Annotated in this window: 45 protein-coding genes, 1 pseudogene and 1 riboswitch (1 of these 47 running past the window's edge); of the genes and pseudogenes, 28 read left to right on the top strand and 18 right to left on the bottom strand. The window is 37.3% G+C overall.

Translation table 11 applies throughout. From position 1 onward, the window contains the following. The 6 genes from rpoB to tuf all read left to right on the top strand — a co-directional run. A protein-coding gene (rpoB, locus tag Q0940_RS15490; protein WP_299270545.1) for a DNA-directed RNA polymerase subunit beta crosses the window boundary here: on the top strand, positions 1-768 show its 3' portion. The gene continues 3261 nt to the left of window position 1, outside the view; the window shows 768 of its 4029 coding nt (coding positions 3262-4029); its start codon lies beyond the left edge, outside the window; the stop codon is at positions 766-768. A 95-nt stretch (positions 769-863) separates the two neighbouring features. After that, positions 864-5024, top strand: a complete 4161-nt coding sequence (gene rpoC / locus Q0940_RS15485; RefSeq protein WP_299270543.1) for a DNA-directed RNA polymerase subunit beta' — start codon at positions 864-866, stop codon at positions 5022-5024. Between the two features lie 244 nt (positions 5025-5268). After that, the gene (rpsL, locus tag Q0940_RS15480) at positions 5269-5643 is read left to right on the top strand and encodes a 30S ribosomal protein S12 (RefSeq protein ID WP_105050925.1); all 375 of its coding nucleotides are present in this window, start codon (positions 5269-5271) and stop codon (positions 5641-5643) included. A gap of 77 nt (positions 5644-5720) precedes the next feature. Continuing rightward, entirely contained in the window at positions 5721-6191 is a 471-nt protein-coding gene (rpsG, locus tag Q0940_RS15475) for a 30S ribosomal protein S7 (protein ID WP_105050924.1), read from the top strand. A 36-nt stretch (positions 6192-6227) separates the two neighbouring features. Next, a complete protein-coding gene (gene fusA, locus Q0940_RS15470) occupies positions 6228-8330 on the top strand; it encodes an elongation factor G (RefSeq protein ID WP_299270539.1) in 2103 nt (700 codons plus the stop codon). A gap of 59 nt (positions 8331-8389) precedes the next feature. After that, positions 8390-9574 carry an elongation factor Tu gene (gene tuf / locus Q0940_RS15465; RefSeq protein ID WP_299270537.1) on the top strand — a complete coding sequence of 395 codons (1185 nt, stop codon included), beginning with the start codon at positions 8390-8392 and terminating at the stop codon, positions 9572-9574. Positions 9575-9668: 94 nt separating this feature from the next. Here the strand turns inward: tuf and Q0940_RS15460 are convergent, their stop codons facing one another. The 5 genes from Q0940_RS15460 to fusA (Q0940_RS15440) all read right to left on the bottom strand — a co-directional run bounded on the left by Q0940_RS15460 (position 9669) and on the right by fusA (Q0940_RS15440) (position 14761). Continuing rightward, positions 9669-10472 (bottom strand): crotonase/enoyl-CoA hydratase family protein, encoded by an 804-nt coding sequence (locus Q0940_RS15460; protein WP_299270534.1) that lies wholly within the window; start codon positions 10470-10472, stop codon positions 9669-9671. A gap of 113 nt (positions 10473-10585) precedes the next feature. Further along, entirely contained in the window at positions 10586-10828 is a 243-nt protein-coding gene (locus Q0940_RS15455; RefSeq protein WP_299270530.1) for a PGPGW domain-containing protein, read from the bottom strand. A gap of 1 nt (position 10829) precedes the next feature. Further along, positions 10830-11591: a hypothetical protein gene (locus Q0940_RS15450; protein ID WP_299270528.1), complete on the bottom strand. Its 762-nt coding sequence runs from the start codon at positions 11589-11591 to the stop codon at positions 10830-10832. Between the two features lie 200 nt (positions 11592-11791). Beyond that, on the bottom strand, positions 11792-12532 hold the full coding sequence (rluF, locus tag Q0940_RS15445; protein ID WP_299270526.1) for a 23S rRNA pseudouridine(2604) synthase RluF: 741 nt from the start codon (positions 12530-12532) through the stop codon (positions 11792-11794). Positions 12533-12664: 132 nt separating this feature from the next. Then, positions 12665-14761, bottom strand: coding sequence for an elongation factor G (fusA, locus tag Q0940_RS15440; protein ID WP_299270522.1), 2097 nt, complete (start codon positions 14759-14761; stop codon positions 12665-12667). A gap of 192 nt (positions 14762-14953) precedes the next feature. Here fusA (Q0940_RS15440) and cobC point away from each other — a divergent pair, with 192 nt between their 5' ends. The 9 genes from cobC to Q0940_RS15395 all read left to right on the top strand — a co-directional run bounded on the left by cobC (position 14954) and on the right by Q0940_RS15395 (position 23332). Beyond that, positions 14954-15556, top strand: a complete 603-nt coding sequence (gene cobC / locus Q0940_RS15435; RefSeq protein ID WP_299270519.1) for an alpha-ribazole phosphatase family protein — start codon at positions 14954-14956, stop codon at positions 15554-15556. After that, a riboswitch (cobalamin riboswitch) is annotated at positions 15537-15753 on the top strand. (Overlaps the previous gene by 20 nt.) 158 nt (positions 15754-15911) lie before the next feature. Continuing rightward, positions 15912-16781: an ABC transporter ATP-binding protein gene (locus Q0940_RS15430; RefSeq protein WP_299270516.1), complete on the top strand. Its 870-nt coding sequence runs from the start codon at positions 15912-15914 to the stop codon at positions 16779-16781. Between the two features lie 2 nt (positions 16782-16783). Continuing rightward, positions 16784-17785, top strand: a complete 1002-nt coding sequence (locus tag Q0940_RS15425) for an iron ABC transporter permease (protein WP_299270513.1) — start codon at positions 16784-16786, stop codon at positions 17783-17785. Positions 17786-17804: 19 nt separating this feature from the next. Next, positions 17805-18863, top strand: a complete 1059-nt coding sequence (gene cobT, locus Q0940_RS15420) for a nicotinate-nucleotide--dimethylbenzimidazole phosphoribosyltransferase (RefSeq protein ID WP_299270510.1) — start codon at positions 17805-17807, stop codon at positions 18861-18863. A 2-nt stretch (positions 18864-18865) separates the two neighbouring features. Beyond that, positions 18866-19666, top strand: coding sequence for an adenosylcobinamide-GDP ribazoletransferase (locus Q0940_RS15415; protein WP_299270507.1), 801 nt, complete (start codon positions 18866-18868; stop codon positions 19664-19666). Continuing rightward, the gene (cobU, locus tag Q0940_RS15410; protein ID WP_299270504.1) at positions 19667-20227 is read left to right on the top strand and encodes a bifunctional adenosylcobinamide kinase/adenosylcobinamide-phosphate guanylyltransferase; all 561 of its coding nucleotides are present in this window, start codon (positions 19667-19669) and stop codon (positions 20225-20227) included. It begins immediately after the preceding gene. Continuing rightward, complete coding sequence (locus Q0940_RS15405) at positions 20224-21705, top strand: cobyric acid synthase (RefSeq protein WP_299270502.1); 1482 nt, start codon at positions 20224-20226, stop codon at positions 21703-21705. The genes cobU and Q0940_RS15405 overlap by 4 nt, the downstream gene beginning before the upstream one ends. Further along, positions 21702-22331, top strand: coding sequence for a cob(I)yrinic acid a,c-diamide adenosyltransferase (cobO, locus tag Q0940_RS15400; RefSeq protein WP_299270498.1), 630 nt, complete (start codon positions 21702-21704; stop codon positions 22329-22331). The genes Q0940_RS15405 and cobO overlap by 4 nt, the downstream gene beginning before the upstream one ends. A 53-nt stretch (positions 22332-22384) precedes the next feature. Continuing rightward, the gene (locus Q0940_RS15395; protein WP_299270495.1) at positions 22385-23332 is read left to right on the top strand and encodes a cobalamin-binding protein; all 948 of its coding nucleotides are present in this window, start codon (positions 22385-22387) and stop codon (positions 23330-23332) included. A 103-nt stretch (positions 23333-23435) separates the two neighbouring features. Here the strand turns inward: Q0940_RS15395 and Q0940_RS15390 are convergent, their stop codons facing one another. After that, complete coding sequence (locus Q0940_RS15390) at positions 23436-24716, bottom strand: DUF5610 domain-containing protein (RefSeq protein ID WP_299270492.1); 1281 nt, start codon at positions 24714-24716, stop codon at positions 23436-23438. Between the two features lie 293 nt (positions 24717-25009). Between Q0940_RS15390 and Q0940_RS15385 the strand changes: the two genes are divergently transcribed. The 3 genes from Q0940_RS15385 to Q0940_RS15375 all read left to right on the top strand — a co-directional run bounded on the left by Q0940_RS15385 (position 25010) and on the right by Q0940_RS15375 (position 30541). Next, positions 25010-26086, top strand: a complete 1077-nt coding sequence (locus Q0940_RS15385) for an alpha/beta fold hydrolase (protein ID WP_299270490.1) — start codon at positions 25010-25012, stop codon at positions 26084-26086. 72 nt (positions 26087-26158) lie between these two features. Beyond that, positions 26159-26623, top strand: a complete 465-nt coding sequence (gene trmL / locus Q0940_RS15380) for a tRNA (uridine(34)/cytosine(34)/5-carboxymethylaminomethyluridine(34)-2'-O)-methyltransferase TrmL (protein ID WP_299270487.1) — start codon at positions 26159-26161, stop codon at positions 26621-26623. A gap of 87 nt (positions 26624-26710) precedes the next feature. Further along, the gene (locus Q0940_RS15375) at positions 26711-30541 is read left to right on the top strand and encodes an EAL domain-containing protein (RefSeq protein WP_299270485.1); all 3831 of its coding nucleotides are present in this window, start codon (positions 26711-26713) and stop codon (positions 30539-30541) included. Positions 30542-30629: 88 nt separating this feature from the next. On the opposite strand, the gene rsmD is transcribed toward Q0940_RS15375, so the two are convergent. Further along, positions 30630-31253, bottom strand: coding sequence for a 16S rRNA (guanine(966)-N(2))-methyltransferase RsmD (gene rsmD, locus Q0940_RS15370; protein ID WP_299270483.1), 624 nt, complete (start codon positions 31251-31253; stop codon positions 30630-30632). 469 nt (positions 31254-31722) lie between these two features. On the opposite strand from rsmD, the pseudogene ftsY reads away from it, so the two are divergent. From ftsY to Q0940_RS15345, 5 genes and pseudogenes are all read left to right on the top strand, one after another. Then, a pseudogene (gene ftsY / locus Q0940_RS15365) lies at positions 31723-32643 on the top strand (signal recognition particle-docking protein FtsY); the annotation flags it as partial. A 128-nt stretch (positions 32644-32771) separates the two neighbouring features. Further along, positions 32772-33479, top strand: a complete 708-nt coding sequence (gene ftsE, locus Q0940_RS15360) for a cell division ATP-binding protein FtsE (RefSeq protein ID WP_299270479.1) — start codon at positions 32772-32774, stop codon at positions 33477-33479. Further along, the gene (ftsX, locus tag Q0940_RS15355; RefSeq protein ID WP_299270476.1) at positions 33476-34462 is read left to right on the top strand and encodes a permease-like cell division protein FtsX; all 987 of its coding nucleotides are present in this window, start codon (positions 33476-33478) and stop codon (positions 34460-34462) included. Before ftsE ends, ftsX begins: the two co-directional genes overlap by 4 nt. Before the next feature lie 415 nt (positions 34463-34877). Further along, positions 34878-35744, top strand: coding sequence for an RNA polymerase sigma factor RpoH (gene rpoH, locus Q0940_RS15350; protein ID WP_299270473.1), 867 nt, complete (start codon positions 34878-34880; stop codon positions 35742-35744). A gap of 191 nt (positions 35745-35935) precedes the next feature. Next, on the top strand, positions 35936-36757 hold the full coding sequence (locus tag Q0940_RS15345) for a DUF2797 domain-containing protein (RefSeq protein WP_299270470.1): 822 nt from the start codon (positions 35936-35938) through the stop codon (positions 36755-36757). 20 nt (positions 36758-36777) lie between these two features. On the opposite strand, the gene Q0940_RS15340 is transcribed toward Q0940_RS15345, so the two are convergent. From Q0940_RS15340 to gpmM, 3 genes are all read right to left on the bottom strand, one after another. Then, on the bottom strand, positions 36778-37587 hold the full coding sequence (locus Q0940_RS15340; RefSeq protein WP_299270467.1) for a divergent polysaccharide deacetylase family protein: 810 nt from the start codon (positions 37585-37587) through the stop codon (positions 36778-36780). A 69-nt stretch (positions 37588-37656) separates the two neighbouring features. After that, positions 37657-38829 (bottom strand): peptidoglycan DD-metalloendopeptidase family protein, encoded by a 1173-nt coding sequence (locus Q0940_RS15335; protein ID WP_299270465.1) that lies wholly within the window; start codon positions 38827-38829, stop codon positions 37657-37659. Between the two features lie 56 nt (positions 38830-38885). Then, the gene (gene gpmM, locus Q0940_RS15330) at positions 38886-40415 is read right to left on the bottom strand and encodes a 2,3-bisphosphoglycerate-independent phosphoglycerate mutase (protein WP_299270462.1); all 1530 of its coding nucleotides are present in this window, start codon (positions 40413-40415) and stop codon (positions 38886-38888) included. A 189-nt stretch (positions 40416-40604) separates the two neighbouring features. Here gpmM and Q0940_RS15325 point away from each other — a divergent pair, with 189 nt between their 5' ends. From Q0940_RS15325 to gpsA, 4 genes are read left to right on the top strand one after another with little or no spacing between them, the layout of a single operon-like run. Continuing rightward, positions 40605-41033: a rhodanese-like domain-containing protein gene (locus tag Q0940_RS15325; protein WP_299270457.1), complete on the top strand. Its 429-nt coding sequence runs from the start codon at positions 40605-40607 to the stop codon at positions 41031-41033. Positions 41034-41075: 42 nt separating this feature from the next. Then, positions 41076-41333 carry a glutaredoxin 3 gene (gene grxC, locus Q0940_RS15320; protein WP_299270456.1) on the top strand — a complete coding sequence of 86 codons (258 nt, stop codon included), beginning with the start codon at positions 41076-41078 and terminating at the stop codon, positions 41331-41333. A gap of 23 nt (positions 41334-41356) precedes the next feature. Beyond that, a complete protein-coding gene (gene secB, locus Q0940_RS15315) occupies positions 41357-41842 on the top strand; it encodes a protein-export chaperone SecB (RefSeq protein ID WP_299270454.1) in 486 nt (161 codons plus the stop codon). Between the two features lie 41 nt (positions 41843-41883). Next, positions 41884-42894, top strand: coding sequence for an NAD(P)H-dependent glycerol-3-phosphate dehydrogenase (gene gpsA / locus Q0940_RS15310; RefSeq protein ID WP_299270450.1), 1011 nt, complete (start codon positions 41884-41886; stop codon positions 42892-42894). A gap of 129 nt (positions 42895-43023) precedes the next feature. Here the strand turns inward: gpsA and Q0940_RS15305 are convergent, their stop codons facing one another. From Q0940_RS15305 to Q0940_RS15270, 8 genes are all read right to left on the bottom strand, one after another. Next, positions 43024-43335, bottom strand: coding sequence for a pyrimidine/purine nucleoside phosphorylase (locus tag Q0940_RS15305; protein ID WP_299270446.1), 312 nt, complete (start codon positions 43333-43335; stop codon positions 43024-43026). A 112-nt stretch (positions 43336-43447) separates the two neighbouring features. Next, the gene (locus Q0940_RS15300) at positions 43448-45334 is read right to left on the bottom strand and encodes a diguanylate cyclase (protein ID WP_299270442.1); all 1887 of its coding nucleotides are present in this window, start codon (positions 45332-45334) and stop codon (positions 43448-43450) included. Positions 45335-45351: 17 nt separating this feature from the next. Beyond that, on the bottom strand, positions 45352-46983 hold the full coding sequence (locus Q0940_RS15295) for an HD family phosphohydrolase (RefSeq protein ID WP_299270438.1): 1632 nt from the start codon (positions 46981-46983) through the stop codon (positions 45352-45354). Between the two features lie 109 nt (positions 46984-47092). Continuing rightward, positions 47093-47920 (bottom strand): MBL fold metallo-hydrolase, encoded by an 828-nt coding sequence (locus tag Q0940_RS15290; protein ID WP_299270436.1) that lies wholly within the window; start codon positions 47918-47920, stop codon positions 47093-47095. Then, a complete protein-coding gene (locus tag Q0940_RS15285; RefSeq protein ID WP_299270433.1) occupies positions 47921-51895 on the bottom strand; it encodes a cadherin domain-containing protein in 3975 nt (1324 codons plus the stop codon). Between the two features lie 8 nt (positions 51896-51903). Next, positions 51904-53097, bottom strand: coding sequence for a FecR family protein (locus Q0940_RS15280; protein ID WP_299270430.1), 1194 nt, complete (start codon positions 53095-53097; stop codon positions 51904-51906). An 8-nt stretch (positions 53098-53105) separates the two neighbouring features. Next, positions 53106-54419, bottom strand: coding sequence for a porin family protein (locus tag Q0940_RS15275; RefSeq protein ID WP_299270428.1), 1314 nt, complete (start codon positions 54417-54419; stop codon positions 53106-53108). 80 nt (positions 54420-54499) lie between these two features. Then, positions 54500-55339, bottom strand: a complete 840-nt coding sequence (locus tag Q0940_RS15270) for an MBL fold metallo-hydrolase (RefSeq protein WP_299270425.1) — start codon at positions 55337-55339, stop codon at positions 54500-54502. A gap of 326 nt (positions 55340-55665) precedes the next feature. On the opposite strand from Q0940_RS15270, the gene Q0940_RS15265 reads away from it, so the two are divergent. Then, positions 55666-57552 (top strand): methyl-accepting chemotaxis protein, encoded by a 1887-nt coding sequence (locus Q0940_RS15265; protein WP_299270422.1) that lies wholly within the window; start codon positions 55666-55668, stop codon positions 57550-57552. The last annotated feature ends 119 nt before the right edge of the window (positions 57553-57671 follow it).

The following is a 57671-nucleotide window of genomic DNA, read 5'->3' as shown; positions in this document are numbered from 1 at the left end:
CATGACGAATTTGGTACTCCTGTAGATATCGTACTTAACCCGCTGGGCGTTCCATCTCGTATGAACGTCGGTCAGATCCTAGAAACACATTTAGGTATGGCTGCACGTGGTTTAGGTGAGAAATTAGATCGCATGATCAAAGAGCAAAAAGAATTAATCGAAATTCGTGAATTCTTGAGCAAGATCTATGCATCTGGTACTTCTCGTCAAGAAGTTGATATCGCAAGTTTCACTGATGATGAAGTTCGTCGTTTAGCGCAAAACTTACGTGCTGGTGTTCCGATTGCTACACCTGTATTTGATGGTGCAGCTGAATCAGAAATCAAAGACTTATTTGAACTAGCGGACATGCCTCGCAGCGGACAATTCACATTGTTTGATGGTCGTACTGGTAATGCATTTGAGCGTAAAGTAACGGTTGGTTACATGTATATGCTTAAACTGAATCACTTAGTTGATGACAAAATGCATGCTCGTTCTACTGGTTCTTATAGCCTAGTAACTCAGCAACCACTTGGTGGTAAAGCTCAGTTTGGTGGTCAGCGTTTCGGAGAGATGGAAGTATGGGCACTAGAAGCTTATGGTGCTGCTTACACGCTTCAAGAAATGCTTACTGTTAAGTCAGATGACGTTAATGGTCGTACTAAGATGTATAAAAACATCGTAGACGGCGATCATCGTATGGAACCTGCGATACCAGAATCGTTTAACGTATTGTTAAAAGAGATTCGTTCGTTAGGTTTAAACATCGAGCTGGAAGAAGATTAATCTTAGTCGGGTAACCGATTAAGTTCTTAGAAATTGAGTGGTAGGGCGTACTAATAATAGTCGCCCTAATGTTTCACTCCGACAGGAGAACACAAGTGAAAGACTTACTTAAGTTTTTGAAACAACAAAACAAGAGCGAAGAGTTCGATTCAATTAGAATCGGCCTAGCGTCACCAGACGTTGTTCGTTCTTGGTCATTTGGTGAAGTTAAAAAGCCAGAAACAATTAACTATCGTACGTTCAAACCAGAACGTGATGGTTTATTCTGTGCTCGTATCTTCGGCCCAGTTAAAGACTATGAGTGTTTATGTGGTAAATACAAACGTCTTAAACACCGTGGTGTAATTTGTGAAAAATGTGGCGTAGAAGTAACGCTTACCAAAGTTCGTCGTGAACGTATGGGCCACATTGAATTAGCAAGCCCAGTTGCACATATTTGGTTCTTAAAATCATTACCGTCGCGTATTGGTTTAATGCTAGATATGACATTGCGTGATATTGAACGTGTTCTTTATTTTGAATCTTATGCTGTTACAGAATCTGGCATGACGACTCTTGAAAAAGGCCAAATGTTATCTGAAGAAGAATATTTAGATGCATTGGAAGAACATGGCGATGAATTTGAAGCGAAAATGGGTGCTGAAGCCGTTTTTGAACTTCTTAAAGATATCGATATCAATCAAGAATATGCTGAAATGAAAGAAGAATTACCAACGGTAACTTCTGAAACTAAGCGTAAAAAATTAACAAAACGTCTGAAATTGATGGAAGCATTTTGTAACTCAGGTAACCGTCCAGAATGGATGGTTATGACAGTTCTTCCTGTTTTACCACCAGATTTACGTCCACTAGTACCTCTAGATGGCGGTCGTTTTGCTACGTCTGATTTGAATGACTTATATCGTCGTGTAATCAACCGTAACAACCGTTTGAAACGTCTATTAGACTTAGCTGCGCCTGATATTATCGTGCGTAACGAAAAACGTATGTTACAAGAAGCGGTTGATGCATTACTAGATAATGGTCGTCGTGGTCGTGCGATTACTGGTTCTAACAAACGTCCTCTTAAATCTTTGGCTGATATGATCAAAGGTAAGCAAGGTCGTTTCCGTCAGAATCTACTAGGTAAACGTGTTGATTACTCAGGTCGTTCTGTAATCACAGTTGGTCCTACGCTTAAGCTACAACAATGTGGTCTACCTAAGAAAATGGCACTTGAATTATTCAAACCATTTATCTACGGAAAATTAGAACTACGTGGTATGGCAACGACAATCAAAGCTGCGAAGAAAATGGTAGAGCGTGAAGCGCCAGAAGTTTGGGATATCTTAGATGAAGTTATCCGTCAACATCCGGTAATGCTTAACCGTGCACCAACTCTTCATAGACTTGGTATCCAAGCGTTTGAACCTGTTCTTATCGAAGGTAAGGCAATCCAATTGCATCCATTAGTTTGTGCGGCATATAACGCCGACTTCGATGGTGACCAAATGGCTGTTCACGTTCCATTAACACTTGAAGCTCAATTAGAAGCTCGTGCGTTAATGATGTCGACAAATAATATCTTATCACCAGCTAATGGTGAACCAATCATCGTTCCTTCACAGGACGTTGTATTAGGTATTTATTATATGTCTCGTGACAGAGTAAATGCTAAAGGCGAAGGTTCAATCTTCAAAGATAAAAAAGAAGCTGAGAAAGCTTACCGTACCGGTTGTGCAGACTTACACGCACGTGTAAAAGTTCGTATGACTGAAGTTGTAATTGCAGAAGACGGTACTCGTACCAATGTCACTTCAATTAAAGATACTACGGTTGGTCGTGCTATTTTATCTATGATTGCGCCTGAAGGTTTCCCTTTCGATTTGATGAACCAAGCAATTGGTAAAAAACAAATCTCAATGTTGATCAACGAATGTTACCGTCGTCTTGGTATTAAAGACACAGTAATGTTTGCAGACCAAATCATGTATACCGGTTTCCACTACGCGATGTTAGCGGGTAACTCAATTGGTATTGATGATTTAGTTATTCCTGATGCGAAACATGAAATTATTGAAGACTCACAAGCAGAAGTTGCTGAAATACAAGACCAGTTCCAACAAGGTCTAGTAACAGCTGGTGAGAAATACAATAAAGTTATCGATATCTGGTCAACTGCTAATGAAAAAGTTTCAAAAGCGATGATGGACAACTTATCTACTGAACAAGTTGTTAATCGTGATGGTGTAACTGAAACTCAACCTTCGTTTAACAGCGTATTTATGATGGCTGACTCTGGTGCTCGTGGTAGTGCCGCTCAGATACGTCAGTTAGCTGGTATGCGTGGCTTGATGGCAAAACCAGACGGTTCAATCATCGAAACGCCAATCACAGCAAACTTCCGTGAAGGTTTGAACGTACTACAGTACTTCATCTCTACTCACGGTGCGCGTAAAGGTTTGGCGGATACCGCACTTAAAACAGCTAACTCGGGTTACTTAACTCGTCGTCTAGTAGATGTTGGCCAAGATTTGGTTATCACAGCACATGACTGTGGAACTGAAGAAGGCATAACAATGAAACCTCTTATTGAAGGCGGTGATGTTGTTGAGCCATTACGCGAACGTGTATTAGGTCGTGTTGTACTTAAAGATATTGTTATTCCAAAAACTAAAACTGTTTTAGTTGAAGCTGGAATAATGCTAGACGAAAAACTGTGTGACCTTTTAGAAGAGAACTCAGTTGATGAAGTTGAAGTTCGTTCAATCATTACTTGTGAGAATGACTTTGGTGTTTGTGCAGCTTGTTACGGACGTGACTTGGCTCGTGGTCACTTGATTAACCAAGGTGAGGCAGTAGGTGTTATTGCAGCACAATCAATTGGTGAACCAGGTACACAGCTTACGATGCGTACGTTCCATATCGGTGGTGCCGCATCTAGAGCATCTGCAGCTAACAGTGTTCAAGTTAAGAGTGACGGTACCGTTCGTCTTCATAATGCAAAACACGTTACTAATGCAGACGGCAAACTAGTTATCACTTCTCGTTCTGCTGAAGTTACTATCATTGACGACCAAGGTCGTGAAAAAGAGCGTTACAAGCTACCTTACGGTGCTGTAATGACGATTGCTGATGGTGCTGAAGTTAAAGGTAACGATACAGTTGCTAACTGGGACCCGCATTCACATCCAATTATTGTTGAACGTGCTGCTAAGATTCAGTTCTCTGACGTTGAAGAAGCGAATACAGAAGTACAAACAGATGAATTAACTGGTTTGACTCGTACGGTTGTTAAAGATTTATCTTTAGCTAACGCTAAAGAGCCTAAGTTAATTGTTGATTCTGGTGAGTCTGGTATACAGGAAATTCGTTTACCTTCATTTACTACAATTGAAGCAAAAGATGGTGCTTCTGTTGTTCCAGGTGATGTACTAGCGCGTATTCCTCAAGAAGGTTCAAAAACTCGAGACATTACAGGTGGTCTACCTCGCGTAGCCGATTTGTTTGAAGCTCGTAAACCAAAAGAACCAGCTATTCTTGCAGAGATCAGCGGTACCATTAGTTACGGTAAAGAAACTAAAGGTAAAAAACGTTTAGTTATTACTCCTGTTGAAGGCGAAGCACACGAAGAGATGATCCCTAAATGGCGTCAGCTTAACGTGTACGAAGGTGAATCAGTTTATACTGGTGAAGTTATTGCGGATGGCCCAGAGGCTCCGCATGACATCCTACGTCTACGTGGTATTACTGCATTCTCGAACTTTATAGTTAATGAAGTTCAAGAAGTATACCGCTTACAAGGTGTAAAAATTAACGACAAGCACATCGAAGCTATCTGTCGTCAAATGTTACGTAAAGCAATTATCACTGATGCAGGTCAGTCTGAGTTCCTAGTTGGAGAGCAGGTTGAAGTATCTAAAGTTAAAATTGCGAACCGTGCATTAAAAGCAGAAGGTAAAGATTTAGTTAAATTCAACCGTGATCTTTTAGGTATAACTAAAGCATCATTGTCTACTGAATCATTTATATCAGCGGCGTCTTTCCAAGAAACAACAAGAGTACTTACAGAAGCTGCTGTTGGTGGAAAACGTGATAAATTACGTGGTCTTAAAGAAAACGTAATTGTTGGTCGATTAATTCCAGCAGGTACTGGTTTTAGCTATCACTTAGATAAAGCTGCGGCAGCCAAAGCTTTTGATGAGGCAGCTGAAACAGAAACCGTGACTGCAGTTGATGCTGAACAAGCATTAGCAGATGCGTTAAACGCTGAATAATCACTCGTTAAAATAATAAAAACCCGCTTTTAGCGGGTTTTTTTATACCTAAAAATAATTTAATAATTAAATATATATTTAAATTTTGGCAACAAAGCCCTAGATATGGGCGTTTCAGCGAAATGGCCTATAGTACTGACTTGACAGGTGAAATACTGAGCATTAGAATACGCCACCCCTAATTATAGGGGAGGCGCGTTTGTGCGCCGAAATGGGTAGTAAATCAACTAATCAGGAGCTTTAAATGGCAACTATTAACCAGTTGGTACGTAAACCTCGTCAGCAAAAGACAAAACGTAATATGTCTGAAGCTTTGGACGCATGTCCTCAAAGACGTGGTGTATGTACTCGTGTTTATACAACAACACCTAAGAAGCCGAACTCTGCACTACGTAAAGTAGCTCGTGTTCGTCTAACTAATGGTAACGAAGTAACATCTTACATCGGTGGTGAAGGCCACAATCTACAAGAGCACAGTGTGATCTTGATCCGTGGTGGTCGTGTTAAAGATCTACCAGGTGTGCGTTTCCACACAGTACGTGGTGCGCTAGATTGTTCAGGTGTTAACGATCGTAAACAAGCCCGTTCTAAATACGGCGCGAAGAAACCGAAGTCTTAACGGTTCTCCGTTAGTAAGGCCAAGCAAACTTAATTTATTAGTTTTGGGATATCCCTGAAGCAACCGGAGAATTTAAAATGCCAAGAAGAAGAGTTATAGCTAAACGTAAAGTCCTTCCAGATCCTAAGTTCGGATCGGAATTACTTACTAAGTTCATCAACGTAGTAATGTTAGATGGTAAAAAAGCTGTTGCTGAAAAAATCATTTACATAGCGTTAGATGTAGCTGCCGAAAAATCAGGCAAAGAACACCTTGCTCTATTAGAAGAAGCACTAGATAACGTTCGTCCTACTGTGGAAGTAAAATCACGCCGTGTTGGTGGTTCTACTTATCAAGTACCAGTAGAAGTTCGTCCAGTGCGTCGTAATACGCTAGCCATGCGTTGGTTAATTGAAGCTGCCCGCAAGCGAGGTGAGAAGTCTATGGCGTTACGTCTAGCTAATGAGCTAGCAGATGCCGTTGAAAACAAAGGCTCAGCAGTTAAGAAACGTGAAGACGTTCATAAAATGGCTGAAGCTAACAAAGCATTTGCTCACTACCGTTGGTAGAAAACATTATATATCTGGAACAGGTAAGAGGAATTTATGGCTCGTAAGACTCCTATTGAGCGTTATCGTAACATCGGTATTGTAGCTCATGTAGACGCAGGTAAAACTACGACAACGGAGCGTGTACTTTTTTATACCGGTATTTCTCACAAAATCGGTGAAGTACACGACGGCGCCGCGACCATGGACTGGATGGAGCAAGAGCAGGAACGTGGTATTACTATCACGTCTGCCGCTACCACTTGTTTTTGGAAGGGAATGGATTCTCAGTTTGACGAACACAGAGTAAACATTATTGATACTCCTGGGCACGTTGACTTCACTATTGAAGTTGAACGTTCTCTACGAGTTCTTGATGGCGCTGTTGTGGTGTTATGTGCATCTTCGGGTGTACAACCTCAAACTGAAACAGTTTGGCGTCAAGCAGACAAATACAAAGTGCCTCGCATGGTATTTGTTAATAAAATGGATCGCACCGGTGCTGATTTTTATTCCGTAGTTGGTCAAATTAAAGACCGTCTAGGGGCTGTGCCAGTTCCTGTTCAATTACCTATAGGTTCTGAAGATAATTTCCAAGGTGTTGTTGACCTCATTAAAATGAAGGCCATCAACTGGAACGAAGCTGATCAAGGTATGAGTTTTACTTATGAAGACATTCCTTCAGAGTTAGTTGAAGAAGCAGAAGAATATCGACAAGAGTTGATTGAATCTGCTGCTGAAGCTACTGATGAATTGATGGACAAGTATCTTGAAGGTGAAGAGTTAACCGAAGACGAAATTAAATTCGGCCTACGTGAAAGAACATTAAAAAATGAGATTGTACTTTGTGCTTGTGGTTCAGCATTTAAGAACAAGGGTGTGCAAGCAGTATTAGATATGGTTGTCGAATACTTGCCAGCGCCTACTCAAGTTCCAGCTATAACTGGTATTAATGAAGACGGAACTGTTGGTGAACGTCCAGCGGACGACAAAGCACCTTTTGCTGCTTTGGCATTTAAGATAGCCACAGACCCGTTTGTTGGTACCTTGACGTTTTTCAGAGTTTATTCTGGTGTTGTACAAACTGGTGACAGTGTTTACAATCCAATTAAATTCAAAAAAGAACGTTTTGGGCGCATCGTACAGATGCACTCAAATAACCGCGAAGAAATTAAAGAAGTACGCGCGGGAGATATTGCTGCTGCAGTTGGTCTGAAACAAGTGACTACAGGTGACACATTATGTGACCCTGATCACAAGATTACGCTTGAGCGTATGGAGTTTCCAGAACCTGTAATCTCAATAGCAGTAGAACCAAGATCACAACCTGATCAAGAGAAAATGGCTGTGGCGCTAAGTAAATTAGCGGCTGAAGACCCGTCATTCAAAGTCGAAACTGACGAAGAATCGGGTCAAATCATTATCTCAGGAATGGGTGAGCTTCACTTAGACATAATTGTCGACCGTATGCGTCGGGAATTTAGTGTAGAGTGTAATGTAGGTAAGCCACAAGTGGCGTATCGTGAGTGCATAACCTCTACCGTTAAAGTTGAAGGTAAATTTGAACGTCAGTCAGTTGGCCGTGGACAATATGGTCATGTTTGGCTGAAGCTAGAACCAATAGACATTGAAAGTGATGAACCTTATATTTTCGTTGACGAAACTGTAGGGGGTACAGTACCTAAGGAATTCATTCCTGCTATTGATCAAGGTATCAAAGAGCAGATGAAGAGTGGTGTTCTTGCTGGTTATCCTGTGCTAGGTGTAAAAGCCACATTATATGATGGCTCATTTCATGATGTAGATTCTAACGAAATGGCGTTTAAAATCGCTGCTTCGATGGCATTTAGAGATGGTGCTTTGGACGCGACTCCAAAACTGTTAGAACCTATGATGAAAGTCGAGGTTATAACGCCAGAATCTTCAATGGGTGATGTTGTAGGTGATTTAAACCGCCGTCGTGGAATGATCGATGGAATGGATGAAGCACCTGCTGGCCTTAAAGCTATTAAAGCTCAAGTGCCACTAGCAGAAATGTTTGGGTACTCAACTGATTTGCGTAGTGCAACTCAGGGGCGTGCTTCATACTCTATGGAGTTTTTGAAGTACAGTGAAGCACCAAATAATGTAGCAGACAAAATTATGTCTGCGCGTAGATAATTAATTATTTTTGAATCAATGACCTATTATGGTTGTATTTAATTTAAGGAAACTTAAAAATGGCTAGAGAAAAGTTTGAACGTACTAAACCACATGTAAATGTTGGCACAATCGGTCACGTTGACCACGGTAAAACTACTTTAACAGCAGCAATTTCTGCAGTATTAAGTAAAACATACGGTGGCGAATCAAGAGATTTCGCACAAATCGATAACGCTCCTGAAGAGCGCGAACGTGGTATTACAATTAATACTTCTCACATCGAGTATGACACTCCATCTCGTCACTACGCACACGTAGATTGCCCAGGTCACGCGGATTATGTTAAAAACATGATCACTGGTGCTGCGCAAATGGACGGAGCTATCTTAGTAGTAGCAGCGACTGACGGCCCTATGCCTCAAACTCGTGAGCACATCCTACTTTCTCGTCAGGTTGGCGTACCTTACATCATCGTATTCATGAACAAATGTGACATGGTTGATGATGAAGAGCTAATCGAATTAGTAGAAATGGAAGTTCGTGAACTTCTTTCTGAATATGACTTCCCTGGTGATGATTTACCATTAATCCAAGGTTCTGCGCTTAAAGCGTTAGAAGGCGAAGCAGATTGGGAAGCAAAAATCATTGAACTTGCAGAAGCTCTAGATACTTATATTCCAGAGCCTAAGCGTGATATCGATAAGCCATTCATTATGCCTATCGAAGACGTATTCTCAATTTCAGGTCGTGGTACAGTAGTAACAGGTCGTGTTGAGCAAGGTATCGTTAACACTGGTGATACAGTAGAGATCATTGGTATTAAAGAAACTCAAACAACCACTTGTACAGGTGTAGAAATGTTCCGTAAGTTGCTTGACGAAGGTCGTGCAGGTGAGAACATTGGTGCATTATTACGTGGTACAAAACGTGAAGAAGTTGAACGTGGTCAAGTATTAGCGAAGCCTGGTTCAATCCAGCCTCATACTAAATTTGAATCAGAAGTTTACGTGTTATCTAAAGAAGAAGGCGGACGTCACACTCCATTCTTCAAAGGTTACCGTCCACAGTTCTACTTCCGTACAACTGACGTAACAGGTGCTGTAGAGCTTCCTGAAGGCGTAGAAATGGTAATGCCTGGTGATAACATCAAGATGGTAGTAGAGTTAATAGCTCCTATCGCGATGGACGAAGGTTTACGTTTCGCTATTCGTGAAGGCGGACGTACAGTTGGCGCTGGTGTTGTAGCATCAGTAATAGCTTAATTAAGAGTAAGTCTTAATTGAAAAAAGGTCACTTAGGTGACCTTTTTTATTGCCTGTAATTTATATTTAATGCAATCGGAATTAACGTATTTGATCACCAACGCATTCTAGTCTTGTATTGCGCATCTTTTCCAAGTGCTTTTTTTGTCGCAATTTTTTGATTCTTGCCAGCTAAGATCTTTACTTGATACCAACTCTCTTTAGCAAAAAAAGTTCTGTCTGAGCTACTCCAGTTTTGATTAAATAGTTTTTTAACACCAGCCAATACATCAGGAGACTTGTCGATTAATGTTAAGGCTAATTCATTTGCTCTATCTAATGCAGAATCGTTTACTTCAGTGACTAGGTTATATCGTAAAGCTTCTTCAGCACTGAGGACTTCTGCGGTCATAGTCAGTTTCATTGCAACATCAATTGGCATCAGCTTTCTTATTTGAGTATTACCAGCCATATCTGGGATAAGGCCCCATTTGCTTTCCATAATACTTAAATTGGCGTCAGGCTGTGCAATTCTAAAGTCGGCACCTAATGCTATTTGCAAGCCTCCTCCCCAACAACGACCATGTAAGGCTGCAATAACAGGCATATTTAATTCACGCCACATACTTGTTACTTTTTGCGCTAAGTTACTATTACCAGGCAACCATTTAAATAATAATTTGAGTGCGGATGATGGCTTACTCATTACTGATTTAACATCTAGCCCGCTACAAAAGTCAGGACCTTCGCCTGTTAAGATCACGACACGGATATGTTTGTTTTTTTTAAGTGATGTAACTGTTTTTTTGATAGCTAAAAACATATCAATATCCAGTGCATTTAACTTATCTGGTCTATTTAAGCTAACAGTAGCAATACCATTATCTGTAACTTTAAGGATAACTGGGCTGTTGGTCATAGGTAACTCATTTTTACTAAATATAATTAACGTTACCGTGAAATAGCAAAATTAGCACTAATTAGATAAAAAAATGGAAGCCTATAGCTTCCATTCTTAATTATTTAACATTGCTAGTACGAATGTTTTCGTTGGCGAATTTTCTTATCTATCCAACGGCTAGTTTTTGTCATCATCTTTTGAACTTTCTTAAGCCAAACCTTAGCTTGTTCGTATTCTAAACTTAATAGGTATAAACCTGGAAGTAAGAATAGTACCGAAGGACCAGGCAATACTATGAATATTAAACCTAACAAAGTTAATGTTCCGCCCACCAGAGTGAGCAAAATTTTTCTGAGTAATAAATAACTATTCATATTAAAAGTCTATATCCATTTCACCAGTTATGTTTGACACTTTTAGGCCACCAGAACCAGCTTCAATTATTTTTAAACTGCCTGCACCTTTTATAGTAATGTCACCTGAACCATCATCGATGGTGACTTTACCACTGGTATTTAGCACGGTAACTTCTCCAGAACCATCTTCAATATTAATATCGCCATTGGTATTTTCTATTGTTACTCCACCAGAACCATCGTCTAGGTTAATGTTGCCGTTAATATCATTAAAGCTTATTGAACCTGATCCGTCTTCAATATTAAGTGCGCCATTAATATTTGAGATAGTCATTGAACCGGAACCATCATCAACAGAAACTGAATTATTCAAACGTGAAATACGAATGTCACCAGAACCGTCATCTATATCTAATGCTAAGTTTTGTGGAAGTGTCACAGTTAGGTCTGTATATGGCGAGCTACCGTACCAATTACCAAAGCTATCTTGACTGGCGATCAACTTAGCTTTATTACCCATTTTTTCTAGGGTAAGTACATAACTCTTGTTTTCGTCTGTCGTTATATTAGCTTCTACAGTGATGGTTGTTGTATCGCTACCAATGATAGTTAAAGAGCCAGCTCCAACGTCTATAACCAGTTCTGATAATGTAGATGCGTCGAGCTGTAAGGTTTCTGTTAATTTAACATTGGCTGTTTTTCCTTTGCCGCCAACGTGAAAAACACAGGCTGATATTGCGGTGATTAGAGTGATTAGAGTGACTAATTTAATGATCTTCATTTAATTTCCAATAAATAGATTTGAGTAATAACGCGTTTAATTATCGTTATATAATCAATATTGATACCAAATATTAACTATCTGAATTTATTGGGTTTTATTTATGTTATGGCTGATTTGAATTGGAGTTGTAGTCATAAAAACCAAATTATGGTTTTTATGACTATTTTAGTTGTTTAAGCTTTTTAATTAACGCGAGTTTATTCTGCAGTTTTAGACGATTGGGATACGGCTTTATTTATAGTGTTCATTTCTTGCTTTGTTAGTTCGCGCCATTGACCAACTCTTAAGCCCGTCAAATCTACATTCATTATTCTTGTGCGTTTTAATTTAGTTACTTCATAACCCAAATATTCACACATACGCCTAATTTGGCGATTTAACCCTTGAGTTAGGATTATTTTAAATTGCTTTGCGCCAACAAGCTGAACTTTACAAGGTTTAGTAATGGTGTCGAGTATTGGTATACCCTTTTCCATTTTACTTTTAAAGCGGTCGTTCAGCGGTCTATCTACTGTAACTAGGTACTCTTTCTGATGGGCATTTTCAGCTCTGAGTATTTTATTGACGATATCACCATCGCTGGTTAAAAATATTAATCCTTCCGATGGCTTATCTAAGCGTCCTATTGGAAAAATACGTTGGCTATGATTAACCGCGTCAACAATATTACCTCTTATGTGCTTCTCAGTGGTGCAGGTGATGCCTATAGGTTTATTATAAGCTATGTACACTCTATCTGATTTGTTGTCCGGCATAGCGCCTATAGGCTTACCATTAACTGTTACTTTGTCGCCAACCATAACTTTAGTGCCCAACTCTGGGATAACACCATTAATTTTCACTCTTTCTTGCTCTATTAATCTATCAGCTTCTCTGCGTGAGCAGTAACCAGATTCACTAATAAATTTATTGAGGCGTTTACCTATTTGTTCTGACACTGTGATGGACCTTTAGCGATTAAGACAGGGGATAATAACATATATAGATGAAGCTATAGCCTCTAGGATTTTGAATTTTTTATAATAAAAAACCCACTTAAAAAAGTGGGTTTTTTTTGCGTCTAAAAAGGTTTACTTTTTACCAGCTTCTTTTTCAGCTTTTGCTTTCGCAATTACTTCATCAGCAACACTACCTGGACAAGGCATGTAGTTTTTGAACTCCATAGAGAACTGACCACGGCCTGAAGTCATAGTACGTAGTGAACCGATATAACCAAACATTTCTGAAAGTGGTACGTCAGCTTTAATACGAACACCAGTTGCACCAGCTTCTTGACCAGCGATCATGCCACGACGACGACTAAGGTCACCGATAACATCACCAACGTGATCTTCAGGAGTGAACACGTCTACAGCCATAACAGGCTCAAGAAGTTGAGCACCAGCTTTAGGAATAGACTGACGGAATGCACCACGTGCTGCTAATTCAAATGCTACAGCAGATGAATCCACGGCGTGGAAGCCACCATCATAAAGTTCGATTTCAACGTCAAGTACAGGGAAGCCAGCAAGTACACCAGTGTCCATCATTCCAGCAAAACCTTTTTCGATTGCAGGGAAGAATTCTTTAGGTACGTTACCGCCAACAACTGTTGATGAGAACGTGAAACCAGAACCAGGTTCACCAGGCTTGATACGGTAATCGATTTTACCGAATTGACCAGAACCACCAGATTGTTTCTTATGAGTATAAGAATCTTCAACTGCTTTTGTGATAGTTTCACGATAAGCAACTTGAGGTTCACCAACTTCTAATTCAACACCGTAAGTACGTTTTAAGATATCAACTTTGATGTCTAAGTGAAGCTCACCCATACCAGATAGGATTGTTTCGCCAGAATCTTGGTCAGTCTCAACACGGAATGTTGGATCTTCTGCAACCATTTTACCGATAGCAATACCCATTTTCTCAGTTGAACCTTTATCTTTAGGTTTAACTGAGATAGATATTACTGGTTCAGGGAAAACCATCGCTTCTAAGATAATTGGATCTTTAGGATCACATAATGTGTGACCTGTTTGAACGTTAGTCTTCATACCAACGATAGCGATGATATCGCCCGCTTGTGCTGAAGTAAGTTCGTTACGGTCATCAGCTTGCATTTCACACATACGACCAACACGCTCAGTTTTACCTGTAGCAGCGTTCATTATAGTATCGCCTTTCTTAAGCGTACCTGAATAGATACGAACGAAAGTAAGTGAACCAAAACGGTCGTCAGTGATTTTAAATGCTAATGCTTTAAATGTTTCGTTTGCATCAACGATTGCAAATTTACCATTCGGCTCGCCTTCTTCATCAGTAAGCGGCTGAGGATCAACATCAGTTGGGCACGGTAAGTAATCAACAACAGCGTCAAGAATATTTTGAACACCTTTGTTTTTAAATGCAGAACCACAAAAAGTAGGGAAGAAATCCATTGTACGAGTACCAGCACGGATACAACGTTTGATTTCGTCCATAGCAGGTTCAGTACCGTCTTCTAAATATGCTTCCATAAGGTCATCGTCTTGCTCAAGAGCAGTTTCGATTAGCATTTCACGATATTCTTCTACCTTGTCAACCATGTCCGCAGGAACATCAGTGATTTCGAAGTTTTCAGGAAGACCAGTGTCATCCCAAATGTATGCTTTACGTGTAAGTAGGTCAACAACACCACAAAACTCGTCTTCTATACCAATTGGCAAAACCATAACTAGTGGGTTAGCACCAAGTACGTCTTTAACCTGTTTAACAACACGGTAAAAATCAGCACCCATACGGTCTAATTTATTTACGAAGATTATACGTGCTACTTCTGAGTCATTCGCATAACGCCAGTTAGTTTCTGATTGTGGTTCAACACCACCAGAACCACAGAATACACCAACGCCACCGTCTAATACTTTAAGAGAACGGTAAACTTCAACTGTGAAGTCAACGTGTCCAGGAGTATCGATTACGTTAAAACGGTGACCTTTCCAGAAACAACTTACAGCAGCAGATTGGATTGTTATTCCGCGCTCAGCCTCTTGTTCCATGAAGTCAGTAGTTGACTCACCGTCGTGTACTTCACCAGTCTTATGGATTTGACCAGTTAATTTTAAAATACGTTCTGTAGTAGTAGTTTTACCCGCGTCAACGTGAGCAAAGATACCTATGTTTCTATACTTGGACAAATCAGCCATTGTATTCTCTATCTTCTTTATAATAATGTGTTTAAAAAAATCCGCGGGATTCTATCATTAATTATACAAAACAGCACACTTTTTCAAAAAAAACATTACCTATTTATAAAAGTTATCTCACAAATGTATCGATATTTAGTTACAGTGTGCGAGATGTTTCAGTGTAATTTTATTGGTATTAAGTAGGTGATTTTGAAAACCACAAAGATAGCCTTAATTAGGCATGGCGAACCAAAACAGTTAGGCCTGTTGTTAGGGCATACAGATATTGAATTGTCATCACTTGGCCAACAACAGTTAACCAATCGTTTTAATAGCTTGAAGTTCGATAGGATAATCAGTTCTCCGTTAAAGCGTTGTGCAGTAATGGCCAATTTAATTGCTAAAGAACGCAATATTAAATTAGAAATAGATGAACAAATAAAAGAAATGGACTTTGGTGACTGGGATGGGCTTAGTTACGATTCACTTTGGCAGCAAACGCCATCGATAGGTGATTTTTGGCAAAGTCCCACTACAGTTACCCCACCAAATGGCGAAACCTTGCATGAGTTTCAAACTCGAGTTAATAACTGGTGGCAAAAGTTAATAAGGGAAAATAAAGGCGATGTAGTAGTTGTTACTCATGCTGGCGTGATCAAGCAAATATTAAATAACTTATTGGTGGTTAACTATTCAAATATCCATGTTGATAACAATATAGTTGGTGCTTATAAAGTTAATTATGCTGGAATCGTGAATATAGAAGTCACATTAGATGAAGACGGCTATCCATGGCCTGTGTTAGTATTTTAATATTGTAAAAAAGAAGTTAAACATATTGGGAATGTGGTGGCCTTTGATTAAATGAAAGGGAGCCCACAACTGTACCCGCAACTGTAAACAGAGCAGTATTGTAACCATTGGGCTTTGATATTTTAATATATAGAAGGCTGAGGAAGAGCAATGCTGAGATACTGTAAGTCAGGATACCAAGAGTTTAACTTAATATTGTTTTATTAACTTAATATTGTTGTATTAATTTTATCAGAGAAAATAAATCAATATTTTATAAAATACCAAAACGAGCGGGCATACTCGAACTGGGCATTTCAATCACCTTCAAGTAAATTCCTTGTCGTTGGTGTTTGCTTACGTATACCGCAAAAAAATGCAAATCGTCAGCGAGCCATTAGTGTCATTTAAACAAGATATCGACCATCCAATAGTCAAAGTCAGCAACTTAAGCTGGAGTACGAGCACTAATCAGATCTTATCTGATATTAGTTTTCAAGTTCCACTCGGCAGTTTTACCGGAATGTTAGGCCCTAATGGCGCTGGGAAATCTACCTTATTACGCTGTTTGTATCGTTATATCACGCCAGAAAGTGGCCAAGTTTTACTTAATGGACAAGATATAAGTTCCTTGTCCAATTATGAATTTGCTCGCAAGGTCGCGGTTGTTTTACAGCATACGCCTCAGCATTTTGATTTATCGGTATTTGATGTTGTAGCGCTAGGGCTTATCCCGCACAAATCTATGTTTAGTAACAATACCCAAGCAGACTTAAGTTTAATTAATACAGCCATTGAACAAGTTGGATTAAGCGACAAAACAGAGTGTGACTTTGAAACGTTATCTGGCGGTGAAAAACAAAGAGTAATGATAGCCCGTGCAATAGTTCAACGTCCTCAATTATTATTAATGGACGAGCCAACAAGTCATTTAGACGTAAAATATCAAATACAAATTATGGAATTGGCAAAGTCATTAGGCATTACGGTAATCGCGTCTTTTCATGATATTAATTTAGCCAGTGCACTTTGTGATCAATTACTGGTGTTAAAGCAAGGACGTTTGCATATTTCAGGGACACCTAAAAACGTTATTACAGAAGAAACCTTATCCACCGTTTTTGATGTATGCGCAAAAGTATCCGCTCATCCACAGCATCACACTCCTCATGTTACTTATTTTTATGGCTATATAGATAAAATCTCCAATAGTAGTAATGATAAAAATGAGTCAGAAGGGGATTAAAAATGAAACCATCATTACTGCTTTCTTTAGTATTGTCTGTGCTTGTTGTCAGCTTTATTAGCGCACTAACTATTGGCGCTGCAGATTTAACTTTTAATCAGGTGCTATTAAGTCTGTTCGGCAATGTCGATGAAGCAGGTACTGTTGCCCATAGTATTATTTGGCAACTTAGAATGCCCCGCAGTATTTTAGCTTTTGTCGCAGGTTGCGGTTTAGCGATGGCTGGCCTTATCTTGCAAACCATTACCCGTAATCCATTAGCCGACCCTTATCTATTTGGTATTTCATCTGGCGCGTCTTTTGGTGTTGTGATTGTCATGACACTTACTGGTGTAGGGTTTGGCTTTTATTTATCTTTTGCTGCTTTTCTTGGCAGCTTATTAGCAATTAGCTTGTTACTACTTATCGCTGGTTTTAACCGACACCAACAAGTTGAGTCTATGTTGTTAGCTGGAGTTGCCTTATCTTTTTTGTTTAGCTCTTTTACCAGCCTGATGCTGTATTGGAGCGATCCCCAAGCTGTCTCTGCCATTTTATTCTGGACGTTAGGCAGTTTCTCTCGTGCCCAGTGGGATTTATTGTGGTTCCCATGTTTAGTGGTTATTAGTTGTTTAGGTTTAATGCTCGCGAAACAAAGGCAATTAAACGCGGTTTTATTAGGTGATGAAGGTGCGGTTACATTAGGCGTAAATGTAAATCGGTTACGAATAACTATGCTGTTATTGAGCTCTATTTTAACTGCAAGCATTGTCGCTTTATGTGGCGGAATTGGTTTTGTTGGTTTGATGATCCCGCACATTGTCCGATTCTTTATCGGTCAAGGAGGGCGCTTAAGTTTAATTATTACCGCATTAGTCGGTGGTGTCTTTATGTTATGGGTCGATATAGCTTCACGAGTTATTTTGGATAATCAAGAATTACCCATAGGCATTATTACCGCAGCGGTAGGTAGTTTGTTCTTTTTAACCTTACTTTATGTTCGTAAACGTAAGTCAGTTATTTAATTCTAAGGTTTATAAAAATATGTTTAGTGTTTCTCCATTATCGGCTCAGTTTGAGTCTGACATTCTTACAATTATTAATAGTAAAACGAAACCATTAGGTGCGTTAGGTCAGTTGGAAGATTTAGCTAAACAGTTAGTTAAGATTAAAAGCCAATCTGCTGGTGTATTGAAAACTAAGCCAACAATAAGCCATCCACATATGTTAGTTTTTGCTGGCGATCATGGTATTGCAGAATATGGCGTTTCAATTGCTCCAAGTGCGGTTACAGAACAAATGGTCGCAAACTTTGCATCAGGAGGCGCGGCAATCAATGTGTTTACTCGTCAATTGGGGTGGCAACTAGATGTAATTGATGCTGGGATCATCAATGAAACTAATTTTGAAGGTGTTGGTAACCAAAGATTAGGTGCGGGTACTAAGCCGTTTCATCTAGAGTCTGCTATGTCATTAGCTGATGTAAAACTGGGTTTTGCATTAGCTAGAAAATTAATACAAGAGAAATACGATAATGGATGTGACCTAATTGCTTTCGGCGAAATGGGCATAGGCAATACCAGTTCAGCCTCAGCGATTATGAGTGCAGTTATGAATATCCCTGCGGTTGAAAGTGTCGGTAAAGGCACAGGTATAGACCAAGCGACATTTGTTAAAAAACAGCAACTTATTCAGCAAGCGTTAGATTTTCATCAAGTACCTAATGATCAAGCTCTTGAAATACTTGCCGCCTACGGTGGTTTTGAAATAGTACAGATATGTGGTGCTATGTTAGCGGCAGCTGAGTTAAATATTCCAATTGTAGTGGATGGCTTTATTTGCACCGCAGCAGCGATGATTGCTAAATTGGTTCAACCAAATGTACAAGATTACTTTATTTTTGCTCATTGCTCTGGAGAGCAAGGGCACGAGAAAATGTTGGAATGGTTTAATGCTAAACCTTTATTGCAGTTGGAGTTACGTTTAGGTGAAGGCACGGGAGCTGCGTTAACTTTGCCGTTAATCCAATCATCGTTAGCATTTTATAATGATATGGCGAGCTTTGCAGAAGCTAATGTTGTAGACGTGGTGAGCGACAAATAATAATGAAACAGGCATTTCTCCAACAATTTTTATTAGCTAAATTAGCGGTTGTCTTTTTAACACGATTACCTGTTTCTATAAAACAAGATGTTAATGATGATTTATTAAATAAAGCCACGGGTTACTTTGGCTTTGTTGGTTTGTTAATTGCGAGTTTATGCGCTGGTGTGTTTTGGCTGGTGGCGTTATTTCTACCCTTATCTATTGCGGTTCTTATTAGTATGGCATTTGGTTTAATGCTCACCGGCGCGTTTCATGAAGATGGACTTGCTGATACGGCCGATGGATTTGGTGGGGGCTGGTCTGCAGTACAAAAACTAACGATAATGAAAGACAGTAGACTTGGTACTTATGGCGCTTCTGCTTTGTGCATGTCATTAATGCTTAAGTATCAAAGCTTAGTTATGTTGGCTGAAGTTAGTGTGATGAGTGCAGTTGTTTCGTTGTTGTTTGCTCATGTGATAAGTCGAGTCTTAGCCGTTAGTATTATTCCATCACTAGATTATGTTCAACTGGAAAATGAGTCTAAAACTAAACCTGTGGCTAAGTCATTAGCGGTCTCTAGCATAATACCGCTATTATTAAGTAGCGTATTAGTGTCTTGGCTTTTCGTTTGTTATTTAGATATTAATATTTTTTACGGACTTGGTTTTTTAAGCCTAGTTTGGTTGGTGCGTCTGTTGTTTATAGCATTTACCAAAAAACAAATTGGTGGTTACACCGGCGATGTTTTGGGGGCTGCACAACAAATTTTTGAATTGACGACTTACCTTTTTATATTTTCAGTTATAGGAGTTAACTAAATGAGTGCCGATACCGGAACCAATATTCAGTTTATTTTAGGCGGAGCACGCTCAGGTAAAAGCCGTTTAGCTGAAGGTCTAGCTCAAGAGTCAGGTTTACAAGTTCATTACATAGCTACGGCAGAAAATAATGATGCAGAAATGGATGCACGCATTACACAGCATCAATATGACCGACCTACACATTGGTTGTTAACAGAAGAACCATTAAATTTAGCCCAAGCAATAGAAGATGCCATGAATACAGATACTTGTGTGCTGGTGGATTGTCTAACCTTATGGGTAAGCAATTGGCTATGTTCAAAACAAAGTGATCAGTGGCAAGCTCAAAAACAAAACTTGCTTGGTGTTTTACAAAAAGCAGCTGAAGCAAAATGCCAAGTGATCCTAGTAAGTAACGAAGTAGGTCATGGCATTGTGCCACTTGGTGAATTATCCAGATCCTTTGTAGACGAGTCAGGATGGTTACATCAAGAAGTCGCTAAAGTCGCCCATAGAGTTGAATTTGTAATGGCTGGATTACCTTTGACGTTAAAATCAAAAGATTGTAAAAAAACATGAAAGTATTAATGGTGCAAGGCACTACGTCAGATGCGGGTAAAAGCACATTAGTGGCTGGATTATGCCGAGTATTTTCAGATTTAAAATACAAAGTCGCTCCATTTAAACCGCAAAATATGGCGTTAAACAGCGCAGTAACCGAAGATGGTGGTGAGATTGGTCGTGCACAAGCGCTTCAAGCGGTTGCGGCAAGAGTGCCTAGCAGAATAGATTTTAATCCAATATTGTTGAAACCAAACTCTGATACTGGTGCGCAAGTGATTGTGCATGGAAAAGCTATTTCTAATATGGAAGCGAACAGTTATCACGATTACAAAAAAGTAGCGATGGAAGCTGTATTAACTTCGCACAATAGATTAGCCACAGAATTTGATGTGTTATTTGTTGAAGGAGCTGGCAGTCCAGCAGAAATTAACCTACGTGAAAATGATATTGCCAATATGGGATACGCCGAAAGAGTCGACTGCCCAGTTATTATTATTGCAGATATCGACAAAGGCGGTGTGTTTGCTCATTTAGTTGGTACCTTAGCTTTATTGTCAGAGTCGGAACAAAAGCGAGTTAAAGGCTTTGTAATTAACCGCTTTCGTGGCGATATTGCATTACTACAATCAGGTTTAGATTGGTTGGAACAAAGAACTAATATTCCTGTGTTAGGTGTGTTGCCTTATTTACATGATTTAGCATTGGACGCAGAAGATGCCGTGAGTATTGCCAATGTTCAAACCCAAGTAAAGCTCACTATTGTGGTGATAACATTGCCGCATATCAGTAACCACACCGACTTTGATGCGTTACGCTTACATCCAAATGTGGACTTACAATACGTTACAATATTTGATGAGTTACCAGCTTGTGACTTAATGATTTTACCGGGCAGTAAAAATGTAATTGGCGATTTAACGCATTTAAAACAACAAGGTTGGCCAGAAAAAATTAACAGACACTTACGTTACGGCGGAAAGCTATTAGGTGTATGTGGTGGTTTTCAAATGCTAGGCCAAACTATCAATGATCCACAAGGGATAGAATCTAATCAGTTGTCGATTGATGGTTTAGGCTTTGCTGATTTTTCTACCGAATTGACCGAAAATAAACAGTTAAAACAAATTCAAGGTCAGTCGTGTTTTTCTGAAACAATCGCTGATTTTAAAGGTTATGAAATTCACTGCGGCGAAAGCTCAGGAAAAGCACTAAATACACCTGCTTTTGAAATATCATCAGGGGATCAAAAACAAAAAAGGTATGAAGGGTTTATATCGGCAGATAACCAAATTATGGGGACTTATATTCATGGCTTGTTTGATAGCTCAGAAATGAACAAGGCTATTTTTGATTGGATAAACCCCAAGCATAATATTAACCAAGGTTTTGACTTGGATGCACACAGAGAACGTCAGTTAAACCAATTAGCAAATACGTTAACCACACATTTAGATATTGAAAAAATTAAACAAATTTTAGGAATAACAGCATGAGCCAAGATAAAAAGTTAAATGAGAAAGAATTAAGTGAAAAAGAGCAAAAGCATATAGCGCGTCAAAAGAAGATAAAAGCTGAAGTAGATGAACGGATTGCTGCTGCACAAACTGAAAAAGGTGTATTTCAAGTTATTACTGGTAACGGTAAAGGCAAATCCACATCTGGTTTTGGTACTGTAGCTCGCTGTGTAGGTCACGATAAAAAAGCCGCAGTGGTACAATTTATTAAAGGTGGCTGGGAGTGTGGTGAGCGTAACTTATTAGAAAAAGCTGGCGTACCATTTACACATATGGAAACGGGCTTTACTTGGGAAACGCAAAACCGCGAGTCTGATACCAAAGCAGCACAAGCTGCGTGGCAAGTTGCTAAACAATACTTAGCTGATGATACAATTGATTTGGTTTTATTGGATGAGCTAACGTACATGGTTACCTATGACTATGTTCAATTGGAAGATGTATTAAACGCAGTAAAAAATAGACCGCCAATGCAATGTGTGATCATTACAGGCCGTGCAGCGCATCGTGAACTAACCGAACTTGCGGATACCGTAAGTGAAGTAAAAAATATAAAACATGCTTTTAAAGCAGGCGTTAAAGCACAAAAAGGCTTTGATTATTAGAGGCTGTTTTATCTCTACATTCGCAATGTGAACAATTTAAGTGGAAAGTTAAAATGCTTAGCTATATGAAGTCGTTACTATTTAATCGAGTTGCTGGTGGATATGTTTGTGGAGTTGCTTTTGTAATATTTATTGGCAGTTTATCTTGGTCAAGCCAAGCGGTTGAAGTATCGGAAAGTGCTACAGCCGACATTTTTAATGCAACAGCCGCAACGTCAAATACACCAGCACAGCGTATTATCGCTTTGTCACCGCATATTGTTGAATCTTTATTTGCCATTGGCGCAGGATCGCAAATTGTAGGAACGGTGAATTATGCCGACTTTCCCAAGCAAGCATTAGATATCCCACGCATTGGTGGGCATCATGGAATGCAAATCGAAAAAATATTACAAATGCGCCCAGACCTTGTTATTTCTTGGCGCAGCGGAAATAAAGTCGAAGACATAGAGAAATTAAAGAGTTTAGGGCTTAAGGTAATATATAGCGATGCCAAAGATATCGATGGTGTCGCCACCGAACTAAGGCGTTTTGGTAAATTGACAGGTCATGAAGAAAAGGCCGAGCAATTAGCGTTAGAATATTCGGCAAAACTATTAAAATTACGCCAAACTTATCAAGACAAACCAGCTATTTCTGTGTTTTACCAACTGTGGTCAGAGCCTTTAATGTCAGTAAATAAAAATACGTGGATACACCAACTATTACAAACCTGTGGCGCAATAAATGTGTTTGCTGAAAACAGCACAAACTATCCGCACCTCAGTATTGAAAACGTAGTTGTAGCAAATCCTGAATTAATAATTATGCCACAAGAAAATTCTAAAACGCCACAGCCAAAAATTAATTGGCAACAATGGCAAATGATCCCTGCAGTAAAAAACAATCAATTTATAGAAATTGACGCAGATTTAGTTCACCGTTTTAGCAGCCGTATGTTGATTGGTTTAGAAGATATGTGTGGGAAAATAGATAAATCTAGGCAAGCAATAGCAAATTAACATCAATAAGGGGATTTATACTATTAATGGGAATTGGTATTAGATATTTCCCTGCTTGTCTTTATAACAAAACAGGGAAATATGAATTTAAAAATATAAAAACTTATTCAGCTTCTAGGTTAGAAAGCTCTGACAATTTACCCATTAAGCTATCAGCAAAGTCGAAGAAGTCGACCTGGTTTACTGGATAGTCTTGAGGCTTTTGTAATTCGTTAATTTGCTTACTAATTTCAGAGAATAAATCTCTTGGATGATCAAACAAGGTTTGCAGTGTTGCTAATGTATTTTTCAAATCATTAGTGAAGTCAGCCAAAGGCTTCAATTCATTAAATGCATTCGTATTGCTGATCGGAGTATCAGTTTGATACGCTTTATAAGCAGTAAAGTTTTGAATTTGCGTTAATGAAATAGAGAACTCACTAATTTCACCTGCGTCATAATCCATTTTAACAGCTTTGTTAAATGCAGTTTCTAGATCGCCGCTGTAAAAATCTTTGGCTAAATCATTTACATTATTTAGTAAGTCGTTGATGGCTTTAAGTTCATCTTCATCTAAGTCACCGTCAACTGACATTCTGAATTCACTTTCTCTCATCTCACCATAAGACTGGTAAGCCATTTCAACTAAGTTACCATTTTGTGATGATGAACTATAGCCAGACTCACTTTGCTGTGCCATCAAGCTACTGGTATATATAGTTACTTTATCGCCATCGGCTGTAACTAAGTCAAAGCTAAATTCTTGTGCTTGTGCGTAAGAACTACCTTGCAGATAATTTTGAGTGCTAGTTACTGAACTTGTTACTGATGCATCATAAGTCGTATCTTTAACAGGTTCCTCTGCGGCATCAGTATTCTCAGGTGTTGTGCCTAAGTAAGTTTCTTTTAACTTTTCAATACCTTCATAAAACTTAGACTGGGTTAATGATATTTCCCCCTCAAGTTCTGGATTTAATAAATTAAGTTGGCCTAATGCATCGTTGGCTTGTTCGTAACCGAGGTTAAAACCTTCTAAACCAGCTTCAATACGACTGGCTAACTCTTCAGGAGTCGCACCGTCTTGCATATCTTGCTGTAGTCTTTGTTCTATAAATTTTAAGATGTTATTTGCAGCTGCATCTGCACGTTGATCTTGTTGTTCTAATTCAGCTTCGGACACTTCTTTTTGCATTTGGCTTTGTTCACTGCCAATACTCTGTCCAACACTTTGGTGTGTTGAGCGATAAAAAAATGTGAAACTTTCTTTGTTATTTTGCGTTAATGACACAGACGATGATTCAACACGATTAAATGAAACCTGTTGATTATTTTGCTGTAATGTACCTCGTTGTTTAGACGAGAACAGATCAAGCCCACGCGTTAAATCTGAATTTAACTGAAGCATAACTTTCTACCTTTTATAACTACCCAGATCTTTAACGGCATAATCGTATATTTCTTGAGCTATTTTTGTAAAGTAATTGATATTACCATCTTTTCATATAAGAGACATAATAGCTATGTAGGATAAGTAATTGAATCTATTGTAAACATTAGATTTTAGTTGTTTACTTTTACAAATAAGTACTATTATGATCTTGGTTATTAATCGAGTATAAGCATAAATTGTTATTTTTCTAAGTTTACAAATTTATTATTGTTATTTTTTTAGTGTCTAAACAGGCACGGAGACCTTTGATGAAGTATATGTATCTTGTGTTGTTATTAAGTTTTGGAGTAAGTGTTTCAGTGTCGGTAGAAAGTAAAGAATACCATTATGTAACACCAGAGTTAGCTGAGCGAGAATCTGTTTTCCCCGAGTTTGTGTCTGAAACGTTATTGCCGTTTTGGGATAACCAAGTTATAAAAGGCCACTTTGTTAATAAACAAAAACTCGATATTCATTATGCATATGTTTTGGTCCCTGGTGCAGAAAAAGCCGTGGTATTTTCACCCGGTCGAGTAGAAGGTTATGCTAAATATCAAGAAGTATTATACGATTTTACTCAACAAGGGTATTCGGTATTTATTATTGATCATCAAGGCCAAGGATTATCTAGCCGCCGTTTAGATAATAAATATAAAGGTTATGTTGAAAATTTTAATGATTACGTCGTCGACTTTCATCAGTTTATTGAAGAAATTGTAAAATCTAAATACGATGGTGAGTTATTACTTGCTAGTCACTCTATGGGCGGAGCTATAGGTTTAAGATATATAGAGCAATATCCTAACCAATTTACCAAAGCTGTATTTTCATCTCCTATGTGGGGCTTGAGCTCTGGTAGCGTTCCTCAGTGGATTGCTAGAAGTATTTTTAGTGTTGCCAATTGGACAACCAAGTTAATAATGGATCAAAGCCCTTATTTTTTTGGTGGTAAAGATTATAGCCCTACACCATTTGAAGAAAATCAGTTAACAAATAGTAAAACACGATATGAATACTTTAGATCAGTTTATGCAGCCACTCCAGAGCTACAACTGGGCAGTGTTACCTTTAGTTGGATTAAAGAATCCGTAGATGCAATCGATATAGCATTTGAACAACTTCATTTAGTAAAATTACCTCTAATGGTATTTCAAGCGAAAGACGATGAAGTTGTTGATAATATTGCGCAAAATGAATTTTGTACTGAATTAGCAAGATTAGGTAATCCCTGTGTCAACGATAGCCCAATTATAATTGATGATGCAAAACACGAATTGTTTATTGCCCCAGATAAACAACGTAGTGAGGCATTGGATAAAATATTTACATTTTTAGATAATAAGTAAGGTTCAGCACTGCGCATTGGCATAAAGCGCTGTTATCATTGCAGGACTAGAAATGTAAAAATTAGAGAGAGTATGTTAAATATAGTTTTATACGAGCCAGAAATACCACCTAATACCGGTAATATCGTTCGCTTATGTGCCAACACCGGTTTTAATTTGCATTTAATTGAGCCGCTAGGGTTTGACTTAGATGAAAAGAAAGTTAGGCGCGCAGGCTTAGATTATCATGAATTTACTAAAGTAAAACGTTATCCAAATTTTCAAGCCTATGTTGATGCTTATCCAGAATCAAGGCTGTTTAGCTGTACAACTAAAGGCTCAAATTTTCATTCTCAAGTGAAATACCAAGCCGGTGATACTTTAGTATTTGGGCCTGAAACTAGAGGCTTACCGGATGATGTATTAAACAGCATGCCCAAAGAGAATTGGTTACGCATTCCTATGCAGCCGGACAGTCGGAGCATGAACTTATCTAATGCTGTTGCTGTTTTTGTATTTGAGTCATGGCGACAATTAGACTTCGCAGGATCATGTTAGTTATCACTCACTTTACTTGGCAATCTCTCAAATAAATGGTAGATATTGTTATTCCTTTTTAAATTAAAAAATTGCAGTGAGACAATAATGAAAATTTCAGTATTAAAATTGGTATGTGTCGTACTTATTTATATTTTAAGTTTTGACGCTAGCAGTAAACAGTATACTGATATTTTCACAGCCGAATTAGCTAGCGAGCATGTATTAGAACCAAGTGTTAAATTTATCCAAGATGATAAAAGTCAGATTTGGCTGCTGTCGAAACAAAGCGTTAGTTTATTTCGTGATGGTAAATTTATTTCATTTAAAACCTTTGACTTCAGCAGTGATGTATTAAGTGGAGGTATAATTGATGACTACTTATATGTCGCAACTGAGACTCAGATATATCATGTATCTTTGCTTGATAGTGCATTACCAATTCATTCTGTGTGGCAAATAAAAGACAATAAGATTGTTGATTTAGTGAATTATGAAAGCTCTTTGTTAATTCAAACTAATAACAATGTTTACCAATTAAATAAACCTGGTGACGATGAAAGTACTCCCTCAATTAAACCATTCTTTGAACTTCCCGCTAAATTTAAAAAGTTATTAGTGATCCCTCAAGGAGTATTAATTTTAGAGGTTAATCAACTTGATTTATATTCCACAGATGAACAAACCTGGTTAACTGCTAATATTTCTAGCAACTTAAAAGAAGTCGTCGAGTATCAGGGTAATTTGTTATACCTAACCCAAAAAGGCAATGTACAAGCAGCGAATCCATTTAATTTTTATACGACTAAAGATGTTAATAGTAAAAGATTGAAATCGTTTAATTCAGTCAGCGATCTTATTCCTTTTAACGGTGATATTTATGTTAAAAGGGGTAACCAACTTTATTCAATACAATCCGAAAACTACTCATTCACATTACCTAAACAAGTAAGTGATTTGTTTTTTGATAATAATAATAACTTGTGGCTTGTTGACTCGTTTGGCGTTCAAATAGCTTGGAGTCAACCATTTACCGCAGAGATTTTTAAACCTTCTACCAGAAATGCAAATAAATACATTTTCGATTCAATCAGTACCAGCGGAACTTATGCTTTAAAGAGTAACCGTTTGTATCAACAAAGAATGGTTAACGAGACATTAGTTTGGCAATACAAAGTTAGCTTTCCTCACATAAAAAATGTAACTCAATTAATCGAAACAAAACGTCATATTTGGTTTGTTAGCCCGTCACATATTTGGAGTTACGAAAAACAGACTTTACTGCTATCACTGGATTTATCAATTTCAAAAGGTGATTTAGTACTCCCTCATACCGATAACAATTTATTAATTGTACAATCAGATCAGGTTGTCTCAATATCTGCGGTAGGTAAACAAACAAAGATTCAATCCAAAGAGTTATGTGGCGCAACATGCTTGCCTGAATATAAAGTAAGTGAGTACTTATTAGATGGTCGGATTGTGTGGCTAGCAACAAATAGAGGTCTACACCAATTAGACTTAGCTACTTTAAAATTTACATCCAAACGTTTAGATATATTAAATACACAAGCACCAGTTATACAAGTGTTAAAAGCAACCAAGCAGCAAGTTTGGGTGGTTTATCCAACTAAAGTAGCTTTGCTTGATAAGAAAGCGTTAACGTCTATTTTATTCTTCACTCCCAATAATAAAATTCTAAATGCTGTAGACAGCAGCGATGATAAAATTGAACTATTAAGCCAAAAAGGTTGGCTGAGATTAAGTAAATCTAAAGAATTAACAGATAATGAGTCCAATCGTTTTTGGATGCAAAAATATACTCATAACAGTGAGGCTTTAGCATTTGAACCTGTGGTAAATGAGGTTGAGTTATCGGATAGCGAGCAGGAATTAAAGTTATTATTTAATTTAACTAAACAGCATCCATCTGAAAATGTATTCGTTCGCTTTAAATATCAAGATGATACCGAATGGTCAAATATCGATAAGTTAAATCAATTACTTACGTTAAAGAACTTGAGACAAGGTAGTAACCAACTAGAAGTTCAAGCCCGTCTAGAAGGGAAGGATTGGGAACCAATACAGTTATTTAGCTATCTATTACCATATAGTGCATTACAGCCAAAATGGTTAATAGTTTATGGCATTATTTTTCTGGTTATTGCCGTTATTATCTTTTTGTATACACGTTTTAGCGGAATAAACGTTGCGTTTAATGCGGTAAAACAACAGGCCTTTATTTCATCATTATTAGAGTCAACTAAAGATGGAGTCTGGGTTGCTAATAAAGACCGCGAAATAAAAAGCATTAATGGTGCATTTAGCGAAATTACAGGTTATGAGCTTAAAGATATCATTAACAAGAGTTTCCCGTTAATGACAGAGCAGGGACGTAATCATGAAGTTGAAACTCTGATATGGCAAGAAGTTACTAAATCTGGCTACTGGTCTGGTGAAGTTTGGAGCCGACAAAAAAATGGAGAGCCAGTCTCTTTTGATTTATCGGTTACCCGAGTTGAAAGTCAGAATAAATCATCATCAAAAAAAGATGTTACTTTTGTTGGTGTATTTTCTGATGTCACTATACGTAAAAAGAGTGAACAAGATTTACGTCATTTAGCTACCCGGGATTCAATAACTCAATTACCAAATCGAACTTTGTTTATTGAGTATGTAAATAATGCAATAAATACGTCAAATCCGTTAAACCCGCATTTTGCTGTGGTATTTATAGATCTAGATAACTTTAGAAAAGTGAATGAAAGTTTAAGTCATTTACAAGGCGACGCGCTAATTAAACAAGTTGGTGAACGATTAAGTAATAGTTTAGATAAAGGTGTTGCTTTAGCTCGACTTGGCGGTGATGAGTTTGCTCTATTGATCCCCAACGTATTATTAAGCAGTGAGCCTCGTTCTTATATTAAACGTGTTGCTGAGAATCTAAAAAATGCATTACAAACTCCATTTTTACTCGGCGAAACGGAAGTAAATATTACTGCCAGTTTAGGTGTTTCAATTTCCCCTGAAAATGGACAAACAGCAGAGGTGTTAATGCGTTGTGCCGATACAGCATTAAGCATGGTGAAACGTAGAGGTAAAAATAATTATCATATTTATCGTCAAAAAACTGATGCCGCAGGTACTGAATTACTATCATTGGAAAGTGAACTAATTGGCGCATTAGATAACGATCAATTTGTTGTGCATTACCAACCAAAGTATAAATTGAAAGAAAAACAAATTTCAGGATTTGAAGCGTTAATTCGCTGGAATAATCCAACAAGAGGCTTAGTCGCCCCAGATCAGTTTATTAGATTAGCAGAAGAGAACGGCTTGATCCGTAAGTTGGACACTTGGGTATTTAAACAAGTATGCCAACAGATTAAAACATGGCAAGAACAAGGGGTTATGTTTGGTAAAGTAGCCGTTAATGTTTCTGCATTAAACTTCCAGCAAGTCGATTTTTGTCAAAACTTAAAAGACATTTTAGTAAAAGAAAACCTATCAGCCGAATATCTGGAATTAGAGATAACAGAAGCTGCCATGATGACCGATTTGGTTAAAGGGCTAGAAAACTTAGAAGATTTACGCAGTGCTGGATTTACCATAGCACTGGACGACTTTGGCTCTAGCAACAGTTCTTTGAGTTATATTAAAAAGTTTCCAATTGACCGATTGAAAATTGATAGAAGCTTTATTATGGATATTGAAACGTCAGAGCAAGATAAAAATATTACCGGTGTGCTGGTACAATTAGCGGAACAATTAAATATTTCTGTGATTGCCGAGGGCGTTGAAACGACAGAGCAAGTTAATATCTTATTGGAAATGGGGTGTAATGAAATCCAAGGGTTTATTATTAGCCAAGCTATGATGGCTGAAGATGTTAATGACTTTTTAAACGTAGGAATTAATCAACTTCCAGAATTTGGTTAGAACCCAGAAAATATTGCACCGTTATAAAAGAGCGTGGTTTACTATGTTAGATCACGGCTTTTAGTTTTAACTGGAAAGAATTAATATTTTAGATTAACTCAAATAATTGGGCGCTCACTTGTCCTGCAATTTTTTCTTTTTTAAGACTAAATAGCTCAGAAAAATCCGAGTCCATTAACTGGTAACGGTCAATTACCTCTTGTTCTAAATAGATTAAGCTACCTGACACAATTAGATTATTGTCCAGCAAGCCCTGCAAACAGGTTTGCACCATGCCTTTATGAAATGGCGGGTCGATAAATACTAAGTCAAATGGTGTGTTAAAAGTTTTGATTGCAATAAAAAAGTCAGCTTGAATAACTCTAAGTTGATCACCTGCTTTCAATAATTGAGCATTATCTTTTAATTGATTTGCAGCCGTTTTGTTTTTTTCGATACAAGTAACAGAATTTGCACCACGAGAGGCAGCTTCAAATCCGAGTGAACCAGCTCCTGCAAAACAATCTAAAACGTTGGCTTGGCGTACATCCATCATTAACCAATTAAATACAGTTTCTTTTAATCTGTCTGTGGTTGGCCTTAATCCTTCCTTGTTTTGCACTTTTAATTTTCGACCACGCCACTGACCACCAATTATACGTATCTCACCTAACTGGGAACTAGACTTATTGCTTGATTTATTTCTGTTTTGAGACTTGGATGATGATTTCACAATTATGCCCTTTATTATGCATGTCTTTAGGTAAAGATATTAACGTGCTCAATATATTTGATCGTTCAATGGTTAATTAATCACGAAAATTAGGTTAACATACGGCGGATTAGGATTACGTATTATCCCGTGCAATTTATGTATTTTAAAGGTTTATTTCATGTCAAAGAAGTCAGGTTTATTTTCGTGGTTAAAAAAAGATAAATCAGAAAGTGCTCCCACTACTGAATCTGAGAATTTAACTTCAGAAGAGTTGGAAGTTACTGCATCAGAACTTGGATCATCAAGTGTCTTGTTGGATGAGGCTAATGAAATAAACTCGCCTACAGAAACAGAAACAGAAACAGAAACAGAAACAGAAACAGAAACAGAAACAGAAACAGAAACAGAAACAGAAACAGAAACACCTGAAACAGAAACACCTGAAACAGAAACACCTGAAACAGAAACACCTGAAACGGCAGACGCTGAGAAAGCGGGCTTTTTTAAACGCCTAAAAAATGGATTATCAAGAACTCGCCAACAAATAGGTGGCGGATTTATTTCTTTGTTTAAAGGCAAAGAGATTGACGATGAATTATATGAAGAACTTGAAACCCATTTGTTAATGGCTGACGTTGGCATGGATACAACCGTTAAGTTAATTGACCGATTAACTGAACATGCAGATAAAAAAGACTTAAAAAATGCCGACGCACTTTACGGGTTATTAAAGTCTGAAATGAGCGATATTCTTAAAAAGTCAGATCAGCCTTTAATAGCAAAGTCTGACGACGGGCCTTTTGTTATTTTAATGGTTGGCGTTAATGGTGTTGGTAAAACAACAACAATTGGCAAAATGGCAAAGCAATTTCAACAGCAAGGAAAGTCAGTAATGTTAGCCGCTGGTGATACGTTCAGAGCTGCAGCTGTTGAACAATTACAAGTGTGGGGGGAACGTAATCAAGTCCCAGTTATTGCTCAACATACAGGCGCAGACAGCGCGTCGGTTATTTTTGATGCTTACCAAGCGGCTAAAGCCAGAAAGGCCGATGTTTTAATTGCAGATACCGCAGGGCGTTTACAAAATAAAGATAACTTAATGCAAGAGCTAGAGAAGATAGTTCGTGTACTTAAAAAGTTTGACCCTGCTGTACCACACGAAATTATGCTAACGATCGACGCGACAACGGGGCAAAATGCCATTAGCCAAACTAAGATATTTAATCAAGCTGTTGGATTAACAGGACTGTCGATAACTAAATTAGATGGCACAGCGAAGGGCGGCGTTATATTCGCACTGGCTGAACAGTTTGGTATTCCTATTCGCTATATTGGTGTAGGCGAAGGCGTTGAAGATTTAAGAATATTTGAACATGAAGCATTTATTGATGCTTTGTTTTCTGAATAAAATCTATTAGCAGGCTAGGATTAAAATCACAGCAAAGTCAGAAATGTAACTTCTGGCTTTTCTCTATTAGCTGCATGAGTTAATCTATAAAAATAACATCAATACCATTTTTAATTTGGAACGCGTTAATGATCAAGTTTGAGCAGGTAAGTAAGACTTATCCTGGTGGCTTCCGGGCTCTGGAAAGAGTCTCATTTCACCTAGAAAAAGGTGAGATGGCATTTTTAACTGGCCATTCTGGCGCAGGAAAAAGTACATTACTGAAATTGATCAGCATGATAGAAAGACCTTCTATCGGTAATGTATTCATCAATGGTAAAAATTTGAATCAAATTTCTGCTAAACAAGTTCCTTTTGCTCGTCGAGATATCGGCATGATCTTCCAAAGCCATCGTTTATTACAAGAGCACAGTGTATTTGATAATGTAGCTTTGCCTTTGGTCATTGAAGGGACTTACACTCAAGGTGAAATAACCAAACGAGTGCATGCTGCATTAGATAAAGTTGGCCTGTTAAGCAAAGTCAGGTTGCTGCCTAAATATTTGTCTGGTGGTGAGCAACAACGTGTTGGTATTGCCAGAGCCGTAGTTAACAAGCCACCTTTGCTATTAGCGGATGAACCAACCGGTAATTTGGATCCTGAATTATCGAAAGAGATAATTAATGTGTTTGAACAATTTAATGATGTAGGTGTGTCGGTATTAATCGCAACCCATGACTTAGGTTTAATCGCTAGAATGAAAAACCGCAGTTTAACCTTAAAAGATGGTCGTATGATCAATGATGGTTTAGCCGTCGATGATGACTCATCAAGCAAAGGGGGGATCTTTTTATGAGTATTTTATTTTCTAAAGATTCATCTGGAGCTAGCTCAAAGTCAGTTAATCCATTACAAAAGTTTATGTACTTTTGGATCCATAATTTACGTCAAATAATTACTAGTATTGGTGAGATTTGGCGTACACCACTTGCATCCGCAATGACAATAGGTGTAATGGGCTTAAGTTTAACGTTACCCGCTACCTTACATATTATTGTTAAAAACGTTCAATCTATAAATCTGGAATGGGATAGTGCGTCAGAGATCAGTTTGTTTTTAAACGATGGTTTATCTGAGCAACAAATCTCAAGTGCGATACGTCGGCTTCGTAGTTACGATGAAATTGATCAATTAAGATATATCAGTAAAGACGATGCGGTTGCCGAATTTAAGTCTTTGTCAGGATTCGGCGAAGCGTTAGATTATTTAGAATCTAATCCTTTACCTGCATCTTTTATTGTCACTCCAACTAAATTTCATAAACAAGCGGATCCAGCCAAAGCGTTATTAGCTAAATTAGAAAAAGAACGAGAGATAGATTTTGGTAAATTAGACATCGATTGGCTAGCCAGATTAAACGCGATTATCAATATGTTAGAAGAAGCTGTGATCACAGTGGCTTTATTACTTATGATTTCAGTGGTTCTTATTATCGGTAATACCATCCGACTCTCCATTATTTCACGTAAAGAAGAAATAGAAGTGATGAAGCTTGTTGGTGCAACGGAAAGTTTTATTCAAAGACCTTTTGTTTACACTGGAATTTGGTATGGCCTTATGGGCGGACTTGTTGCCTTTTTGATTGTTACCTTTGTCATTTGGTGGATGCAGTCTGCTATTGGTGAAATATCCGGTTTATATATGGCAGACTTCCATATCGAAGGTTTAACATTTGGAGAATTTGGTGCCTTAATGTTAATAGCTTCAGGTTTAGGTTTTACTGGCGCATTTTGGTCGGTGCACCGTCATGTAAAAGAAATTGAACCTGACTTAGATTAATCCGCGCCAACGTCTAAGCTCATATTTAGATACGCAATGTGATAAGTATGAGCGAAAATTTCCCCTTATTTAATATTTACTCTCAGTTTAAAAAATATTTTTACTTTATTAGTTCCTTTTTTATTTCCTCCAATATTTATGTTTAATACATTAAATCCTCCACAGTTGTAAATTCCCATTTCTTATTTAATAATATTGATTTTTTATTCTAATTATCTGATTTAATTAGTAAATATACTTTGAACTAATAAATGTTTGGCTAGTCTCAGTTAACAGTACTTATAGGTAAATAAGTAAACAAACTAAGCAAATTAAGAGATAGAACTAAAAGATCTATACAGCATAAAAATAAAATTAGCACTCTAGCTTTGAGAGTGCTAATATCATCTCAACTTATTAAAAGGAGTGATTGATCATGTCGAAATTAAGTCAATCTTTGAATTTATCGGTAACACCTCATAGCGGTAGCATTGAAGCTTACGTGTCTTCTGTTACCAGCATCAGTATGTTAACTGCAGATCAAGAGCGCGAACTGGCTTTTGACTTATATGAAAATGAAAATTTAGCCGCAGCAAAGCAATTGATTATGTCGCATTTGCGTTTTGTTGTGCACATAGCAAGAAGTTATTCGGGTTACGGTTTACCTCAAGCGGATTTAATCCAGGAAGGGAACATTGGCCTAATGAAAGCGGTAAAACGTTTTAATCCTGAAGTAGGTGTACGTTTAGTATCATTTGCGGTTCATTGGATTAAAGCTGAGATACATGAATTTGTACTTAAAAACTGGCGCATAGTAAAAGTAGCAACAACTAAAGCACAACGTAAATTGTTCTTTAACTTACGCAAATCTAAAAAGCGTTTAGGTTGGTTTAGTAATGATGAAGTTGCAACGGTTGCTGAGACGTTAGGGGTTTCCAAAAAAGAAGTATTGGAAATGGAATCTCGCATGAGTAATTACGACATGGCATTTGACATGAATAATGATGACGATGATTCTGAAACGCCAGCATATTCACCTTCGTTATATTTAGAGCGTGATAACTCAGATGTTGCAGAAAATGTTGCGAATAAAGAGTGGGAAGAGCATACAAATAAACGTTTGTTCTCTGCTATTAAAACATTAGATGATCGTAGCCAAGATATATTGCATAGCCGTTGGTTAAACGATAACAACAAATCAACATTGCAAGAACTTGCAGATAAGTACAGTGTTTCGGCTGAACGAGTTCGTCAATTAGAGAAAAATGCAATGAAGAAAATTCAAGGGCTATTAGCTGCTTAAGTAATAACATCCTTTTTAAAAACCAGTCAATTGACTGGTTTTTTTATGCCCAAAATATTTATGTGATTATATAAATTGGGGTTTTGGATGCTTGTTCATCTGGTTAATTAAATAGTTATTAAACAACAGTATTATGTTTCCTGTGCTAAAATTACATAGTGATTAACAGCAAATAAAAATAAGAATAAAAAATGATTGGGTTTGTAAAAAAAATGGTTTCCTCTTTAGATATGGAAACTGGAAAAGTAGAATATAAATTACCTATTGGCGATGAACTACTGCCTTTAAATGCCTTAATCGGCAAACCTCTAACTTTAACGCACACTGGAAACATCAGTTGCTTAAACTGTCATAAAAAAACCAAGAAAAGCTTTTCACAGGGATTTTGCTTTCCATGCATGAGAAAGCTAGCTTCTTGCGATATGTGTATTATGAAACCTGAAACATGTCACTATGAGGCAGGTACTTGCAGAGAGCCACAATGGGGCGAAGAAAACTGCATGATTGAGCATTACGTTTATTTGGCTAATACATCGGGGTTAAAAGTAGGTATCACTCGTCATACTCAAGTGCCTACTCGTTGGATAGATCAAGGTGCAACGCAAGCCTTACCTATTATAAAAGTAAAAACTAGGTATCAGTCTGGTTTAGTTGAAACGGCTTTAGCTGAGTTTATAGCTGATAAAACTAACTGGCGCGCCATGTTAAAAGGTGGCAATGAGTCGATTGATTTAAAAGCAAAAGCGCAAGAGTTAATTCCTCAAATTACAGAACGTCTATCAGAAATTAAACTTAAGTTTGGTGATGATTGTATTGAAATTCTTGATGAAGATGTAGTGAATATAGAATTTCCAGTATTAAAATACCCAGTGAAAATCAGCTCATATAATTTTGATAAAGAAGTTGGCGTATCAGGTGTTTTAAAAGGAATTAAAGGTCAGTATTTGATATTTGATACCGGCGTTATTAATATTCGCAAATTCACATCTTATGAGATCAGTGCAGAGTATTAAACGCCATAAAGATGCTAAGTCTATTCACTATCGTTGTTATTTTTTGTTGCGGTTGTTTTTACAAAATCATCCGCAACATTGTCTATAATCCTATCGTTAAACATTTTGGAGCTTGGTAATAGTTGCGATAGCGGAACTAGTTCTATTCCCATGCTTGATAGCAAAGGTAAGTTATCTCGTAAAAACTCATATGTTTCTGGATACGGATGAGCAATTGCAATGGCAGAGCCATACTCTTGAGCTATGTTAATCAAACGCTTAAATTGAATATCCATAACATTTGGCTTTTTAACATTATCCAAAAAGATATTTCTATGTAATGCATTAACACCATACTGATCAGCAATGGATTCAACCTTACTATAAACCGTTGTTTTGCTGTCTAAAAAGAACATGTTGTGCTGTTGCAATAGTTCCATAGTCCATCGCATCGGCTTATCAAGTCGTGTTAACAAACTCCCCATATGGTTATTTATTCCAATTGCGTAAGGAATATCTTCAATTGCTGCGATTAACGTTTTTTGATACTGACGTTTAGACATCCCCTGTGTAAGAGCGCCTGGGCCAAGTAAGATATTTTGGGTGGTCGCTTGCATTGGTAAATGGATCAAAATATCACGTTGAAGTTCAGCTGCTTTTTTAGAAAAAATAAAGCTGTATGGCGTGTGCGGTAAAATAGCGTAAGTTAAATTTTCATCTAGAGTAAGTAGCTGATTATCGCTAAGGTTATTTCCAATATCATCAATTACTATCGCAATTTTAGCTGCATTAGCAAAACCTATTGATAATATGCAAGTTAATACTAGTGTGATTTTTTTTATTATACGCAAAATTGTCTTAATTTTTATTGGGTTAAAATAATACATACATTATTGACAGATCAATTAATTAACAGTTTATTAGCGACACCAGCGTGCAGGATTAACCGTTTTGCCTTGATAGCGTATCTCAAAATATAGGCCAGCATCAGCTTGCCCACCACTTTGGCCTACTAATGCAATTGGTTCGTTAGGTTCAACATAATCCCCAGCAGACTTTAATAAAGCTTGGTTATGTCCATACAAGCTCATATAGCCTTTACCGTGGTCTATTACGGTAACCCAACCAAATCCTCTTAACCAGTCAGCGTATAGAACAATGCCTTCTGCCACACTATTTACTCTATTACCTAATGACCCTGAAATGACAACACCTTTCCATTTAAGTGCGCCATTACGTCTTTGGCCAAATCGACTTTTTAATTTCCCTTTTGTAGGCCAAGTTAGTTTTTTCTTTAATTTATAAAGCCCCACAAGGTTTGCTGGATCAACGGCTATTTTACTTTGAGCTGAGTCAATCGCATTGCTTAATTGTTGTTGGTTGGCTTGTAATTGTTTTAATTTTTCTTTATCAGATTGTATATTTTCATTAAGGTGTCTTAATGCTGTTTTTCTTTCTTTTTGGGAAATAGCCAGTTGTTGCTTTTCATTATTTTGATGTTTTTTCAGTGCTAAAAGATCAATTTGACGATTAGTTAATTCTTTGTCTATTTCAGCTAATCTAGTTAATACTCGTTGTATATCGTCTAACTGCTTTACTCGCGATTCATTAACAGATTTGTAGTAAGTAATTAATCGTTCTAACTGGGCTGGATCATCCTGATTGAGTAATAATTTGGTGTAATCATGCTTACCACTTAAATAAGCATTTTTAACCATAGATGCCAGTAATGTTTGCTGAACTTTTTTTTCTTTTTTTAGTTTATTTTGTTCTTTTTTTAGTTTGGCTATTTTACCGTTCAAGTCATTTAATGAGTTGGTAGTTTGAGTAAGTTGAATGGCAATTTCAGCAACTTTTAATTCAGCTGCTTTAAAAGAATCTTCAATATTCGACTTTTGATCTAACTGTTTATTTAGCGCATCACGTTGCTGCTGAATATTTAGTTGTACTTGTTTGAGTCTTTTATTGTTGTCCTGTTCTGTGTTTTTAATTGGGCTCGCTAGAATAGAAGCACAGAAAAACAAAGCGGCTGTTATTAAAATAACAGCCGACTTAATACACAATTTATTCATAATTAGTAAAAAATGATTCACAATATTCCTGATGTTAACAACGTCCATGTCTATCTAATCAGATTAATCAGCTAACATCAATCAACTAGCATCAAAGGTTTACCTGTCATTTCTGCAGGAATTTCCATGCCAATTAAATTGAGTATAGTAGGGGCTACATCACTAAGCTTTCCGCCTTCAACTACTTTAGCATCACGGCCCACGTAGATGAAAGGAACTGGTTCGCTTGTATGAGCTGTGTGTGCTTGGCCTGTTTCAGCATTTGCCATTTTTTCTGCATTACCATGATCTGCAGTTATTAAGCATTCTCCGTCCACACTTTCCAGCGCCGTAACAATACGCCCAATACAATGATCAACAGCTTCACATGCTTTAACCGCAGCATCAAATACGCCAGTGTGACCAACCATGTCACCATTTGGATAGTTAACAACAATAAAGTCATACTCTTTAGATTTGATTGCGGCAACTAATTTGTCGGTTAGCATTTCTGAATTCATTTCAGGTTGTAAATCGTAAGTTGCCACTTGAGGTGATGGAATTAGCTCGCGCTTTTCACCAATAAATAACTCTTCACGACCACCAGAGAAGAAGAAAGTAACATGAGCATACTTTTCTGTTTCTGAGATACGTAGTTGAGTCTTGTTATGTTTCTCTAACCACTCACCAAGTACATTAGTCAGTGGCGTTGGTGGAAATGCTGCAGTGGTTTTGATGTCAGCTGCATATTGAGTCAACATTACAAAGTCAGCAAATTTAGGTGTTATTCTACGTTCAAAACCATCGAAGTCAGTATCAACAAAACTGCGAGTTAATTCGCGGGCTCTATCTGCTCTAAAGTTCATAAAGATAACCGCATCACCATCTTGCATTGGTACTGGCTTACCGATAACGGTTGGTTTTACAAATTCGTCATTTTCGTCACGGTTATAAGCATTTTGCAAACCGTCAACGGCAGAAATTGCGGTGAAATCACCTTTTGCAGATGTTAATAAGTCATAAGCTAGTTGTACTCTATCCCAACGGTTGTCTCTATCCATTGCATAATAGCGACCAATTAATGAAGCAACTTTGCCTTTACCTGTAGAGGCAAAATGTTTTTCAAATTTTTCTAATGCGTCATGTGCACTACGTGGTGGAGTATCACGGCCATCTAAAAAAGCATGTACATAAACTTTATTACAACCTTGTTTTTCAGCTAGTTCTACCATAGACATAATGTGTTCATCATGACTGTGAACACCACCTGGCGAGATCAAACCCATAATATGAACTGCTTTATCATTTGAAACCGCAGCATCAACTGCATTAACTAGAGCTGGGTTGGTATCAAATGTGCCATCTTCAATCGCCTTGGTAATACGAGTAAAGTCTTGATAAACAATACGTCCAGCACCTAAGTTTACATGACCAACTTCAGAATTGCCCATTTGTCCATCTGGTAAGCCGACATCTAAGCCACTACCGGAAATTAATGTACTAGGTTTAGTATTCCAAAGATTATCTAAATTAGGTGTGTTAGCCGCTGCAATTGCGTTGTTTTCTAGCGCAGTGCTATGGCCCCAACCATCCATAATAACTAAAACAAAAGGTTTTTTATCTGTCATGAAATTTCCCGAATATAATTGAGTGAATACAATCTTCTATAAAATGATTCTAACCTGTTTTATCTTGAGTGTTTAACAATTTTTAAGATCATCTTATAAGCTTTTGGTATCTTAACGTTAAGCAGGTATAATCCTGCCACTTTAAAAAATTCTGAAAACATTCAGACCATATTAATTAGGTAATTATCAATGGAACAATTAGTTGAGTTTATTAGTAATCATTATTATTTAGCTGGCGCATGGGCTCTACTATTTTTAATGTTAGTCATGAGTTGGTTATCTGGTGCAACATCTGGCGTTAAGATGGTATCGAGTCACGACTTAACTATGTTAGTAAATCGTTCAAACGGTCACGTGGTTGATACTCGTGCGATAGCTGATTTTAATAAAGGCCGCATTACAGATTCTATTCATTTACCAATGGATAAAATATCTAGTGGTCAATTTGGTGTGCTTGAAAATAAAAAAGCTGACCCCATTGTTATTGTTTGTAATACAGGAATGACGGCTAAAGGTGCAGCTAAGCAAATGAGTAAAGCTGGTTTTGAACAGGTCTCTGTACTACAAGGCGGTATTCAAGGTTGGATAAGCGCAAGTTTACCTATCGTTAAGAAATAGATTCTTAATCACATATAAAGCAATTAATTAAGGCTTGTTACTATGAAAAAAATAGATATTTATACAAAAGACTACTGTCCTTTTTGTCAGAGAGCTCTTGCATTACTAACAAGCAAAAATGTTGAATTTACTCAAATAAAAATTGATCAAAATCCAGAACTTAGAGCTCCAATGATAAAAAGAACAAAAGGTCCTTCTACAGTACCTCAAATCTTCATTGGTGATCATTATGTGGGTGGTTGTGATGATTTAATGGCTTTAGAGCGTGCGAATAAATTAGACACGTTATTATCAAAATAAATAATATTCAGGAATAAAATAAAATGGCAGAACAAGAAGCAACAACTCCAACAAATGAAGCAGCACCACAATTTTCAATTCAGCGCATTTATGTAAAAGATGTTTCATTTGAAACGCCTAACTCTCCAGCTATTTTCACTAAAGAGTGGAAGCCAGAAATTAAATTAGATTTAGATAATAAAAGTGTAAAAATTGAAGAAGGCGTGTTTGACGTTACTTTATCAGTAACTGTAACGGCAACGGTTGAAGGCCAAACTGCATTTTTATGTGAAGTTCAGCAAGCTGGTGTTTTTGTAATTGGTAATATGCCAGAAGCACAGACTGCACATATGTTAGGTGCATACTGCCCAAATACATTATTCCCTTATGCTCGTGAAACTGTTTCTAACTTAGTAAACCGTGGAACTTTCCCTGCATTAAACCTAGCTCCAGTTAACTTTGATGCTTTATTTGCTCAGTATTTACAGCAAGCAAAGGCACAGGCTGAAGGTCAAAAGTTAGACGCTTAAACGTTATTCTATAAAATTTTGTCGCTTAAAGTGGAGACAGTATGAGTTCTGAGAAAAAATTCAGAATTGCAATTTTAGGGGCGGGCTCTTATGGCACCGCCCTTGCTTTTTGTTTTGCCCGTAATGGTCATGAAGTGATCATGTGGGGACGAGATAAAGAACAAATGGCAGATATGCAATTACATCGTCAAAACCGAAAATACTTACCCGGTGCTGACTTTCCAGACACTTTACATGTAACGGCTGATTTGACCGAAGCTGTCACTCAGTCTGAGTTACATCTAGTTGTTGTGCCAAGTCATGTATTTTCTAATGTATTAAAACAAATACAACCTTTGTTACCTAAAAATCCAAAGATATGTTGGGCAACAAAAGGGTTAGACCCGGATACTGGCCGTTTATTAGATACGGTTGCTAGAGATATACTTGGTGACTCTGCATCACTAGCTGTATTGTCAGGACCTACGTTTGCTAAAGAAATGGTACAAGGTTTACCAACGGCAGTTTCATTGTCTTCGGAAGATAAAGATTTTGCTGAAACGATAAGTGATCTTTTACACTGTGAAAGAAAATTTAGAGTGTATACCAATGCAGATTTTGTTGCTGTTCAACTTGGTGGTGCCGTAAAAAACGTTATTGCTATTGGTGCCGGTATGGCCGATGGGATTGGCTACGGTGCAAATGCACGTACTGCACTTATCACTCGTGGTTTAGCTGAGATGATGCGTTTAGCAGTAGCACTTGGTGCCGATCCAAAGTCGTTAATGGGCATGGCAGGTTTAGGTGATTTAGTATTAACCTGTACTGATAATCAGTCTAGAAATAGACGTTTTGGTCTAGCTTTAGGCTTGGGGAAATCGGTAGAAACGGCAATGGAAGAAATTGGCCAAGTCGTTGAAGGTTATCGTAATACTAAAGAAGTACATATGTTAGCAAACGAAGTAAATGTAGAAATGCCAATTACTGAGCAAATCTATCAAGTTCTTTATAAAGGAAAATCTGCACAAGAAGCCGCTATTGCTTTGTTGGCCAGAGATCCTAAGTCTGAATAGTAATTGAATTAATAAATTGCTCTAGTGCACGATAAAACACATTCTAGTTAAATAAAAACCAGTTAATACTAACTGGTTTTTTTATGTGTGAAATTTTAGATAATGCAGATTACTTAACCTGAACTCAGGTTACTTAAAGTAGCTGCAGCAATAATCAATCACAGTTGAGGCTTTCACTTTAAAAGATGAATTGGCAGGTACTTCAAAACTTTCGCCACCTTTAATTGAAATCCAATCCGCATTAGGTAGTAACACATCTAAATTACCTGAGCTTATTTCCATTAACTCTTGGTCGCTAGCGGCAAACTCGTAATCACCAGGCATCATAATACCTAATGTTTTATGAGTTCCGTCGCTAAAAGTAACGGTACGGCTAGTTACTTTACCATCGAAATAAACATTGGCATTTGTTGTAACAGAAACATTATCAAATTGTGACATGGGAGATCCTTATAAATTATTTCATTAGAGAGTACGGGATTTAACGGCAAGGGAAAAGCTTATATAGCTATAATAAATATTAAATTAGTTTTTGCTGAAATGTTCTGAGTTATTAGTTTCCGCACAAACGGTTACGACCCGATTTCTTTGCTTCATAAAGCGCGGTATCTGCTCTTTGGATTATATCAGTTTGGTAATCATCATTAATGGATGCTTCAGACAAGCCTAAGCTGATAGTAACCGGTTCAAATAAACCATCAACCTGAATACCTTCAACGGCTGCCCTAAATTGTTCTAGTGAAGTATGTGCCGCTTTATAACTTGCCGAGTTAAGAATAATTAAAAACTCTTCGCCACCATATCGCCCAATAGGTTGTTCGGGGCCAAAATGTTTAATCGCACAATCAGCGATGAGTTTTAGCACTCTGTCACCCATAACATGTCCGTATAAATCATTAATTTTTTTAAATAAATCTAAATCGAACATACAAATATATAAAGCTTGCTCGTTGCTTTTAAATTGAGTGAAACGTTGGGATAAAATCGCCATGATTTTGCGTCGATTATATAAACCAGTTAAATAATCAGTGGTGGCTAATTTATCCAATTGTTTTTGCAATTTAATATTACGTGACAATATAAAAGTAACAAAAACAGCAACAAAAACGGATAAGAGGGTAGTTAGTACAAATAAGTTTCTTTGTTTTTTATGTTTATCTAGTTCAATTTTTTTGAGCTGATTTTCTAATAACAGCAATTGGTTATCTTTGGCATAAATAGAGTTTTTTAATTTTTCAAAGGCAGATTCTGTGGAAGCATCTAGTTGTTTTTGCTGGTAAAGCTTTAGTTGTTCAATATAACTTTGTTGTGTTTTATACGCTTCTTCAAACCTATTTAAAGCAAATAGTAAATTTGCTTTAGTATTTATAGATTGAATATAGGTCTCAAATGATTTCTCTGTCTTTTGCGGTTCAAGGAGCGCTAACTCTGATAATGAAGCTTGAGCGTCATCATACATTTTTAAATGTAACTGTGTGCTAGCAAGATCACCATAGATTTGTATTAAACTTGCAACAATATTTTCTGATATAAAGCGTTGTTTGGCATCTAATAAAACGGTTAACGCTTGTTTAAAATCCTTCGCTTGTAAATAACCTCGGCCCATTCCCATATAGGCGTACGCAATGCCAATAATGTCCCCACTTTCCCGGCTATATCGGTCGGAGTTTTTATATGCATTAATCGCTTTTTCATAATCATTGCTACTAATGTAAATTTCAGCAAGATTGTAATAGGCCACTGACAATTGCTGTGTGTTACCACTTTGTACTACATAGTCGATAGATTTTAACATGGCTTCAATAGCGCCATCTATGTGACCTGTTTTTAAATAGATGTTACATAGAGCATTGTACATCGTTGAAAGGGCGTCGGGGCTGCTAACACTGTCAATGAGTTCATAAGATTGCCCCATAAACTTCATAGCTTGGTCAATGCGATTGTTGTCAGCTAATATATTGCTGTACATAGATAACATTTCAACAATCAGGTTTGGATCTTCAGTTTTTTTTGCATACTCAATAGTCTGCTCTAAATATTCAAATTGTTGCTGGGTATTTTGTTTGTATTGATAATAATCCGCCAATGTAAGGTACATATAAGTTTTGTCGTAAGCGGATATATTTAATGTAAGTGCTTTGTTGGCGTATTCATAACCTAACTCAAACTCGGAAAATATAGGATACAATCTTCCTAGCCAAGTAATAACTTTGGCATTCTTAGGGTGTTTAGCGAATAACTCTTTCGCTAATGTTAATGCTTGCTTGCTGTCGGACTTATAAACTGACTCAATGTTTTGTAATTTAGATGAAAGATGAGTTGTTTGTGTATTTGCTGAGACTGAGAAAGTATAAAGTAAACAAAAGCCTAACAAAAAAAATTGTGTTATTTTTTTTATCTTGGTGATCATTGATTTAATTATGTCAGTGTTAATTTCCATTGAATAAGTACAGCGTATTAAGCTGTTTGTTTCCTATTCTTTGGCAGCACATACCCTGGTATTTTAGTTTTATCTATAGTATCTATTTGTTCTTCCGCTAAGAATTGCTGAGCATATTGTAGGTAAACTTCTTCATCGATAAATACATCAAATAAATCTGGATCTATATGCTGATCTAGCCTCATAAACCCCATAATTTTTAAACATTCGCTTAACATTTTTGCTGATTTGTAAGGTCTATCTGAGGCGGTTAATGCTTCAAATATATCAGCAATTGCCATCATTCTAGCCGGTACTGACATTTCATGCCGTTTCAAACCTTTAGGATAACCAGTGCCATCCATTTTTTCATGATGACCTCCGGCATATTCAGTGACATTACGTAAATGTTTTGGAAACGGTAGCGACTCCAACATTTCTATAGTGATCACCATATGATGATTAATGATCTCTCGCTCCTCTGGTAACAAGGTGCCTTTGGCGATTTCTAAATTACATACTTCGTTACCTGTAAGTAAAGGCTGCTTAATGCCATTTATAGTGACATCATATTTATTGGCTATGTCTTTAACTCTTTGTTGATCTTCTGGTTTCATAAATTCACCGCCAATATTAGCGGCGCATAAAAATAATCTGTCATCTTCAAGTTCTTGGATTAGCTCAGGTAATTTTGATTCAAGGTTAGTTATGTCTTTCCCTTGTTTTAACTCATCAATAATCTGCTGCTGATGTTTATTTTTTATTTCGGATATTGCCAGTTCAATGCGACATTCGACTAAAGCAATGCGGTCGAATATGGTTTCTAACTTAGAGGATTTATCCATCACATATTCAGGGGTGACTATTTTTCCACAATCATGTAACCAGCCTGCAACACCAAGTTCATGCTTTTCAGTTTCATCCATATTAAAGTCAGCTAAAGGCCCAGTGTTGGTAAAGCAAACTGCTTCAGCAATTAACATAGTCAACTCTGGAACTCGATTACAGTGACCTCCGGTGTAAGGTGATTTTGCATCGATGGCGCGTGCAATTAACCGTGTTAATGATTGAAATAACTCTTCCATACCATCAATTAACTGCCTATTGGTAAGTGCTACCGCTGCCATTGATGTGAGAGAGCGAATAATAGTCTCTAATTCAGGAGTGAAATCGATGATCTGATCATCTTGTTGTGCATTAAGAAGTTGAATAACACCAATCAATTCTTGTTCATGGTTTTTCATTGGAATGGTTAAAACAGATTTGGTTCTATAACCTGTTTTTTCATCCATATTCCTAGCTGCACTCATGTCATAGTTGCCGGACTCATAAGCATCTGAAATGTTAATAACTTGATCTGTGGCTGCGGCATATGCCACCAAAGCATTTGCGTTTGGTGCACCCTTAACAAACATTGGTATTTCAGGAAAAGGAATTGGTACGCTAGAAGTCCCACCCATATACATATTCAGAGTGTCGTTAAATAAGGTTTCAAATTTAAGTGTGTTTTTTTCTGTAATAGAGTAAATCGTACCACCGTCAGCATTTGATAGCTGTTTAGCACTAAGTAGGATGTTCTCTAGTAACTTTGTCGTATCCTGCTCAGTTGATAGCTTGACACCAACATTAATTAAATGCTGTAGGGCTGAGTCGCTAAATTTATTAGTCATGGTTACTCTCTATTACCTGTCAGTTTTTTTATTGTTATCACTAACATAAGCATAATTATTGTCAAGTATATGGTGTTTTTTTATTCAATGCGAGTGAACAATATTCAAATCATAGTTGAATACATTGTTGTTCTTGTGCAAAGAATATATTGCAATCTAAATTCATATCATCAATTTTGTACTGCCATTTGTCTAAGTCGTCATCGGTTCGATCTGGATCGTGGCTATAAATCGCTAATTGCTTGATATGGCTACTTGTTGCTAAGTCAATCGTTTCTGCGATTAATGAATGTCCCCAGCCGTGTTTAAGTGGCATGTCAACATCAGTGTACTGGCCGTCATGGATCACTAAATCTACACCGAGTAAAAATGCTTTCCATTCACTGTGTGTAGTAGATGGTGCTGACGGCGGACTAAGTTCATTATCGGTAACATAAGCTAGTCTTTTGCCATTAGACTCTATAATGTAGGCTGAGCCACCATTTGGGTGGTTAATTGCTCGTCTATAGACATTAAAGCTATTAATGGTCACAGGTTGTGAATGCCAATTAGGGTGTTTGAAATTCAAATTAGCCCGTAGTTCATGTTCATCTAACGGGAAATAGCTGCCATTAATTTGTTCAACTATTGCTCTTGGGTGATTTGGGGTCGTTTCGCTTGGGTAAATATAGATGTTTCTATTTTTTTGATAAATAGGTTTGAAAAATGGAAAGCCTTGAATATGGTCATAATGGTTATGGGACAATAAAATATATACATCTTCTTTATGTTTAATAAACTCATCACCGATAACTCGAATACCAGTACCAGCATCTAAGATCAGCTTTTGACCGCCCTCAGATTCCACCATTACACAAGCGGTATTGCCGCCATACTTCAACGTAGATGGTCCAGGGGTAGGGCATGAGCCCCGGGTACCATAAAAAGTGACTTTCATTTAGTCAACTGATCCTGAGTATATAGTGTAGGGAGTTGCATTATCATCTTGCTGTTCTTTAAACTTTAAAATAGCGCTATTATTCGAGCTACCTGAAGAATCAGGCAGCAGTGCGTGAATAATCAGTGAACCATCACTTGCAATCGACACTCTGTCATATCCAAGAATGTCACAAAGGTCGCCTTCGTTTTGACCTGTGTTTAAGTAGTTGCAACCTGCATCGCCATTTGGAATAGAGTAACCGGATAACGAGTTTTTACCTAAAAGGCTATCAGCTTCGCCGTTAAGTCCGTTAAATTTTGCAATAAAACCGGCATCAATTTCAGTGGTACTGACATTCCCAACTAAAACAATTTCGTCTTCTGGGTTAACGGCTAAATCTTTTACTTCAATATTCAGTGAATTGGCGCTTAACGAGTCCATATCTAATAAAATCATTCCATCTGTCTTGCTATTCCCACCAGTTATGTCATCAAAGTTAACATCAATTGCATACTTTTGAGTTGAAGAGGTATCTTTATCAACTAACCTAACTAAATATGATTGGGCATCGGATTCAGTTTGCGTGGCAAAATATACAAGAGAAGAGTCTGATAATTGAATTAACTTTCCAGAATGAACATTATTTGAATTGCCTGTAGATACAGTTAGAACATCATCACCATCATCATTCTCTGTACCATCTCTTGCTGAATTATCAAAATCAGAATCTATGATCCCAATTAAAGAATCATCAAAATTCATTTTTAGTAAAAAAGTGTCTTCTTTTAAAGAGTCGTCCACAGCACCAAAGCCAAGTGCAATAATAGAACCGTCATCTTGTACCACACCTGAGGTGAGTTGATTATAGGATGATAATAGACCTGGAGTGTTTGAGAACTCTTGCATGTCAAAAGCCGGACAATCAACATCGTCAATTGTTATGCATTCAACATCAATGGTGACTAACAGTGAAGTATTTTCAGTATTTTCAGTATTTTCGGTTTGGCCGTCACTGTAACCGCCAAATAAGGCAACTCTATCCGCTGTGCTATTGTAATCGCTACTTTCAAAATAAGCATATTCAGGTAAGGTTTTTTCTACTGGAAAGCCAGAAGTAACCTCCCCATCAATAGTAAATTTAGTAACTCGTAAAGTGGATACGCCATCATTGGAAATTATTTCAGCTGATAATAAGTAGTTGTCTCCATTGTCATCTGTTTCAGCCAATTCTATCAATTGAGTGCTATGGCGTTTAATATAATAGTCACTATAACCATTACGCTGAAGTAAACTGTTCTGTTCTTCTTCGCTAAATGTTTGATTTATTAAACCAGTTACAAAATCATGCCTAGTGATAGTATGACCTTCTGCATCAAAATTACCATTGGTTCCGGAGTCATTGTAACGTGGTGTTACGGTAATGATGTTGCCTGATGAATGTAGTAATTTACTGTCAACGGCTAAGCTATCTGTCATTTGAAACTCGTAATCTGTACGGTTAGCTGATAAGCCTAATTCAGTACTGCTGTCTTCATTGGCAACTCTTTCGGAATATATTTCAAGTTCGGTATTGATCACTTCTGATGGAGATAAACCGTTATCATTGTCTTTTTCTATGGAACTAAAAATATTTATTGTATTTGTCGTATCTGTTGGTTCAGTTAATACAACTGCCTGAGCATAATCTGCATCATTAGTTAACGCTTTTAATTTAATCGCATTACCAAAAGCCGTTATTGTACCGTCCGAGTCCACTTGGTTTATGTATATTGCTTCATTTTCCGTTTTTATGGCATAAATAATATCGCCATCTGAATTTATATCGATACTGATTGTCTCTTCACTATCATCATCAATAAGATCATCAATATAATAACCATTAACTCCAGCAAATGTATCATCTAATGCCAGCGTAGAAATATTGAGCTTTACTACTAGTGAGTAGGACTCTGGAATGTCATCTGATACTGCTTTAGCTGCTTTTGAACCGCCGAGTATTACATAATTATCATCTAGTACTTTATAAGTATTAATGATATTAGTGGAGCCAGCCTCACCTAAGTTAGTTTCAGAGTCATCAAGAACGAGCAGTGTGTCGACATCAATTTCTGACGCTATAATATTTACACCACCACCATCATCTACGTAACCCAATGCAACTAAATTGCCGTCTACATTTTCAATAAGGCCGATAATGTATTCATTGTCATCTGCAGAAGTCGTAATGTCATATGTTTTACCTGTTATTATAGAGTTAGAAGCATTTTTAATTTTGAGTAATTTGAACGATTTAGTGAGTGCACTCGACGTCATACTAGATGCTGCTAAGTAAATATACCCATTGGAGTGTATGACAGCATCAACCGCTGTAGAGTCACCTAGGTCGTCTGCATATACATCATACTTCCCATCTGTATTAAATGTATTATCAATTGAACCATCAGAATTTAAGCGTATTAAAATAGGGATATTGATACTCGAAGTGTTATCATTTTGGTAGCCTAATAAGTAAATTTTGTTATTTAGTTCATCTATTTTTAATTTTTGAAGTATTAAACTATTAATATCATTAGCGTCGTCAAATACGTCAAGTTCGTCGTTATCAAAGTCGTAATTAAGGTGTTTAATACCATTGTGGCCAAAACTTAAATCGAAGGTTCCATCTTGGTTGAGCTTGGCAATTGTATAATTGCCATTATCGAGAGATAGAATAACTCGTTTATTACTTCCATCTAATTTAGCATCGATTAAATAGCCATCTTCTTCTGTATCAGCATAGGTATTAAACTCAGCTATTCCAGCATCTGAAAATGTAGTGTCCAATACGAATTTACTATTCTCAATAACGTCGTTCACTTGAACTATTATAGTCAATGAGTCGGATAATGAGGTTTCATCCGTCACCGTCATGCTTAGTTCATAGCTGTGAGGTTGAGTCTCATAGTCTAATAATCCTTGATTATTAACATACACAACGCCCGTTTTTGAGTGCATTTGAAATACACCATGACCATTGGATAGGCTGTATGTTAGTTCTGCACCCTCATCAGGATCGGAAACGCTAGGAGTATAAACCGGAGTGCCTTCAGGACTATTTTCATCTACAGTGACGATATGACCATCTTGATCTGCAAATCTAGGGGCAGTATTTTCAGTAACTATAGTGGTAGTATCATCACCTAACATAACTTTATCACTGAATGCGCTTTCGCCACTGCCATCAATACCGGTAACTAGAATATAATATATTTCGTCAATCGATTTCTCGGTGAAAACGGTTGATGTACTCGTTAGTGCTAACTTAGCTTCGCCACCGTCCAAATCAATATAATTCTGACCGGTTAAGCTTTCATCATTACTTATATAAACGTTGTACCTTAGCATCCCAGTTAATGCATCCCAGCTAACTGACAATTCTTCAGACGATTCATCTAGCGTAACGGTTACCCCAGAAATCGTTAATTCACGCCAAGTTAAACCTAGGCTAGTTACTTGATATATATCATTGTCATTATCTTCAACCCATAAGGTTATATTTTGCTCACTACCACTTAGTCCAAACAGGGCTGGGTTAATGCCATTAACAAAGGCTGAGTATTCAGTTCCGCAATCTTGTTGGCAAATTGGTAATGTTAAATCAGAACCGTCAAAACCAATATAAACTTGCTCAATACCTTCAGGATTCGCCACATCAAAAGCAACCGATATATTACCAGAAAATTCAGATAGGGTAGTTGGGTAGGTGAAGCTGCCAGTAGTATCACCTGCTTTACTTTGGTTTGTGGTATTAGTCGATGATTTAAGTTCTGACTTTTGCACTAAAGTCAGTTTTGAGGCATCAATGACATTGCCTGAGAGTGTGTTTAACTCTAAGTTTGTTTGCTCTGAATCTGCACTAGTCTCACTACATGCATTAATAAACAACATGGCTGCGGATAAAACAAAAATTTTATATGTTTTTGTTTTCTTAGATACTTGTGTGGTTATATTCATAATATTCACTACTTAAGCAAGAAACTGCCATCCACCCTATTGTTGGTATTTCTAATTTCATGTAAATCAAACTCGCCGATAATAGAGTCTAATCCATCAAAAAATGATGCATTAATATCACCGTCTGCAAGATTGTCAGCATGAGAAGCAAAACTTATATCTAGTTCTAGTTGATCGGCCGAAATAATACCGCTAAATGCGGCAAACCATTCACCGCCAGCATCGTTAAAAGATAGTTGACCAGTTGGAACCGTTGCTAAATCAAAGTTAACGTCCATTTCGATACTAAAGTCGGAAACAGCCCCTGCACTAGAGTTTACTTGGAAACTCTCAAGATTACTGTAGGTGAAACTACCACTTCGTTCAGATAATAATTCTTCTGTCGATGAGCTTTGAATAGAGCTGAAAGCGTCATTGGCTGTAGAGGCAATATCATCTTCAACTTGTTGAAAGTTATCATCTAGCATATTGGTAACTGCATCAGCGTCATCTGATATTGCTACATCTTCTGCTGCCGCTTCAGAGCTATCTTCTGAGGCTGAGTCGCTTTCAGCGTTATTCCGTTCTTCATTTTCGCCTTCACTGTCATTGGTACTGTGACCTTTACTAAAGTTCTTAGGGGCTTCTAACAACTCTGTCACTTTACCTTCCGCACTAACCACACCAAATGAAAAGTTTTCTCCTTGGCCAAAAGAAACTGTGTTGCCTCCATTAGAGTCTACAGTCACATCAACAGCACCATCCCAAACCGCTAGAAACATTTCTCCGTCGATTAATTCGACTTCATAATGAGTTCCGCGTATACCAATACTGCCTGTGGGGGTTTTTAAGTTGTAATCACCGCCATTCTTAGCTTTAATTGCCCCGGTTACTGAGCGTAATCCACCTTTTACCAACTCCATAACAACAGAACCTTTACCGTTTTCATCAGAAAAGTGGTAGTCGGTGATTTGTAATTCAGTGTTTTGTTTTAGTGCAATCATGCCACCATCAGTCATACGCAACTGCGCTTTACTATTCTTGCCTGTAGTGATCACGTCAGAGTCGAATATTACAGATCGTCGCTTTAAGTCGCGACTCACGTCATTTGCACTTGCGGTAACCTTACCTTTAGAGATAAGTGTTTTGCCAGCAGTGGATTGCGCATTTACATTAAGCGCAGTTAATAGGCTAAGCCCTAATATTACTTTATACGTATTCATAAATACCTCTATAGCTTATATTGCCAGCTGGCACCAAGCTCAACTCGGTCATAACTGTATAATTTTATGTTACTGTGTTTATCTTGCACATTTAAATAAAGTTTTAAACGCAATTTATCGCTTGTGTTAAATAGTAGTTGTGATGAAAACATGGACAGAGTTTCGTCCTGTTCTTGTAAAAATAGAGGATGAACACCTTGATACATATGTTGTTCAACCACAATAGAGTTATTACTAATAATTGAATCTGTAATTGGCCAGGTTAGTTGATACGTAAGGCCTATAACATCTTTGTCCCGATAGAAATACTCTCTATCATCACTAACATCTTGTTGCCAGTGAGCCATTAAAGTATGAATTTGCTTTGATTTAAAAAGATAAGAGAATGAAGCTCTGGTACGTGACAAGTCTAACGCTACATTTACATCGTTACTTATTACAGAATAACTCAGGCTAGACATTAACTCACTGCGTTGTGATATGCCTTTTTTCCAATTTGAGCTAGCACCTATTTCGGCGCGGTAATAAGTCCCATCTAACCATAATGGACGAGCAAACCCAGATACAGATATGGTACCTAGTTTTGATTCTTGTGCGTAACCAACGTCGAAATTTGTCATTAATCTTTGGTATTCTTTGTACTCTAAATAATCAACATAGTTGGCGACAAAATTAACGTTAACAGATTGGTTTTGGCTAATAGGATGTTGGTAGTTAGCTCGGTAGTTTATAGAATATGTTAAATCACTAGTTTTTTGTGAGCTATCAAATAAATCAATAGTGCCAAAATTTGGAATGAAAATTTGGTCTTCGCTAGTACCACTATTGATGTTGTTATCATATGCCAACATCCCAGCGATGCTATGGCTCCAGGTTTTGTCTTTATTTAATATAGTGTTATTGATACGACTTAATAGCTTATTTGCTTTGTCTTTCTGTCCACTTGTAATTGGTTTTTTTAGCAGTAATTCCAATTGTGAAACTGCCGCAGGAAGATTGTCTAATTTTTGATAGGTTTGTGCTAAATAAAAATTGGCTAAATAAGATTTAGGAACCTCGATAGCAACTCGCTCAAATGCAAATACAGCTTCTTGGTATTTTTGATCTCCATAGGCTGAAAAGCCACTCAATAAATCAAATTCAGGAGTTCCACCATACTCGTAAGTGTATTCATCTGATAATTGAAATGCAGCTGCATATTGTTTATTGGTTAATAAATGATTAAGTTGTTTTATAACATCTGGATATGACATAGCTTTGGCATAAACGCTGGAGCTCATAACTAGCATTATAGTTAACAAAAACGTAAAAATTCGACTCATTGTGATTCTAATTCCTTGACACTTTCAATAGTCCTTAAAAAAACAAACGTTATTTAAAGGTCTTGTTCGCAAAAAGAGGATTAACCTCGTAAAGTTAAACTTTGACCTTCTTTTGCAAAAAAGAAACTAAAGCTTGGGTTCGTTTTTAATATTTTAGCTGTTAAATCGTCAATCTGTTCATCACTACGCGACGGATCATGACTGAACAATGATAACATTTTAACATTGGCATTGTGTGCCAAGTTTAGCGTTTCAGATACTGATGAGTGACCCCACCCTAATTTTTGTGTCATTTCATTATCCAGATATTGCGCATCATGAATTAATAAATCTGCATTTTTACAAAACTTAATCCATTCCATTATACTATGATTGTTATGGCTTACTGGTGGCACCAGTTCATTATCAGTAGCATAGACAAGTATTTGGTTATCACATAGTATTCTATAAGCCGAGCCACCATCAGGGTGATTCATATCCATTGCTTGTATAACAAAATCACCTATCTCTATTCCATCATCTACAGAAAAATTTGTTTTCTTTATCGTTATAGTCGATGGTAATTGATGGAACTTCACCGGAAAATAACTTTTGCTCATTTGATCCAGTATAGCTGTGTCATGATTAAGAGTGGTATTTCCAGGATAAATTGTCAGATTTGTCCCTTTTTTAAAGATAGGGGAGAAAAATGGAAACCCCTGTAAATGATCCCAATGATGATGACTTAACAATAAATGAATTGTGTCATTGTAGTTGTCAAATTCAGAACTTGCCAAACGTAGACCAGTTCCCGCATCTAAAATTAACTTTTGACCATCATCACTTTCTAATACTACACATGGCGTATTGCCACCATAACGAGCTGTCTTTGGTCCCGGTGTTGGGATAGAGCCTCGCACTCCGTAAAAGGTTACTTTCATTTATACACAACTTAGTTTGATTATTAATCAATTTATACGTTAATTAGTGGCAAGTTACAATTCTCCAACCCCCTAAGTTCAAGTAAAAAGTAGTACAGTGTTTGATATGTTTATTTGGAATATATTTATTCGATTTCTGAATTTGGGTATTATGGTTTTCATTATTAAGCTTAAAATAATTAAAAATATCCAAGATCTAATGAATTTAGATAACTGGTCGATACCTTAAGCTAGCAATAGTCAGTGTGATAAAAATGTAATAAACCATCTAAAAAAATACAACTATTCTGAATTAATCTCCTACTTTCTATTTTAAAGGATAAAAAATGAAACTCTTAACAAACTTAACGATTAAAAATCGTTTGTTTGCCAATGCCATCGTTGTAGCCACAGCTCTGTCAATTTTGTTTGTAATCATGCTGACAAATGCTGCTACGTTAAATACGTTAGGGCTTTCACTGGCTAAAGTAGAAAAATTAGAAGCTCAGGTTCTTGTGTTACGCAAACATGAAAAAGATTTTTTAGCTCGAAAAGATCCCAAATACGTTGGTAAATTTCAAGATACGGTGACTGAATTACAAAAAAACATTTTCAATGTTCGAGGTGTAGCTGATGATTTTGGTTTTAAAGTCGTAGAAATTAATGATTTTGAGCAAGCGGTAAAAGATTATTCAATTCAGTTTAATCAAGTTAGTGAACTGCAATCAAAAATTGGAATGACCCCTAAAGATGGATTTTATGGTGAGTTAAGAAGTGCAGTACATGATGTAGAAGATAGTTTAAAACAATCAAATTCATATCAACTATTAGCATTAATGCTGCAATTAAGACGTGCCGAAAAAGACTTTATGCTGCGCCGGGATTTAAAATATATAGATACATTCAATACAGGTGTGGAAGCATTTAATCAGCAATTGCTTGATGAACCTTTAGATCCTTCTACCGCAAACAGTATTCAAAATAATCTAGGTATTTATCAAAGTAAATTTGAGCAGTTAGTTAATGCAGAGGTTCAAATAGGTCTTAATGAAAAATCAGGTGCTTTAGGGCAATTAAGAGCAACAATTCATCAAACTGAATCTTCGTTAGATGCAATCATTACTAATTTTCATACGGCACTTGAGCAAGAAGTCGACGCAACAATAACGAAAGCAATTATTGTGTTTGTGATTGCTGTGATATTTACTTTATTTATTGTATTTACAACAAGCCGAAGCATTTTAATGCCAATACTAGCGGTAAGAAATGCGATTTCTCATATAAGAACAAACAATGACTTAACTTGGTTGGTTAAAACTAAAGGTAAGGATGAGTTGGTTGAACTAGGCACAGATGTAAATTCTTTAGTCGCTGATTTTAAAAACTTAATTGTTAATGTTAATACCGCATTAACTACGTTAGATAATTCAACCGAAGAACTAGCTTCCAATACACAAAATACTCTTGAAGGAATGGAACAACAGTTTAGCGAAAGCGACATGGTGGCAACATCAGGTGCTGAGATGCAAGCGACGGTTGCAGATATAAGCCAAAACACTCAACTTGCTACCGCGACAGCACAAAAAAACGGTGAGATGGCGCAAGAAGGTTCTAAAGAAGTTGACTTAACTGTCGGAAATATTCGAGAGTTAGCCGCTCAGTTAAAAAATGCATTAACGCAAATGGAGGAGTTAGAAAAAGATAGCCAGTTAATAGGAACCGCCTCTGATGCTATTCGTGGTGTTGCAGATCAGACTAATTTACTAGCATTAAATGCAGCTATTGAGGCTGCTCGAGCCGGTGAGCAAGGTCGCGGCTTTGCGGTAGTCGCCGGAGAAGTTAGAGATTTAGCCATGCGTACACAGCAATCCACAGGTGAAATTGAAACAATTATAACGTCACTACAAGCGAGTACTAAGACTATCGTTAATGTTGTTAACCAGTGTTATAAAAGTGGTATTGAATGTTCAGAGCAGGCTCAAAGTGCTGGAGAGTCTCTACAGCGGATAGCAAGCCAAGTTGATGAAGTTATCGGGATGAATAGCCAAATATCAGCATCATTAAAAGAGCAAGATATGGTTGCAACTGAGATGAGTAAACATGTTATCAAAATTCGTGATATTGCTAGTGACTCGCAAGAGCGTGCTGCGGTAAATGCCGATGCAAGTAAAGATATTGCAAAGCAAGCTGCGATTTTACACCAAGAAATAGAAAAGTATAAAACCGTGAAGTAAATCTAGTTATACAAAGTTATAAATAAAAAGCCCGAGTTATCGGTAATGCCAGTCAGTTAAGCCGACTGGCATTTTTATTTCCGTTTTTGGGATACTTAGACGGTTTTGGCTTTACCCAT

The sequence above is a fragment of the uncultured Psychrosphaera sp. genome (assembly GCF_947500655.1).
Taxonomy (GTDB): domain Bacteria; phylum Pseudomonadota; class Gammaproteobacteria; order Enterobacterales; family Alteromonadaceae; genus Psychrosphaera.
Note: the sequence above shows the minus strand (reverse complement) of the source record. Positions and strands in the feature narration are given on the sequence as shown.

What these genes read in the sequence shown, in the direction of transcription:
- Q0940_RS15325 (WP_299270457.1), top strand. Translation starts at nt 40,605, where the DNA reads ATGGAACAATTAGTTGAGTTTATTAGTAATCATTATTATTTAGCTGGC.
- Q0940_RS15265 (WP_299270422.1), top strand. Translation starts at nt 55,666, where the DNA reads ATGAAACTCTTAACAAACTTAACGATTAAAAATCGTTTGTTTGCCAAT.
- tuf (WP_299270537.1), top strand. Translation starts at nt 8,390, where the DNA reads ATGGCTAGAGAAAAGTTTGAACGTACTAAACCACATGTAAATGTTGGC.
- Q0940_RS15395 (WP_299270495.1), top strand. Translation starts at nt 22,385, where the DNA reads ATGCTTAGCTATATGAAGTCGTTACTATTTAATCGAGTTGCTGGTGGA.
- cobT (WP_299270510.1), top strand. Translation starts at nt 17,805, where the DNA reads ATGTTTAGTGTTTCTCCATTATCGGCTCAGTTTGAGTCTGACATTCTT.
- fusA (WP_299270522.1), bottom strand. Translation starts at nt 14,761, where the DNA reads ATGGCTGATTTGTCCAAGTATAGAAACATAGGTATCTTTGCTCACGTT.
- Q0940_RS15285 (WP_299270433.1), bottom strand. Translation starts at nt 51,895, where the DNA reads ATGAATATAACCACACAAGTATCTAAGAAAACAAAAACATATAAAATT.
- cobO (WP_299270498.1), top strand. Translation starts at nt 21,702, where the DNA reads ATGAGCCAAGATAAAAAGTTAAATGAGAAAGAATTAAGTGAAAAAGAG.
- Q0940_RS15290 (WP_299270436.1), bottom strand. Translation starts at nt 47,920, where the DNA reads ATGAAAGTCACTTTTTATGGTACCCGGGGCTCATGCCCTACCCCTGGA.
- cobU (WP_299270504.1), top strand. Translation starts at nt 19,667, where the DNA reads ATGAGTGCCGATACCGGAACCAATATTCAGTTTATTTTAGGCGGAGCA.
- Q0940_RS15425 (WP_299270513.1), top strand. Translation starts at nt 16,784, where the DNA reads ATGAAACCATCATTACTGCTTTCTTTAGTATTGTCTGTGCTTGTTGTC.
- Q0940_RS15415 (WP_299270507.1), top strand. Translation starts at nt 18,866, where the DNA reads ATGAAACAGGCATTTCTCCAACAATTTTTATTAGCTAAATTAGCGGTT.
- Q0940_RS15270 (WP_299270425.1), bottom strand. Translation starts at nt 55,339, where the DNA reads ATGAAAGTAACCTTTTACGGAGTGCGAGGCTCTATCCCAACACCGGGA.
- fusA (WP_299270539.1), top strand. Translation starts at nt 6,228, where the DNA reads ATGGCTCGTAAGACTCCTATTGAGCGTTATCGTAACATCGGTATTGTA.
- Q0940_RS15430 (WP_299270516.1), top strand. Translation starts at nt 15,912, where the DNA reads ATGCAAATCGTCAGCGAGCCATTAGTGTCATTTAAACAAGATATCGAC.
- Q0940_RS15405 (WP_299270502.1), top strand. Translation starts at nt 20,224, where the DNA reads ATGAAAGTATTAATGGTGCAAGGCACTACGTCAGATGCGGGTAAAAGC.
- Q0940_RS15390 (WP_299270492.1), bottom strand. Translation starts at nt 24,716, where the DNA reads ATGCTTCAGTTAAATTCAGATTTAACGCGTGGGCTTGATCTGTTCTCG.
- Q0940_RS15455 (WP_299270530.1), bottom strand. Translation starts at nt 10,828, where the DNA reads ATGAATAGTTATTTATTACTCAGAAAAATTTTGCTCACTCTGGTGGGC.
- rpsL (WP_105050925.1), top strand. Translation starts at nt 5,269, where the DNA reads ATGGCAACTATTAACCAGTTGGTACGTAAACCTCGTCAGCAAAAGACA.
- gpmM (WP_299270462.1), bottom strand. Translation starts at nt 40,415, where the DNA reads ATGACAGATAAAAAACCTTTTGTTTTAGTTATTATGGATGGTTGGGGC.
- Q0940_RS15305 (WP_299270446.1), bottom strand. Translation starts at nt 43,335, where the DNA reads ATGTCACAATTTGATAATGTTTCTGTTACAACAAATGCCAATGTTTAT.
- rpoH (WP_299270473.1), top strand. Translation starts at nt 34,878, where the DNA reads ATGTCGAAATTAAGTCAATCTTTGAATTTATCGGTAACACCTCATAGC.
- Q0940_RS15345 (WP_299270470.1), top strand. Translation starts at nt 35,936, where the DNA reads ATGATTGGGTTTGTAAAAAAAATGGTTTCCTCTTTAGATATGGAAACT.
- grxC (WP_299270456.1), top strand. Translation starts at nt 41,076, where the DNA reads ATGAAAAAAATAGATATTTATACAAAAGACTACTGTCCTTTTTGTCAG.
- Q0940_RS15275 (WP_299270428.1), bottom strand. Translation starts at nt 54,419, where the DNA reads ATGAGTCGAATTTTTACGTTTTTGTTAACTATAATGCTAGTTATGAGC.
- secB (WP_299270454.1), top strand. Translation starts at nt 41,357, where the DNA reads ATGGCAGAACAAGAAGCAACAACTCCAACAAATGAAGCAGCACCACAA.
- Q0940_RS15375 (WP_299270485.1), top strand. Translation starts at nt 26,711, where the DNA reads ATGAAAATTTCAGTATTAAAATTGGTATGTGTCGTACTTATTTATATT.
- trmL (WP_299270487.1), top strand. Translation starts at nt 26,159, where the DNA reads ATGTTAAATATAGTTTTATACGAGCCAGAAATACCACCTAATACCGGT.
- gpsA (WP_299270450.1), top strand. Translation starts at nt 41,884, where the DNA reads ATGAGTTCTGAGAAAAAATTCAGAATTGCAATTTTAGGGGCGGGCTCT.
- Q0940_RS15295 (WP_299270438.1), bottom strand. Translation starts at nt 46,983, where the DNA reads ATGACTAATAAATTTAGCGACTCAGCCCTACAGCATTTAATTAATGTT.
- Q0940_RS15300 (WP_299270442.1), bottom strand. Translation starts at nt 45,334, where the DNA reads ATGGAAATTAACACTGACATAATTAAATCAATGATCACCAAGATAAAA.
- Q0940_RS15385 (WP_299270490.1), top strand. Translation starts at nt 25,010, where the DNA reads ATGAAGTATATGTATCTTGTGTTGTTATTAAGTTTTGGAGTAAGTGTT.
- ftsX (WP_299270476.1), top strand. Translation starts at nt 33,476, where the DNA reads ATGAGTATTTTATTTTCTAAAGATTCATCTGGAGCTAGCTCAAAGTCA.
- Q0940_RS15450 (WP_299270528.1), bottom strand. Translation starts at nt 11,591, where the DNA reads ATGAAGATCATTAAATTAGTCACTCTAATCACTCTAATCACCGCAATA.
- Q0940_RS15280 (WP_299270430.1), bottom strand. Translation starts at nt 53,097, where the DNA reads ATGAATACGTATAAAGTAATATTAGGGCTTAGCCTATTAACTGCGCTT.
- ftsE (WP_299270479.1), top strand. Translation starts at nt 32,772, where the DNA reads ATGATCAAGTTTGAGCAGGTAAGTAAGACTTATCCTGGTGGCTTCCGG.
- rpsG (WP_105050924.1), top strand. Translation starts at nt 5,721, where the DNA reads ATGCCAAGAAGAAGAGTTATAGCTAAACGTAAAGTCCTTCCAGATCCT.
- Q0940_RS15460 (WP_299270534.1), bottom strand. Translation starts at nt 10,472, where the DNA reads ATGACCAACAGCCCAGTTATCCTTAAAGTTACAGATAATGGTATTGCT.